Here is a 57459-nt window from a genome sequence, read left to right on the forward strand (position 1 = left end):
CGCCTCAAGGGTTCGCTGCGCGGACCTTACGCTCGCCCTTGACCCGCCAAACCACCCACTGAGAATTCAAAAGAGGCCGTAAGGTCTTGTGCGTTGGCCCAGTTATCGGTGTACACGCAGATGACGTGAATGTTGCCGTGGGCCATGCTGGGTAGGACGGTTGAAACCTTGGCGCACAGCAGCTGATTGCGCTCGAGAGCGTCTTTGATTTTGTCCCACGCTGCATCGATGTTGGCGCGGGGTACGAAGATGCACCATTTCCCCGTCGTGTCACCGGACACAAAGCTCTTGCAAAGCGGCGACATTTTGAAGTGCCAGTTGCGGCTGAAGTCTTCGGAAGGTTTCTCTGACTTCCGCAACAGGCGCTCTAGCATGGGCAACTGTTCGTTCACTTGAGCCCACTTTTCTGATAGGTTATTGGCGAAGCCATCCTGTAATCGTTTGACCATGAACGGCGGTCAGCTGGACAGGTCTTGCCGTTGAACTCTCGCGTCCATAGTTGACATGTGCTTCAGCGATTGTCGTAGGCGCGCAGGGGATCGCGGCACTTAGCCGAACGGGATGGCTTGGTTCTCCCGGAGTTTGGTCATGGTTAGTCTCCTGCTGTCGCGCGCGAAGCCTGCATTGCGAAACCGGTCGATCAGGTATGTCCTGTCGCAATGACCAATGCTAGCGCGAATCGACTCGCCTTGAGCGAGGAAAAATGGGCCTGTCGCGCAAGGAGATTTTCGTTTAGACAACTTATGCTTTAATTTGTACCGATAGGCCAATTTATGCTTTTCGGCAGGGTCTCAGGGAACCGCGCGCGGCCATTGAACGGACAGCTTATGCTTTAATCCGCGGACGCCTTTTTGCTAACGGCACAGCTTAGCGGTCTATTTGTCCCACCAGTTTGCCGTTGGGGACACTCCAGGGACAATTTCAGGGACGATGTGGGTCACGTGACCCACATGGGGCGGGGGATCGGCTGCATCCTCGAAGGGCTTGGTTAATCCGCTAGCGTTGGCGGGCGACCCTAGACAACCACAAGTGCGCTGAAGCGCGGTTCCGGCGTACGGAACGTTGGCCTCGTTTGCGGCCACTCGACAGCGAGGCAAATGCGGCTACAGGCCGAAACGATGCTTCACGGTGCGCTGTTCAGTGCGGCCCCGATATTAAGAACAGATGCGCCCTGTGCTGCTAGTCCTGCGCGTGATCCGGTCAACGCATTGCCCTTACGCTTCATGAGGTCGGCCAGGGCGTCCACGGACGGGTTCGTGCCAAACTTCTGCCGAAGCACAGCGGACGCTGCGGCCACCTGCGGTGACGCGAACGATGTCCCCCATACATAAAACGATCCCGCGCCGGCCCATGGCGCTAGTATCAGATCACCGCTCGGGCGGTCGGCGGTGCCGACAGGCGCGAAAAGGCCGACTTGCTGGGAGATGTTGGTGTAAGTCGTTGGCGTCGTGGGAGACACGACCCCGGTTGCGCCAACCGGAATAACGTTCTTCCCACAGTTCCATGTTCCGGTTCCGTTCACAGCATCGTCGCCCGCCGCCATCACAACAGCGATGCCTTTTGCCTTGAGACGGGCCGCGACCGTATCTATCCGGTCGCCATCCCCACCTGTAGCGCATGGAGAGGTTCCTGCTATCGAATTGCCATTCGCAGAAATATTGACGGCGACGATCTTTGGCCCGACATCCCCCCTCGGCAGCAGCCCGTTGTAGACGTAGTTAAGCGCGTCCACAACCGAATTGATTGGCCATCCCTTGGGACCATCAGTACCCGTGCCGCCGCCAGTCTTAATCGTGATGACCTGCGCGCCGGGCGCGACGCCCGCATAGGTCATTTTCGTATTGACGTCGTCCCACCGTACCGTAGGTTGGCCCACCATGATTCCCGCATTCGCCGTGCCATGGTAGTAGTGGCAAAATTGAGGTGTATCCGGATTTGCCGAGTCGCGGCATGGATTGTCGGGTACGTCGGAGGGCTGCGATGTTCCGCGAAGCGACGTAAAAAGTTAAGCCGCTGAAGGATAGCCGGGTAACGGACGGCTGACCAAAGTCGGCGTCTGGCAAAGACTAGGCCACGCCGAACCCGCCGTCTGCCCAAAGCATGCTTCGAGCGAAATCTTGCGTTTGCCGGTGGCATCCGAAAAGACCGCGATCTGTCCGAAACACGCCGTCGATACCACGACGATGTACCCGGTTCCGTCATACACCTTGCCGCTGCTGTCGGTGTAGGTGCCGTTCTGCGATCCCCCCAAGTTGTATGGAATGGTTGCAGTTGCAGGCCAATCCAGTTGGGTAGGCCAATACGCGGGTGTTTGTTATCGCGAGCGTAAATAGAAGGCATGCGGCTGTCGCGGCAGATGACGGTCTTTTGAATCGACTGGTGCTCAATGACATTCGGTATCCTAAGTTCAGGTATGCATATTGGATGGTTGTAGCGGCTCGATAACATCCGACGCAGGAACCGATTACATCGGGGTTTGCGGGACCACATTAGCTGAGACTATCGGCTCGCACGGGACCACATTACGTGAGAATGGGCCCACGTTGCGTGATAACAGCGCGATAACATCGGCCAGGAACCACATTAAGCGAGAATGCCCGAGCGACTCAGCCACGGTGGGTGCGGCGGGTGTCAGCGTCAGCTAACAACCCTGAGCAGTCTATGGGCCCAAACGTCGGAGCGTCCGTAGGTCGATCAGAAACGGCCAGCTGGACATACGCTCGGAAGGACGCTGCGGCACGCACTGTCTGCACATGCGTCGGCGTGCCACGACAGTCAAAGTATTAACCAACACCCGGTTTACGAATCACGCGAACTACTAAGCATCGAGTCCGTGGTAAATCAGCTTTTCGGGAAACGTTTTAATTATCAGGGAACGAAGCATCTCCCTTTCAACAGGGCCTGCGTCAAGGGCGAACAGTTCATTGGAAAAGGCGCGGTTCGCAGAGATTTCCCGCTTTGTCACGATACACAACGATGACCTGGCCGCTATCAACACGACATCGCGATCTTCCTGCCGATCCGCCGTGACGTTCGGAAGGTCCGGTACGACATCCGGGTCGAAGCCCCTCTCCGTTGCATGAAAGAAGCCCCACGTTCCGCTCTCGACAAGCAGAACGTAGAAATCGGGCAATTTCATCAGATCGCGGGGTTCCACCGCCGCTTCAAGCTGATCCTGAAACTCCTTCAGTGCGTCGATGGCGGCCACGCGCCGCTTCGCATTGGCGAGTGGCCCATCGAACGCATCCTCGTCCAATATTCCAGATTCGATTGCGGCCCGAGTGGCAACCGCCACTGCCAGTGCCTGAGGATGGCCGATATCGAATTCCATCTTAAAGTTACAGATTGCGCACACGATTGTCTTCCTCCGCGAGCCCCGCGTCGTTAGGGTGTGACGATGTTGAAGAAGAAGTCGAAATTGTCGAGCCAGGTAACGAACTCGCCGAGTTTCTGCGCATTGCCCGTGATCTTTGCTTTTCCGGACATCACCAGGTTGGGCATGGTGGCGGTTCCCAACATCACGTCGTTCAGATCCGCACGTGTCATGGCCAACGACGCGTCAGCTGAATTCAACGTTCGACCTTTCGAGTAGTGCAGTGCGCTATTTTCGACGCCAATCGCATAGCTCTCGTTTGTATCAGTCAAGTTCAGATTGAACTCGATGGTTTTTCCCGCTGCTCGCTGTCCGTTCAGGCGGACGCCTTGATAGTCGAGGAACATGTCTAGCGGCATCGCCCTGATGGTGTCCGGGTTTTGCGGGCTGCCGATGGGAACCTTATGGACGCCATTGCGAAGCTCCATCGCGCCGGTGAGATAGAAGTTGCGCCAACTCGCCGACTCCGACTGGTAGCCCAACTGCTCATATGCATCTGCGAGCATGTGCTTTGCCGCGATATTTTGCGGCTCGCTGAATACCACGTGGTTGACGACCTCGGCCACCCACCGATAACGCCCATGCACCCCATTGTTCTTCTCGCATTCGTGACGAATCAGGACAAAACAGGCACTGAAGACGCGTGGCGCCATTGTGCCCGAGTCGCTTTCTTTACATTGCTTGAACTCGGCGTCAAGGGCACTGGCCGTATAGTCCATATCCAGTCGATAGGCGACTATCGTTCCGTCGGCGATTGCGCGAACGGGACCAGTGCCTACCAAATGAACGCCGCCATGCCAGAATCGGTTGGTGCCAACAGGGAACACCCCGCCAGCGACTCCTTTTGCAAGATCGAAATACTTCTTCGCGAGAGCGGGCGTCGTCAGTGCTGCTGCGCTCGATTGGGCGTACGAAAGTGGCTGAGGCGAACTGTAGTAGGGATCGTCTTCAAACGGGAACGTGATGATCATCTGATAATTCTCTGTTGCAGATTGCTCGATCGGTTCTAAACACTCACCACTTAACCGGAAAATGAAAAAGTAGCGGGATCAAGCGGCTTTCCATCAGCAGGTTTCGATCGCAAATCGAGCGCATTCTTAACCCACCCCGAACTTGCCTGTACCGGGCCTTTAAGCGTGATCTTGGACGCCTCCAAGGTGATGCCATTCGCATCCAGCGTGATCGTTCCGGCCGGTCCACGGATCTCCAGTATTCCGCCCGCCTGCAAGGTCAACGCCTTTGTCTTGATGCCGGCAGCCTCGCCAGCTTGCATGTGAAACTGGCCCTCGATCCGGTGTTCGGCGTGGCCACCGATTTTCACGGTGTGGTTTGCAGTCACATGGTCCTCTCGGTGATTTCCGACGTGTTCGATTCGGTCCTTACCAATTTGGAGAATCTGGCTGCGATCGACGGAGAGAGAATCGTCGTGGCCAACGTGATGGCGTCGGTCGTGCCCAACATCGACTTGCTCGTTATTTCCCACCGTTTCCGTGCGGTCATGCCCGATGGTCGTCGTCTCGTCGTGATCGACCTTCTTCCTGCGGTCATCCATGTCGATCGGGCCGATCACGACGCGAAAGCGGTTCTGACAGTCGGGCACCTGCTCGCCGAGCATCGCGTTCACAGCAAGCCGGCCGGTCTTCCCCAATCGGCTAATGCGTGCTTCAGACAGCGCGATCCAATGAAACACGTACTCGTCGATATGCACCGGCACGCCGAAGTAATAGGCGAGCGTCGCGCCCAGGCCGCCGGGGTCGCGTGACTCGCACACCAGATGCGGCGACGCAGCCAGCCGCGCGTGCGACGGCAGCGGTCCTTGCTCGATTTCCTCGAGTTCATGGCCGACGGCGCTCGCCACGTAGAACGAGAACGTCTCGTAGCCAGAGCGGTCCAGTCCCGCCGTCGATTGCGCACTCGCCCAGGCGCGATAGAGCAGTGACAGCGAGCGATGCTGGAACACATCGAGGAAGTTGACGAGCGTCGAATCGCCGCGCTGCTCTTCGCGCTCGCGGGCGATCTCGGTGATGTGGATTGGCAGTGGACCGTTCGGCCCGAGCATGCCGAGTCCGAACAAGCGAATCCTGAGCTTGCCATCGACGAGCGCGGCGCTGGCGATCTCACGCGGCGCGAAAGTGAGGCTCGGCTGCTGGCCGATGCGAAATGGCTCCGCGTTCGGGCGCCTGGCCGTGCCGATCGGATCGACGCGCGTGTCCGCCCCGATGCGGCGCAGCAGCGGCAGAAAGCCGAAGCGCCACGGCTCGGCCTGCACGCGCTCGAGCAGCGCAGGCGACAGCGCGACGTTCTGCGCCCGCAGATGGGACGGGGAGCGCTCCATCAGGCCACCCCGCGCGTGCCCATGCGCACCGGCCACCGGGCGATGAGCCCGCGCTGCACCGATCGCATTTCGGTCTGCGTGAACGCGTGGCTCGGCACATGGCGCGCAAGATAGTGTTCGAGAATCAGTCCGAGCAGATACGGGCTCGTGCCCGCGAAGCCGCGCTCGTCGACCGTCAACACACATTCGATGCCGCGTCCAAAGACGATCGGCCCATCGCCGGGCAGCATGTCATTGATCGGCTGCGTCTTGACGCCGACGAGGGCATCGATCTGAGCGTGCTGCTCGACATCTTCGTTGGACACAAAGAGCTTCAGCAGATCACGCAGCCCCTGCGCCCCGTCGCGTTGATCCATCTCGCTAAACGGCAGATACGCTGGCGCCCACTTTTATTCACTCTACGCAAATCTTCTGCCCGCAAGACAGTTGAACAACAAGGTTCTGTTGCCACCTTTTTTAACCACCGGTGAGTCTGTACTATCAGTCAGCGCTCTGCGTGGAGACGAGGTCCAATTGATAGCCGTCAACGGCGACGGTCATCGAATGGCAAAGGTCCGTGTGACCGATGTCAACAACGGCAAAACGATCGAGGGATGGATCGAGCACATGTATCTCGATCAAGAACAGGATCAGGGTCCGCCTATACCGTTGGTGGTGGGTGCGAAGTGTCGGTTGCCTACGCCAATCAATCTGATGCTATCGCGGACGGTCGCCCCTTCCTGCGAGATGCATGGGTGACGTTAATTACCGATAGCGACTGGGTGACGCGTGGATGGCAGGTGTATGAGGACAAGGAGCTGAACGATGCTGATGACGCCTTCGTCGAGGATGACGACGGAATTATGCAAAGAATTATCAGTGGGGTGAATTCGTCCCGTTCTAATATTTGCTTGGCGGATCTATATCACCAAGGGGTGGATGCCATCTTGCGGACAGTCGCCGTCCGCTTCCACTCTGAGTGGGACAGCGACAGCGCCAGTAAACGCTATAAGAAGCTGACAACCGGCGAACATCCGCCGCTTCCGCAACTGACGGAAGCACAGTACAGCGCCTTCCTTCGAGACGCGGGTAGACAGCAGTTTTGGAAGGAAGCCCGAGTACAAGCAGATGGTGTAAGCGGTCCGACACTTACACCGCTCAGCGACGCGATGAACGCTAAGAACTGGCATTTTCATCCGATTGGGTTCCTGGCGCAGATGCGAGAATGCTTGACCACGGACGTGGCACTGTCTGAAGAAGCATTTGAGGTGGAGCTACGGACTAATTGGGTCATCGGTCTAAAGCTGATCGAGAAACGCTTGAAGCAGCTTGAGCCTTGGAGCGATCCACATAAGTCGCTCCCGGCAGCACCCAATCAATTGGTAGTGCCCGTGCGGGAGTACGCTACGCTGGGGACGATCTCGAACCGAAGGCATTCAACGTTGTGGGAAAACTTTATCTATTGGTTTGGTGTAGACCCAAACACAATCGCGACGCCTGTGGTTGCCACTACTTATACAACTCGTAGTGCTGCACCTGCCGGTCATCACATCTACCTCTATATGAAAGGGATGAGAGACGCGTTCAGGCACGTGTCAACGCAGCACATTGTTAAGGGATCTTTGGGGTTCGAGGCGGGCGCATGGGTGTGGCAGAACAGGTACCCGGAGAAGCCGCTCGTTCCAGCGGAAAACGGGTTCAAGATGGAGTGCATCAACATCGCCTGCCAGCATGGACTCTTCTTCAAGAGATTCCTGCGCACGGAACCCGTTGGGCAAAACAGAATGCAGCTTCAGTTACACGAGATATCGCATATGGTCGGCACCACGTGTTCGGATGACCAGACCATCTCCCTGCCTGACGGACAGCGTGACCCAAACCGATATAACCGTACGGTAGCATACGGCGCAGAAGGGGCGCGAGTTTTGGCGGAATTTCAGCCAGAACGTGCTCTCGCCAATGCAGAGAATGTTTCCTTGTTCATTCTGAGTGGCAAAGATGAGCCAAATTAAGCGCTGGAATTATCGGTGTGGCATCGTATTGACAGGCCTTATCACACTATCGGCCTGTTCCTTCCCGATGTCGAGCCACGCAAACACGCAGACCTTTGATGGAAATAACGCGATGATCAGCAGTCAACCGCCCGGCATGTCCGCCAATCAGACCGGTATTCCAGACGACCGAATTCGTTGGGTAAAGAATGCGTTGATAACGCGTATCGAATTCGTCGATGGCGTTGTCAGAGATGACAGTATAAAAATACGATACAACCTGTCGATGGAAAATCCGACAAACGCGGAAATTAAGTCTACGGGCAGACCCACCCCGGACGATGGTCGCATAAGGCTCTTCTTGAACGGCAGACAAATTGATCCTACGGAGCCTCCCACGCCTGGACAGCTTTCGGGGAGTCAAGCGCCACCTCGGGATGAGGAGATTCGACTTTATCGACAAACTAACAAGGCGCATAACACCTGGAAGGGCGACGTGCCGGCAGATTTCGTGATCGCAGATAGTCGGCTCATATCCGGCACGAACGTATACGAAATCGTCTATTGGCAAACCCAGCTCGACTGGATCGATGTTCGAGAAGTGCTGCAACGAACCGACGCTCAGGGCAAAGGCCGCATGCTTTATCCCTTGACTGACAACGCACCGTCGAACCGTCTGTACTTCAAGGTCTACAAGCCGACGGACGAAGAAGCTGCCAAGGGGCGAAAGATTGAGTTTCTCGGGGAAGTCGACGCCAAGACTCAGGGGCCAGCGTTCCCCTATGCACGGCCCGGCGACTTTGCACCCAAGACCGGATACTGGCAGGCGGTGGGCAAGCCCATCGAGGCGATCGGTGGCTATCACGAGGTTTTTAGGAAAGAAGGGATGTCGATGCCGAACTTGCCCGGAGATGTTGGAGTCGACCCATTCGGCTTCCAATGGAAATACGTCGGCGAGCAGTCTGGCGCTTTGCGAAAATAAACGCGGGAGGGACATTTCCATGCGTCCAGTCGTCTTGGTGGGTCACAAGCACGTGTGCCCTCTGCACGGAATGGGTACCGTTGTGACAGGCTCAACCGGTGTCCTAGTCAACGGTCGTGCTGTCGTTCGACGGGGTGATAAAACAAGTTGCGGCGCTGTCGTCGTTACGGGTTCTACGTCGGAGTTCGATGGTGCTGGCATCGCTCGTTTGGGAGACCTGACAAGTCATGGCGGCACGCTCGTCGAAGGCGATAGTAGTCGTTTTACCTGCCACGACCTTATCTCGACAAATGGCGAGCGCTTCCGTGCTCCGAACAGCGCTTTGCTACAACGTCGTTATACCGAACTTCGACCCGGCAGTCTCGGGATACGCCTATGCGATAACCGTCAAGCGGCACAACCGCATGGAACAAGTCTTGTGCGCTGGCCAGAAGAATGTCGCCGCTCTTGCTGGCGTACAGCCCGCGCCGAGCGGGCGCACTGATTACGATCTGTCGACATTGCAAGCAAAGGTCAGCGATGTGGCGACAGGAAAGACCCAGCCGCAAACGATCAGCGGCGAGGTTATGTTGCGAGGACCGGAAGAGGGTGGACATGACATTGTCGCCGCGACGCTGCACATCGTGTATTACCCTGACCGCATGGACGACAGCGCCTTTGCGGAGCTGACGATTCAGGAGAGCTTGTGATGTCAAGAAAGAGCCCATCTTTGAACCCACCCGCGCGTGGATGGCAACGCGACCTTCCGGGGCCGAACGCGAAGCCCGTCGAGTTGCCGCGATTTCCAATGGCGGCGCCAAATCACGTCGACGAGGTTTATTTGGAACTGCCTCGTTCCTATTTGGACATGCGCGGACTGATGTTGGTAATCGGGTGTGTCGCTGTGATTTTCGAACTAGCTCTGGTTCGTTCTTTCGCCGGATCACTGATTGATGATTTCGACATGTCGGCGTTGGCGATGTTATCGAGCGCCATGTTGCTCCTGCTAGGCGCAATACTCGCTATACGGCTTGATGTCGCGCCACCTTGTGATCTTCCACTTCGTTTCAATCGTGCACGGCGAAAAATCTACGCTTACGAGATTAAGGTGGTCTGGTGGAATCCATTCGCGCGCTGGCCGGTACGCGCAATCGAATACAACTGGGACGACGTTCGTGCCGAAGCATGGAGACAGCAAGGTCTCACCTCGAACGGTGGATATGTTGCCAAGTGGGGGGTCGTGCTTTCAGTGGTCAAACCCGGCACGAATCAAGTCATCGATCGAATCGAGTTGCGCGCGAAGGCCAACGGTGAGGGTGTCTGGGCGTACATCTGCACGTATATGCAGAAGGGACCTGCGGCGCTTCCTCCGTCCGAGTACGACCCAGTAGATTGGGACAACGATCCGACGCTGAATCCGGCTCGGCTGCTCGCGCCAAAGGTGAAGTGGCCAGAGGCGATGGACATTGAATCGCGCACGGCGCCGCTGGATAAAGATACCCGTTCCGTGACGTGTATGTGAAGTACTTTCCGGAACGCCTAGACGAGCAGGGTTTTGCAGAACTTACGGTCCAGGAGTCTTTCTGATGACAAGCCAACAGCCTCTGCTCAATCCTCCAGCGCGCGGCTGGCGACGTGCCTTGCCCGGCCCGGACGATGTACCTGAAGCAGCGCCGGGGTTGTTTCTGAAGGCACCGAATCACGTCGACGACGTCTATCTGGAGCTGCCCAGACACTATCTAGATATGCGCGGACTAGTATGCTGGCTGTCGTTGGGCAATATCTTCCTTACGTTGTGGCTGATGTCCTCCGCCTTTCCTATCGGTGACGATCTTTCTGGATCGTTGATGGCGATCGGTACCGCACTAATAAGTGTTTGGGGTGTCTCAATCGGTCTGAAGCTGGATGCATCCCCGCCGCGAGATCTCCCTCTTCGCTTCAACAGACTCCGCCGCAAAATCTATGCTTACGAGTTTGAGCCCATTTGGTGGAACCCGTTCACCAGGTGGTCAGTGAGGGCGGTCTCCTACGACTGGGACAACGTCCGTGCAGAAGCCTGGTCGCAAGGCGGGGCGACGGGCGGAGGAGTGTATTACTCGAAGTCCGGTGTTGTGCTGTCGGTGGTCAAGCCTGGGACCAATGAGGTCATCGACCGCTTCCAGTTGCGCGCGAAAGCGAACGACGAGGGTGCATGGGCATACATCTGTACCTACATGCAAAAAGGCCCTCAGGCGCTGCCGCCCTCCAAATGGAAACCTCGCGACTGGAACAATGAGCCTACGGTCAATCCAGCACTTATCTTTGCGCCAAAAGTGAAATGGCCTCAGGTGATGGACGTCGAATCGCGCACTGCACCCTCGGAGCAGCAAGCCCGTGTACTCGAATGAATGTGATTGCGCCATCGATGGCTTCGCTGAACTGACACCTCAGGAAGCACTGTGATGGCCGGTACACCACCATTGCTCAGTCCGCCGGCGCGTGGATGGACACGTGATTTGCCGGCACCCCAAGACAAGCCAACAGATACACCCAAGCTACGCAACTGCGCACCTAACCATATAGACGGTACGTATCTAGAAATACCTCGATTTCATTCAGGCATGCGGGGTCTGCTGATGTATCTGTCGCCCCTGACGTTTTTATCTTCGGGTGCCATTTTATGGATGTTGGTCAGTTGGTGGAACGTTTTAACATTTGGATTGCTCGCAATTGGATCGCTCACGGCGTTCATGACAGCTGCAGGAGGTCTAATGGGACTGAGAATCGATGTTTGCCCCCCTCGTGACCTTCCCCTACGCTTCAACCGGACCCGTCGCAGGATGTACGCTTACGATTTCAAAGCCATCTGGTGGAACCCCTTCGTACGTTGGCCGGTCCGCGCGGTCTCCTACGATTGGGACGACGTTCGCGCTGAAGCTTGGCACCAACACGGGATGCTCAACGGGGCCTATGTGCTGAAGTACGGCGTTGCGCTCTCGGTGGTCAAGCCGGGAACGAACGAGGTAATCGACCGCTTCCAGCTTGGCCCGGTGGGTGGCGAAGCGACATGGGCGTACATCTGCACGTACATGCAACAAGGCCCGCACGCGTTGCCGCCTTCTCAGTACGAGCCACGCGACTGGAACAACGAGCCCACATTCAACCTGGCACGCGCACTCGCGCCAAAGGTGAAGTGGCCAGAGGCGATGGACTTGAATCGCGCACGGCGCCGCTGGATCAAGATGCCCGTTCCGTGACTCAACTTATGTAAGTCGCGTCGCGATAACTGAGGCTTTGCCCGCGTCCATGTAGGACATTGCGCCGGAATCGCTTATGAAGGATAGGAGCTATTTAATGCCAAAGGTCGTTCTATTAGGTCATCGCCACCAATGTCCGGAACACGGAGAAGGCGTCGTGACGTCCGCTTCAACCGGCCTCGAAGTCAACGGTCGACCCGCCGCTGGAATTGGCGATTCGATCAGTTGCGGCGCAGTGATTGTGAGCGGCTCATCATCAGCCGAATTCGGAAATCGAAGGGTCGCTCGGGTGGGCGACACGACCAGCCACGGTGGCGTGTTGGTAGAGGGCGCCGACGGGTTCGAGTTGGAATAGTTGGATATCCCGCCGTCGCAGCTTTCGACTACGACGGAAGATCTCATCGCGTTGCCGAACGATCGCACCACTGCCCTTTGTGGTATCCGTTCCCACGCCGAATTCTTCCGCGTCGCGTTGAGCCGACGGTGGCACACTTTTGATAAGTCGAAATGCAAGAAAAGCAACGTCAGGAATGATGGCACGACTGGCAAGGGTGTAGCCGGTTTGCGCAGCACGCTGTGTCCTGAACGGCTGACCTGGGAAACGGTGACGACCAGATGTCAAGCGCACTGTTCCGATGTCCCGGACGATGGACGGCGTGATCATAGAAAGGTGTTGACGGATCCAGCCCGTGTGGCTCGGTTGCGAGATGCCACTCTTGCCGATTCGTAAAATGAGACGACCGTAATGAAGGGGATAACGACGCTGCCCGCGATCAAGTCAGAGCACGACTTCAAAGTGGCGTGCCGGACTAGCGAGCGGTTCTTCACAGTTGCCGACGCCTTGCGCTCGGCCCTGTTTGCCGCCACGGCTGCGATCAGCATTGAAAGTCTTCGCCGCTTGCCGGTTCCGGTTCGATTTCGCGTGTCCGGAAGCAGCCGGTACTGGTCGAAAATACAGCGCGAAATGAGGCATCACGAAGCGCCCTTCTTTGCGAAGATGGCCGATGCGCGCTGTTCTCCGTCTGCGGAACGCGAAGTGGGACAATTCATGATGGACGTTCTTGGCGCGGTCATGTCTTCGCGAGACCACCGGCGCGTACCAGTTTGGGCGCTGGAGGCGTCAATCATGCAGTCGTTCTGGCTCCGTCAAGGCGCGCTCTATGAGCCTACCGCGGCGCTGCATTATCTGATGTCAACCAGCGATGTATCCAGCGACGTTCCGCTCTCGATGCTGCGCCTGCCTTCGCCTGCGGTGTGCATCACGCCAGAACCGTCCATGCGCGACCGCACGGGTTTAGAGGCGGTGCTCGTGTTCGAGCATGGTAGGCCGGACCATGATGCCAGTGCCCGATTTCTGACTTTTTGCATCTGGACGCGCGACGCCAAATCTTTTGCTGCTGTCGACTTTCGGACGATGTGCTTCAAGATGGAAGAGGGTGCATATACGGTAGGGGCGATGCTGAACGGGATATTGGCCGCGAACGATGATGACCGGGAGACGGCCCTCGTTTGTCGAGTTGCAGTCGACTATGCGGTCAAGATGCTGCTGTACCTCTCTCTAGACAAAACGCCGGTAATCCACGAGCGGCCGTACAGTACGGCGCCGCGCGATTTCGCGGGACTAGGCAAGCGCAGGCGCGCGGAGAAGCTCGCAGCGATTGAGCAACTGTACGATCGATACGTGGTCGGTCCCGCAGTTCTTCCCGCGCACGCGTCGGTCCGGGAATCTGTCGACTCAAGTGGCGAAAGCGAGGTCCGTCCGCATTGGCGTCGCGGGTACTTTCGAATGCAGCCGTTCGGTCAGGCAGCGTCTCAGCGGAAGCTGATCTTCGTGATGCCGACGGTGGTTCGCGCGGATCGATTGAATGTCGAGTGATTCGGGAACGCGCCGTTGGTCCGGGCGGTCCCGCGGCGTTGAAGTCGAACCAGCGGTGCCGGCTGGAGCTGTTGCAGAGTTGCCGACTGCCGCACTGCAACAAGCGATGGAAAAAGCCCGAGAAGGCCGCGCTACCGAAGGACGTCACGATGCTGCAGGTCCGCGCCGACGTGGCCAAAGCGCGCGGCATGACGTTGTTGTCGACGCAATGGGCGGGCGATCGCGCGCTGTACCGTTTCGAGTGCGCGAAGGGCCATCTGCTGGAGCGCCGGGCGAATGTGATGAGACGCGGCACCGCGACCTGCCTGCAATGCGCCTAAGACGAGGCGGCGCAACGCTTCGTTGATTCGTTGCGCGAGCGGGGCCTTGTGTGTCTCGACGAACGTTACGCCGGCGTCAATGTGCACCATCGCTTCAGATGCACGGAAGGTCACGAGTGGAGGACCCGTCCTGACCCCTGCGCAGCGGCGCGAACCAGCGTCATCTATTGGCGGAAGTCGTCGATGTGGGACCAGTTAAACCGTCCTAGGTGTTTATCGGTCGCGGCAAGTGCCATTGCCGCACCTTGATCACGGGCGTCCAATGGCTGTGCGCTCAGAAGGCTACGATTGCTTTCATCCTGAACAGGACGAAAACAATGCGTCCGTCCTTACTACTCTGTCAATAGCGGGTTGAAAAGCTGCGGGTCAAAGCAATTGTTTGTCGCGTCGTTCAAGCTTACCAACGTCCGCGGCTTCGAGCCGTGTTTGTTCATATGTAGCTGTCGTTCTAGCAGGTGCAATGATCGGCATCACGCTCGTCGATCTGAACACACGCACGGTCACAGGTGGGAGGCATGTTCGAGCCATCGCGCGGTGTCGCGGATTTAAGGCACGCACAGGCAATGCGAGTGGGGTTGCAACGCACGGTCATTGTGACGTAAGTCAAACGTCCCTTGTTCACCGCTAAAACCGCTTGTACGTCACCAGCGCAATTCAGTCGCACGCAAGCGCCGCCAGATTAACGAGCCTCAGCTTTTGCGCCGCATCGACCGAGCGGGGCTGCTCGATACGAGCAATAATCGGCCGATGCGCTTCGCTCACACTCGTCGTGGTTTTTGGTGCCAAGCATTGGAAATCCTCTACGAATTCCGTGGTCTCGCCTCTGGCCTATTCCAGTCATCGCTTTGCACCAGCGTCTGAAAGCCAGCCGCGCACTCCATGACGATCGACCGCACGCCCGCAAGGCCCACGATCTACCCAAGCAACCCAAGCTGCCCCACATTCGTAACGGGTTTCAAAGGCACACGCCGCCGCGTCCCGACGCGCTTTTCCGAAACCATAGCCGCTTCCTGCACCACCAGACTAAACGACGGCCGCGCATCACACGCGATCCACTCAAGTTCCCCCGACGCGATCCGCCTGGCAATCAACGCATAAACATCCGCATCGAAAGGCCGCAGCTCGGGCGCATCCGCGAGCACCGCAGCAATCCCATCACGCGCGCCGCACGTACCCACGTAACACCATCGATCGATCACATGCCAGGCCTCGCCTCCCGTGCCCGCATCGTACTCAGCGATCGCAACCGGCCCCTCATGCGGCCACCGCACCACACGCGCGTGTTCCAGCGCAACCAGCGCCCGCGCCGCGTGATCCGCAAGCGATTCCGCGCCGGCACACGCGCCCAGACAACGCCTCACCTGATACCCGAAGCACCCGCGCAGTTTCCCTGGCGGCGCTTTCTCGATGCCGAGCGTCGCCGGACACAGCTTGTGTTCATCGGCGAGATGGCGCATGAACGCATGCGCCTTCGCACGCGACGAAAACACGCCAAACAAATGCGGCTCGCGCGACAAATCCCGCTTGCTGGCGCGCAACAGCGTCGGCGCGGGCGCACCCGGTAGCCATTGCCACGCGCACGTCGCCGCTGCGCGCTTCAGCAGCCGGTTGTGCACCGGCTGCAATTCCTTCACGAGCTTCGCTTCCAGCAACAGCGCGCCCAGTTCCCCGACGGTCTCGCGATAATCGATCCGCCGTATCGCCTGCGATATCGACAAATCCTTCGCCAGCCGATGATCGCCGGAAAAATGCGCCCCCACACGCTGCTTCAGGTTGATGCTCTTGCCGACGTAAAGCGGCACGTCGTCATCGCCATGAAAGAGATACACGCCGGGCGATGACGGCAGCGCATCCAGCGCGCCTTCAGGCAGCGCGGCAGGCAGACTCGCGCGCCTGACGAGCGCCTTCACGGCGGCATCGACCAGTTCCTGCGAATAAAGCTCGTGGATCTTCTGCCAGAACTGCCAGAGCAGATCGGCATCCGCCAGCGCGCGGTGGCGTCCTTGCGGCGCGAGATTCAGCCGCGCGATGAGCGCGTCCAGCCCATGCCGCTCGACAGAGGGAAACAGCGCGCGCGACAGCCGCACCGTGCAAAGCGTATCCGCGCGAAACGCGATGCCCGCGCGGCGAAACTCATTCTTCAGGAAGCCGTAATCGAAACGCGCGTTGTGCGCGACGAAGAGCTTGCCGTGCAGCCGCTCGGCGAGCGCGGGCGCGAGCGATTCGAAACTCGGCTGGCCGCGCAGCATCGCATCGTCGATGCCGGTCAGGCGCGCGACGAACGGCGGCACCGGCATGCCCGGATCGACGAGCACGCTCCAGCGCTCGATGCCTGCCGTGCTCGCCTCCACCACGCCGATCTCGGTGATGCGATCGGCGGTGGCGTCGCTGCCGGTCGTCTCCAGGTCGACGAAAACGATCGGGCGCGCGAGACCGGCGAGCAGGGCATCGACGAGGGAATCTTCTTGCATGAACGGCAACGGAGGCATAAAACGCGAATGAGCGTCGAGTCTAGCGCGAAATGCAAAAGCGCATGCGTCGCTCAAGCGCGGGCCCGTGCCTGCCGTTAATCCGATTTGAGCAAGCGCGCTGCGATGCGCCGGCGTGATCGCTACAATGGCGGCCTGGTTTCTGTTTTTTAGGTATATCGACATGACTTACTGCGTGGGCATGTGCGTGGACGAGGGCCTCGTGTTCCTGTCGGACACGCGCACCAACGCGGGCGTTGACCACGTCAGCGCCGCTCGCAAGATGGCCGTTTTCGAACAGCCCGGGGAACGCGTCATCGTGCTGCTCGCAGCGGGCAATCTCGCGCTGACACAGGCAGTCACGCAACTGCTCGCCGAACCCGCCGGCCCCGACGCGCCGACGCTCTACAACTGCGCGACGATGGCCGAGGCCGCGCGCATCGTCGGCGATGCGGTGCGCGAGGTGCATCGGCGCGACGCGATGTCGCTCGCGGAATTCAGCGTCGACTTCAATTGCAGCTTCATTCTGGGCGGGCAGATCGAAGGGCAGGGCCCGCGCATGTTCATGGTCTACGCGGCGGGCAATTTCATCGAATCGACGCGCGTCTCCCCGTATTTCCAGATCGGCGAATCGAAGTACGGCAAGCCGATCATCGATCGCGTCATCACGCCTGCCTCCCCGCTCGACGAAGCCGCCAAATGCGCGCTCATCTCAATGGACTCGACGCTGCGCTCGAATCTCTCCGTCGGTTTGCCGCTCGATCTGCTGGTGTACGAGAAAGACTCGCTGCGGGTCACGCGCTTCGCCACGCTCGACAACAACAGCGCCTACTACCAGATGATCAACCGTAGCTGGGGCGAGCGTCTGCGGCAGCTTTTCGGGGAGATTCCGAATCCGTCGTGGACCGATCTCGCCGACGTCCCGCTGCGTCCGCGCGAGACGCGCGCAACGGTGCCGCGGCTCGTCATCGGCGATGTGCCGCCCGGCGGGTCGGAAGCGCCCGCGCAGACCCTCGCGCAGGACGTCGAGGCAGCGGGCAACGCGCCGCAAGATTGAATCGGTCTAGTGCGCCTCGTCCGCGCACTGCAGCGGCTGGCCGATGCGCTCCCTGATCGCCTGCATCGTGCGCGGCGAATCCACCAGCACGGCGTCGATGCCGAGACACGCGGCGGCGCGATATCCCTCCGCATCGTCGATGCCGATTGCCATCACATGCGCATCGCCGCGCGCGCGGAAGCAGGTCATCGCTTGCGGCGTCCATAGTTTCGCGGTCACCGCTGAACGCGCTTCGCCCAGCGTGAACGTCTCGACCAGTTCCATCTTTCTCGACCACTCGAACGCTGCCCACCCACCGGGCGGCGGCGGGCTGCAATCATGCGCCAGCGCGACGTTCGCAAGCCGGCGACGAGTCGCATCGCGCGATTCGAACAGGCGCGCGCGCGGATAAGCCGCGAACGCGGTCTGATACGCGGCATCGGTCGAATAGAGCAGCGTGCGATTCCAGGCGTTCGCCTCGTCGAGTACGCGGGCCACGGCTGCCGCCTGACGGTCGGCGGGCAGCGCTTTCATGTCGAGCATCACGGGAATCGACGGCGGAATGGCGTTGAGCGCCTCCGCGAGCGTCGGAACTCGCAACGGATGCGCCCGATACGGATACACCGTCGCGCCGTTGGCGTCGGTGCTCGCAAAGTTGAAGCCGGCGTTCAGTTGGGCGAGTGCCGCGAACTCCATGTTCGCGACCGTGCCTCGGCCGTCCGTGTTCGCCGATAAATCCGCCGGGCGATACAGCACCGGCACGCCATCGCGCGTCAGTTGGACGGACAGCCAGATTGCGTCCGCGCGGTGTTCCAGCGCGCCGCTGATTGCGAGCAAGGTGTTTTCGGGGAAATCGGCCGTGCCGCCGCGATGCGCGACGATCATCGGCAAAGACCGTGCAGCGTCGACATGACGCGGGAGCGCCTGAGACGCGCAGCCGGACATGAATGCGGCAATGGCATAAAGCCAGAGCGAAGCAAGCGCACGTGAGGTCATCCAAAGCACTCCGCAGGACGGGTATCGAGCGAGCCATTGTGCATTCACTCGCGCGGCTGAACTCGCCTGATCGGTTGCAAGCGGCAATTCATCGCGGCTCGAACGGTAAGCGCAAAAAAAACAGCCATCGGAAACCGATGGCTGTTCGAGATGCTGCTGTCCGCCGACGCGGCACTCGCGTGCCACGTCTGCCGGTTGTCAGTTCTTATTAGAACTTGTGGCGCAGGCCGATCAGGACGAGTTCCTGGTGGCTGCGGCCGCTGTCGAAGCCGAAGTCGCTGATCGAAGCCGTCGCTCCGACCGTCGACGACGTGCCGTCGGCGTTCGTCACGCGCTGCGTGCCGCTTGCGTGCTGGTACGCGCCGACAGCGTAGACGTCGGTGCGCTTCGACAGGGCGTAGTCGGCGCCCAGGCTGACCTGGTGGTAGTTCGCCGACGTGTCGCCGCTTGCGTGCGTGTACGTGTAGCCGAGGCCCAGCAGGGTAGCCGGCGTCAGCTGGAAGTTCACGAACGCGTTGCCGACGTTGAACTTCTCTTGCTCCTGGAACAGCGAGTTGCCGTCGTTCTTGTACTGCGCGAAGCTGTACGACGCGCCAACCGTGAACGGACCGAAGGCGTACTGGCCGGCGCCGCGTGCGATGCCGATTGCATGAGCCGTCGAGTAGCCGCTGTTGATCACGCTGTTGAACAGCGAATCCGACGACGGGCTGTTCCAGCCGGTCGCGCGGTTTGCGCTCGGGTTGTTCACGTACAGGTAGCTGCCTGCCACGCCGAGCGGACCGTTGTTATACGTGACCGCGCCGCCCCAGGTCTGGCCCTGGCCGGTCGTGCCTGCCAGGTTGCTGAAACCGTAGATGCCTTCGAACTGGAAGCCCGAGAACACCGGCGAAACGTACTTGACGGCGTTGCTCACGCGCAGGCTGTTGTCGTAGTTGTCGACGTCGCCCGGGGTTGCAAACGCTGCGCCCCAGTAGTTGTCAGCCGTGAGGCCCTGAACCATGTCGACCGACGGGTCATATTGACGACCCAGCGTGACCGTACCCCACTGGTTGCCGCTCAAACCGACGAAAGCCTGACGGCCGAACTCGCGGCCACCCTGGTTCAGACGGCCCGTGCCCGGATCGAAGCCGCTTTCCAATTGGAACAGCGCCTTCAGACCGCCGCCCAGATCTTCCTGACCCTTCAAGCCCCAGCGCGGACCGGACAGCGTGCCGTTGACCATGCCGAACAGGTGGTCGCCAGCCGCATTGGCGTGGCTCACATAGGCCAGGCCGGTATCGATCACGCCATACAGCGTCACGCTCGTTTGTGCCTGTGCTGCGCCAGCTGCGCCGAGCAAGGCCAGCGAGAGGGACGTCAGTGCGAATCGTTTCATCGAATTCTCCACGCGAATGATTAATATCGTTGTTACCGGCGCAGAGAATAACGCAACGTTTCGTAACTTAAAAAACGAAAAAAATAGAGTGTCTCGAAAAACACACACAGTTGCCAAACGCCCGCCCACGCGCGTTCTGCGGCAATTCGGCAGTTGTTTTCGCGACGACAGTGGCGCTCATTGAAAGTTCCGCAGGGAGTTTCCCGAAAGTTCGGGCGGTATTTCTTCCCGACGGATTGGTTGCGATTTCGTTGATAAACGGCAAGCGCACGATTCGCCTTTGCCGGCTCGTCAATCCCTGCGAGACGTGTCGTGCTTCGAGAGCAACGCCACCGCCATGCCCGCGCTTGCCGCAACGAACACCGCGCGCCACGGATGCCGTTTCACGGCGGCGTTCGCGTGCGAAGCCTTGCGGCCCGCGCCGACCATCGCGACGGCGGTTGCACGCGTGGCCGTCGATTCCGCCCGCGCGATCGTGCGTGACAACGCGACCGCCCGTGCCACCGCCGATGCCTTATCAGGGCGGGGCCCCAGCGCGCCGGCATCCGTGGCCGCGGCAGGAAGCGCGAAGGATCGCGGGGCGGCATCGCCGGAAGTCGCTGAAGAAACCGGAGCCGCCGGCATGCCGATGCGCGTCGAGCCGGCGAGCATCGAGCCGATTTTCGCGCGGCTGCCGGGCGGAACGCGCCCGCCGCTCTGCACGCCGCCGGGGCCGCGCGGATCGTGCATCCGAGCCCGCGCCGCCGAGAACTCCGCGCCCAGCAGCAGCACGGCGGCCGAAAAGTAGAGCCACATGAGCAGCACCGCGAGCGATCCCGCCGCCCCGAACGCGCTGGCCGTGCCCGCGTGCGTCAGATAGAACGCGAACAACTTCTTTCCGGCAGAAAACAGCAGCGCCGCGACGAGCCCGCCGACGAGCGCATCGCGCCAATCGACCGGCGCGTCGGGCAGAAACTTCAGCAGCGCGCCAAACGCGGCCGTCAGAATCGCGAGCCCCACGACCAGTTGCACGATGTCGCCGATGATGACGAACGGCGAGTCGCCCCACAGCCACATGCCGACCGCCTGAATCGCCGTATCGAGCACTAGCGAGACGATCAGCAGAAACGCGACGCCCAGCACGAGCCCGAACGACACGAGCCGCACGCGCACCATCGCCATGACGCTCGAGCGTTGCTCGCCCGTCAGCGGCCAGACGATGTTGAGCGCCGTATTGAGCGATGAGAACGTCGCCGATGCGCCCACGGCCAGCAGCACGAACGAAATGATCGCGGCGATCCCCGTGCCGCCGCTGCGATGCGCGTTCTCGACGATGCTCTGCACGCCCGCCGCCGCCTGATCGCCGATCAGCCCGTTGACCTGATGGAACAACTGCCCGCGCGCCGCTTCAGGGCCGAAGACCCAGCCCGCGACGGCGATCACCATCACGAGCGTCGGCGCAAGCGAGAAGGCCGAATAGAACGCGATGCTCGCGGCCATCGCGGCGCAGCGGTTCTCGGAGAACTGCTTGAGCGCGTTCATCGCCCACGACGCGTCTTTCTTGACAGCTGCCTCTAATTTTTGCGTGGAAACGGAGCTCATCGTGGTCCTCTCGGTGGATCGGATCAATCTCGGCAAGGGTTGAGCCTCGCGCGGGCGTCCGCTTGCGGTAATTGCACCCGATTGAGCAGGTTTCATTCCAAATCGAGCCGACGCGGGCCTAAGCGTTTTCTTAAGTTCATTGTTATGATCCCGCCTTTGTCGCGCGACGCACGGCGATTGCTGTGTAGCGGCAAGAACGATCGGCTTTCTCGGTGCAATTCCTATGCAAGGTCAAGCATCGGGGCCGTATCGCGTACCTATAATTCAAACCACCCACTTATACGACGCGCCGAGGCAATCATGCCGCAAATGTCACGGCGACAGTTCCTCAAGGTTTCCGCGAGCACGCTCGCCGGATCGAGCCTGGCTGCACTGGGCTTCTCTCCGGCACCCGCGCTGGCCGAAGTCCGCCAATACAAACTGTCGCGCACCACTGAAACCCGCAACACCTGCCCGTATTGCTCGGTCGGATGCGGCATCCTGATGTACGGCCTCGGCGACAACGCCAAAAACGCAAAGGCCAGCATCATCCATATCGAAGGCGATCCCGACCATCCGGTCAATCGCGGCACGCTGTGCCCGAAGGGCGCATCGCTCATCGACTTCATTCACAGCCCGAGCCGGCTGCTGCATCCCGAATATCGCGCGCCGGGCTCGAACGAGTGGAAGCGCATGTCGTGGGACGAGGCGCTCGACCGCATCGCGAAGCTGATGAAAGCGGACCGCGACGCGAACTTCATCGAGAAGACGCCGGACGGCAAGACGGTCAACCGCTGGCTCAGCACGGGTTTTCTCGCGGCGTCGGCAGGCAGCAATGAAGTCGGTTATCTGACGCACAAGACTGTCCGCAGTCTTGGGATGCTCGCATTCGACAATCAGGCGCGTGTCTGACATGGCCCGACGGTGGCAGGTCTTGCCCCGACGTTTGGCCGTGGAGCGATGACGAACCATTGGGTCGACATCAAGAACGCGGACGTGATTCTGGTAATGGGCGGCAATGCAGCCGAGGCGCACCCGTGCGGTTTCAAGTGGGTGACCGAGGCGAAGGCGCATCGCAAGGCGCGGCTGATCGTCGTCGATCCGCGCTTCACGCGCACGGCATCGGTTGCGGATTTCTACGCGCCGATCCGTACCGGCACGGACATCACCTTCCTTGGCGGCGTCATCAACTATCTGCTGACGCACGACAAGATCCAGCATGAGTACGTGAAGAACTACACGGACATGTCGTTCATCGTGCGCGAGGACTTCTCGTTCAAGGACGGCGTGTTCTCCGGCTACGACGCCGAAAAGCGCAGGTACGACAAGACGAGCTGGGACTACGAGCGCGGCGACGACGGCTTCGTGAAGGTCGATCCGACCTTGCAGCATCCGCGCTGCGTCTACAACCTGATGAAGCAGCACTACGCCGCCTACACGCCCGAAATGGTGACGAAGGTGTGCGGCACGCCGACCGACAAGTTCTTGAAGGTCTGCGAGATGCTCGCGTCGACCGCCGCGACGAACCGCGCCGGCACGATCCTGTACGCGCTCGGCTGGACGCATCACTCGGTCGGCGCGCAGATGATCCGCACGGGCGCGATGGTGCAGCTTCTGCTCGGCAACATCGGCATTGCGGGCGGCGGCATGAACGCGCTGCGCGGGCATTCGAACATTCAGGGCTTGACCGATCTCGGCCTGATGTCGAACCTGCTGCCCGGCTACATGACGCTGCCGATGGAAGCGGAGCAGGACTACGAGGAGTACATCACCAAGCGCGCGACCCAGCCGCTGCGGCCTAACCAGCTCAGCTACTGGAAGAACTATCGCGCGTTCCACGTGAGCTTCATGAAGTCCTGGTGGGGCGACAACGCGACCGCCGAGAACAACTTCGGCTTCGATTTCCTGCCGAAGCTCGACAAGGCGTACGACCTGCTGCAAGCCTTCGAACTGATGGCCGCGGGCAAGATCAACGGCTACTTCTGTCAGGGCTTCAACCCGCTCGCCGCCGCGCCGAACAAGGCGAAGATCGGGCTAGGGCTGTCCAAGCTGAAGTATCTCGTCATCATGGACCCGCTCGCGACCGAGACGTCGGAGTTCTGGAAGAACCACGGCGAATTCAACGACGTCGATGCGTCGCAGATTCAGACCGAAGTGTTCCGCCTGCCGACGACGTGCTTCGCGGAAGAGCGCGGCTCGCTTGTCTCGTCGTCGCGTGTGCTCCAGTGGCACTGGCAGGGCGCGCAGCCGCCGGGCGAAGCGCGCAGCGACATCGAGATCATGTCGGCCCTCTGGCTGCGCTTGCGCCGTGCGTATCAGGAAAACGGCGGCGCGTATGCCGATCCGATCCTCAAGATGACGTGGCCGTATGCGGACCCGGAAAGCCCGACGCCGGAAGAACTCGCCATGGAGTTCAACGGCCGCGCGCTCGCCGACGTCACCGACGTTGCCGACAAGACCAAGGTGCTCGCGAAGAAGGGCGAGCAGCTTTCGAGCTTCGCGCAATTGCGTGACGACGGGTCGACCGCGAGCGGATGCTGGATCTATTGCGGCGCCTGGACTCAGGCGGGCAACCAGATGGGCCGCCGCGACAACTCGGACCCGACGGGCATCGGCCAGACGCTCAACTGGGCGTGGGCGTGGCCGGTGAACCGCCGCGTGCTGTACAACCGCGCATCGTGCGATGTGAACGGCAAGCCGTTCGATCCGTCGCGCAAGCTGATCGGCTGGAACGGCAAGACGTGGTCGGGCCCGGACATACCGGACTTCAAGGTCGACGAGCCGCCCGAGAACGGGATGAATCCGTTCATCATGAATCCGGAAGGCGTGGCGCGTTTCTTCGCCCGCGACGGCATGAACGAAGGACCATTCCCGGCGCACTACGAGCCGTTCGAGACGCCGCTCGGCTATAACCCGTTCTTCCCGGACAACAAGGCCGCCACGAGCAATCCGGCTGCCCGCGTGTTCCCGGACGATCGCGCGCAGCTGGGCACCGCGGACAAGTTCCCGCATACGGCCACGACGTATCGCCTGACCGAGCATTTCCACTACTGGACCAAGCACGTGAAGCTCAACGCGATCGTGCAGCCGGAGCAGTTCGTGGAAATCAGCGAGGACCTGGCGAAGGAAGTCGGCGTCGTCGCGGGCGACCGCGTGAAGGTATCGAGCAATCGCGGACATATCGTCGCGGTGGCGCTCGTCACGAAACGCATCAAACCACTGACCGTGGAGGGGAAGAAGGTGCAAACCGTCGGCCTGCCGCTGCACTGGGGCTTCAAGGGCCTGACGCAGCCGGGTTATCTCGTCAACACGCTGACGCCTTCCGTGGGCGACGGGAACTCGCAGACGCCGGAGTTCAAGTCGTTCCTGGTCAAGGTCGAGAAGGCATAAGGGGGAGACATGGCTCTGCAATCACTCGATGTGAAGCGCGTCTCCGCCACCACCACGCCGCCGCCGCAAATCCGGGAGCCGGCCACGGGCACCGTCGCGAAGCTGATCGACGTGTCGAAGTGCATCGGCTGCAAGGCTTGCCAGACGGCGTGCATGGAGTGGAACGACCTGCGCGATGACGTCGGCCATACGACCGGCGTCTACGACAACCCGCGGGATCTCACCGAGCATTCGTGGACGGTGATGCGTTTCACGGAGTACGAGAACCCGAAGGGCGACCTCGAATGGCTGATCCGCAAGGACGGCTGCATGCACTGCGAGGACCCGGGCTGTCTGAAGGCGTGCCCGTCGCCGGGCGCGATCGTTCAGTACACCAACGGCATCGTGGATTTTCACGAGGAAAACTGCATCGGCTGCGGCTATTGCGTGACCGGCTGCCCGTTCAACATTCCGCGCATCTCGAAGGAAGACAACCGCGCCTACAAGTGCACGTTGTGTTCGGATCGCGTGGCTGTCGGACAGGAGCCCGCGTGCGTCAAGACGTGCCCGACCGGCGCGATCATGTTCGGCACCAAGGCGGACATGATCGAGCAGGCGGCGGATCGCGTCGAAGACCTGAAGGAGCGCGGTTTCGAGAACGCGGGCCTGTACAACCCGGCCGGCGTCGGCGGCACGCACGTGATGTACGTGCTGCATCACGCCGATCAGCCGGGGCTGTATCACGGGCTCGCGCAGGATCCGAAGATCAGTCCGCTGGTGTCGGTCTGGAAGGGTGTGACGAAGCCGCTCGCGGTCGCCGGCATGGCGCTCGCGGCGCTCGCCGGATTCTTCCACTACACGCGGGTCGGTCCGAACGAGGTGACGGCGGAAGAGGAAGCAGAAGCGCAGCGCGAAGCCGACGATGCACGCACGGGAAGGGAGCGTTCGAATGAAACACGATAGCGATTTGCGCGACGTGCGGGGCAACCGCCTGATCGTGCGTTACACGCCGAACGAGCGCACGAACCACTGGATCACCGCGATCAGCTTCGTGCTGCTCGCGCTGTCCGGGCTCGCGATGTTTCATCCGTCGATGTCCTGGCTCTACGCCGTGCTCGGCGGCGGGCAGTGGACGCGCATCCTGCATCCGTTCATCGGCTGCGTGATGTTCCTGTCGTTCCTCGTGCTGGCGCTGCGCGTGTGGCATCACAACCGCATGGACAAGAGCGATGTCCAGTGGATGAAGCAGATCGACGACGTGCTCGCCAATCGCGAAGACCGCCTGCCCGAGATCGGCAAGTACAACGCCGGTCAGAAGCTCGTGTTCTACGTGATGGTCATCAGTCTGCTGCTGTTGCTGGCGTCCGGTGTCGTGATCTGGCGCGCGTATTTCGCGTTCTATTTCCCGATCACGGTCATCCGTCTGGCGGCGGTGGTGCACGCGGCGACGGCCTTCGTGCTGATCATGTCGATCATCATCCACATCTATGCGGGACTGTGGATCAAAGGCTCGATCAGCGCGATGGTGCGCGGCACGGTCACCTATGGATGGGCGCGCAAGCACCATCCGCGGTGGTTCAAGGAGATCATCGGGAAGTAGGCGTCTCGATCCGGCGCCGAGGAAGTCAACTGAACCGCTCGTGCTTCATCTCATGCGAGCGGTTCTTTTTTTAACGGATCAACCTTATCCGCGATCGGTTCAGCCGCATTTTCGTGGTCTGATCGCGTTCGATTTAGCTGATATGCTTGGCCGACGAGCGCGCGGCTGCTGCCCGTCGCGCCAGGCACCCTGAGGACACACCCAAGTGGTTCAACGCATACTCGAAGCCGGCACGATCGAATCGCTCGATCCGTCGGCCATTCCCCGGCTGCGCATGCCGGAACGCGCGACGGTGTTCAGTGCGCGCGCCGCGCGCCTGCGCCAGCTCGCCGATGCGAGCAACCCTATCGCGGGCTATCTGCGCCTGATGGCCGTGCTCGCCGATGCCCAACAGCGCGTGCTCGCCGATTTCACCGCGCCGACGCCGTCGCGTGAATCCATCGAGTTGAATCAGCGTCATTCGATGCCCATCGTTCCCGCGCTCACCGACGCCCGCGACCCCGCGTGGCGCGACGTGCTGTTCATGCTGCTTGACCGCATCGAGACGGCGGGCGCGCTGACGCCGGCGCTCGCGCAACTCGTCGCGCGTCTGCGCACGACCGAAGCCGCCGCGCTCGACGCCCAGGCCGACGCCATTCTCGCGCTGCGTTTCGCGGACATCGAGCCTGCCGGCGCGCCGTTCATCATGGCGGCGCTGCAAGTGCTGTGGACCGATGTCGCGAGCCGCATCGCGATGAGCGATGTGCCCTATGTCGACGCGCCCGGCGTCTGCCCCGTCTGCGGCACGATGCCGGTGGCCAGCGTGGTGCGTATCGGCGGCACGCACGACGGATATCGCTACGTGCAGTGCGGCCTGTGCTCGACCGAATGGCACATCGTCCGCGCGAAGTGCTCCAATTGCGATTCGACCAAGGGCATCGCCTATCACGCGATGGACGCAGCCGAGCATTCCGCCGAGGACGAACAGGCGAAAGCCGAACGTGCGCGAAACGCGCCGCTGAAAGCGGAGTCGTGCGATGAATGCGGCACGTATCGCAAGATCGGCTATCAGGACAAGGCCTACGATTTCGAGCCCTTCGCCGATGACCTCGCGAGCCTCACGCTCGATCTGCTGATGAGCGATGCCGGTTTCCTGCGCGCGTCGCCGCATCCGTGGCTGTGGCCCGAGCAATCGCGCGAGGCCGACGAACCGGATCAGGCGGACCAGCCACGATGAACGACGTCACCGGCGGCGACGGAAGCGAACTTCGCGCGCTGATGGCGCGGGTGCCATCGGTGGAGCGCGTGCTGGCGTCGGCGGTGTTCGAGCCGCTCATCGCCGATTACGGGCGCACGCAGACGCTCGCGATGCTGCGCGCGACGCTCGACGCATGGCGTGCCGGCGCGCAAGCGGGCCACGCATCGGTCGATGCGCTCACCGACACCATGCTCGGCCACGCGGTCAGTCTGCGGCTCGCGAAACACGTGCAAAGCCGCGTGAGAAGCGTATTCAACCTGACCGGCACCGTGCTGCACACGAATCTGGGCCGCGCACTTCTGCCCGATGAAGCGGTGCGCGCGGTGGCCGAGGCCCTCACGCGCCCGGCGAACCTCGAGTTCGATCTCGATACCGGCGCACGCGGCGACCGCGACGACCTCGTCAACGATCTGATCTGCGAGCTGACCGGCGCGGAGGCCGCGACCGTCGTCAACAACAACGCGGCTGCGGTGCTGCTGACGCTGTCGGCGCTCGCGCCGCGCAAGGAGGTCGTCGTGTCGCGCGGCGAACTGGTGGAGATCGGCGGCGCGTTCCGCATTCCCGACATCATGAACCGCGCCGGTGCGAAGCTGCGCGAAGTCGGCACGACGAATCGCACGCATCTGAAGGATTACGAAGAAGCGATCAACGCGAGAACCGCGCTGCTGATGAAGGTCCATTGCAGCAACTATGCAATGAGCGGCTTCACCAAGGAAGTCACGACCGCCGAACTCGCGCCGCTCGCGCGGGAGCGCGGCGTGGCCGTCGCGGTCGATCTCGGCAGCGGCACGCTCGTCGATCTCACGCAATGGGGCTTGCCGCGTGAGGCGACCGTGCGCGAAACCATCGAGGCGGGCGCGGATCTCGTCACCTTTAGCGGCGACAAGCTGCTCGGCGGTCCGCAGGCGGGTCTGATCGTCGGGCGCAAGGAGCTGATTGCAAAGATCAAGAAGCATCCGCTCAAGCGCGCGCTGCGCGTCGGCAAGCTGACGCTCGCGGCGCTCGAAGCGGTGCTGCGGCTGTACCGGTCGCCGGAAACGCTGCAAACGCGCCTCACGACCTTGCGCCTGCTCACGCGCCCCGCCGACTGCATGCGCCTCGCCGCCGAACGCATCCGGCCCGCGCTGCAACGCATGACGGGCGATGCCTTCATCGTCGCCACCGAGCCGATGTTCAGCCAGATCGGCAGCGGCGCGTTGCCTGTCGACGTGCTGCCGAGCTACGGCCTGACAGTCAGGCTCGCGAGCGGCAAGCGCGCGGGCGGGCAGTTGAACCGCATCGAGAAGAAGCTGCGCGGGCTGCCGCGGCCCGTGATCGGGCGCATCGCGGATGACGCGTTGTGGCTCGATCTGCGTTGCCTCGAAGAAGCCGACGAAGCCGCGTTCATCGCGCAGTTGCAAGGCGAGGACGCATGATCGTCGGGACCGCGGGACATATCGATCACGGCAAGACCACGCTCGTGCGCGCGCTGTCGGGCGTCGACACCGACCGGCTGAAGGAAGAGAAGGCGCGCGGCATTTCCATCGAACTTGGCTATGCGTATGTGCCGCTTGCGGGCGGCGGCATGCTCGGCTTCATCGACGTGCCCGGCCACGAAAAGCTCGTGCATACGATGGCGGCGGGCGCGTGCGGCATCGACTTCGCGCTGCTCGTGATCGCGGCCGACGACGGCGTGATGCCGCAGACGCGGGAACATCTCGCGATCCTGCAACTGCTCGGCGTGACGCGGGGCGCGGTCGCGGTGACGAAGACCGATCGCATCGACGAGGCCCGCGTGCGCGACGTGCACGCGCAAATCCGCGCGTTGCTCGCCGATACGCCGCTTCACGACGCACCGTTCTTCGATACCCGCGCGACCGGCGCGAACGATGCAGGCGTCGCTGCGCTCGATGCGCATTTGCGCGACGCCGCCGCTCACGGGGCGATGCGCCGCGACGACGGCTTTTTCCGGCTCGCGGTGGATCGGGTGTTCACGCTGTCGGGGCAGGGCACCATCGCAACGGGCACCGTATTCGCCGGCCGCGTGAACGTCGGCGACGTGCTCGCGCTCGCGCCGCGCGAGAACAGCAGCGAGCCTGTGCGCGTGCGCAGCATCCACGCGCAGAACCGCGCGGCGCAAGCGGGGCGGGCGGGCGAGCGCTGCGCGCTAAATCTCGCGAACATCGACAAGGACGCGCTCTCGCGCGGCGACTGGATCGTCGATGCGCGGATCGCGCGAGCGTCGGAGCGGCTCGATGTCGACCTGACGCTACTCACCGACGCCGGCATCACGCTGACGCATTGGGCGCCGATGCACGTGCATCTCGGCACGACGCACCGGGTCGCGCACGTCGCGCTGCTTGAAGGCGAATCGCTCGCGGCGGGCCGGACGGCGCGCGTGCAACTGGTGTTCGAGCAGGCGGTGTGCGCGCTGCCGGGCGATCGCTTCATCGTGCGCAACGCGCAGGCGACGCGGACCGTCGGCGGCGGGCGCGTGCTCGATCCGTTCGCGCCCGCGCGCAAGCGCCGCACGCCTCAGCGCCGCGCGTGGCTCGACGGGCTCGCCGCATGGCTCGACACCGCCCGCGCCGATGCGCTCTTTCACGAGTCGCCGTATGGCATTCCGCGCTCGCTCGTCGAGCATCTCTGCGGGATGCCGGCGGAAGCGATCGCGTTGCCTGATGGCTTGCGCCGCGTGCCCCTGCACGACGAGGCGATATTCATCTCCGCATCGCACTGGAACGCGCTCGCCGCGCGTCTCACCGATGCGCTCGCCGCGTTCCACGAACGCTTCCCCGACGAGCAGGGCCCCGACGCCGCGCGTCTTCGCCGCATGGCCGCGCCGCTCGCGCCCGACGCGCTGTGGCGCGCGGTCATCGACGATGCCGTGGCGAGCGGCGCGATCGCGCGCAGCGGGCCGTGGCTGCATGTGCCGTCGCATACGGTGGCGCTCGACGCTGCCGAGGAGGCGCTGGCGGGCGCGGTGCTGGCGTCGATCGAGCGCGGGCGTTTCGATCCGCCGTGGATGCGCGATCTGGCCCGCGAGCACGGCGCGGCCGAAGACGCGATGCGCCGCCTGTTGCGCAAGCTCGCGCGGCGCGGCGACCTGTTCCAGATCGTGCGCGATCTGTTTTATTCGCGCGCAGCCATCGCGGAACTCGCGGGCCTCGCGGCGCAGAACGCATGCTCGCGCGACGGCGTGGCGCACGCCATCGGCGCGGCCGAGTTTCGCGATGCGACCGGGCTTGGCCGCAAGCGCGCGATTCAGGTTTTGGAGTTCTTCGACAGGGTTGGTTACACTCGCTTTCACCGCGACCTTCACCTGTTGCGCGCCGATAGCCGCTGGCACGAGTCGGTCTGAATCGGCTGCACGGGTCCGTTCACTCGGGCGAGGCGAACGATGGAGCATGCTTACTACCAGTTGCTGCATCTGATGTCGGCGCATCCCGAGTGGTCGCTCGGCGTGGTCCTGCTCGCGTCGTTTCTCGAATCCCTTGCTTTCGTCGGCACCTTCGTCCCCGGCAGCACCGCCATGTTCGTCGCCGGTGCGCTGGTCGGCGCGGGCGCGCTCAATCTCGGCTGGGTAATGGTCTGCGCGATACTCGGCGCGATTGCCGGCGATGCCGTGAGTTTCTGGTTCGGCGCGCGCTACGCCGATACGCTCGCGCAGACGTGGCCGTTCCGCCGGCATCCGGGCGCGCTCGCCGCAGGCAAGCGGTATTTCGAAGCCCACGGCGCGAAGAGCGTCGTGCTCGCGCGCTTCGTCGGACCGATGCGCGCGGTCGTGCCGGTCGTCGCCGGCATATCCGGCATGCCGCCCGCGCGCTTCTTCGTGGTCAACGTCGTGAGCGCGTTGATCTGGGCGCCGCTGCATGTGCTGCCCGGCGTCGTGTTCGGCGCGTCGATCGAACTGGCGGGCGCGGTATCGGTGCGGCTCGTCGTCATTCTGGTGATCGTGACGGCTGCCGCGTGGCTCGTGTTCAATCTCACTCGCGTCGTCGTCTCTCATGCGAGAGGATGGACGGTCGCTTCGCGCGAACGCCTGCTGACGTGGTCGCAGCGAAAGCGCGGGTTGGCGGCGCGGCTCGTCTCACGCGCGCTCGATCCGGGCAATCCGGCGAGCGGGCTGATTGCCGTCATCTCCGTATTGCTGCTCGCGTCGGCGGTGCTGTTCTTCTACGTGCTGACGAACGTGACGCGCGGATCGTCGCTCGTGCAGATCGATGCGTCGATTTACCGGCTGCTGCAATCGTTCCGGTCGACATGGGCCGATACCATCCTCGATGCCGCGGCCGCCCTCGGCAGCATGCCGACGCTGCTCGCGCTCGCGGCGATGGTCATCGTGTGGATGGTTCTCGAGCGGCGCTGGCGCACCGTGGCCTACTGGCTCGTGGCGGTGGTGTTTTCGCAGGCGCTCGTGGCCGTGATCCGCTTCACGACGCATCAGCCGTTGCCGATGTCCTTCGCGCCTGCGGGCCGCACGTTCCCGAGCAGTCATCTTGCCGCGACGGTCGTCATCTATGGCTTTCTCGCGTTCCTGCTGCTGCGGCGCGTCGGCATGCTGACGGGCGTGTTCGTCGCGACGGCGACATCGGGAATCGTCACCGCCGTGGCGCTCGCGGGGCTGTACTTCGGCCGCTTCACCATCTCGGATGCGCTCGGCAGCACCGCGCTCGCCGCGATCTGGGTGTTTCTGATCGCGCTGACCGCCGTCTGGCGCAATCCGGGCAAGCCGAAGCCGCGTCCGCTGATGCCGCTTGCGGTGCTCACGGTGGTGTGTGCGAGCGTGGCCCTGCAGATGAGCGACGAGACGGAAGCGCATAGCGTGCCGCCCGCGACGGTCGTCATTACGCCGATCGAATGGACGGATACGGTCTGGCGCAGGTTTTCCTGTTACCGGTCGAGTCTGGACGGCGACCGGCGCGAACCGATCACCGTGCAGTGGGCCGCCACGCCCGCGCAGATTCGCGCGCAGCTTGCGAGCCGCGGCTGGCGGGAAGTCACGGGCGTGACGATGCAAAGCGTGATGTCGGTGGTATCGCCGAATGCGCCGGCGACCGCGCTGCCCGCGCTGCCGCGCCTGAACAACGGCGAGCCGTCGAAGCTGGTTTTCACGCGCTCGCCGCGCGGACCCGATCAACGCGACGTGCTGCGCTTCTGGCCGACGACGTATGCGGTGCGCGAGCATCCGGGCGCCGCGCCGACGCCGATCTGGCTCGGCTCCGTCGTGCACGAACGGCTGCGGCGGCCGTCGTGGCCGTTCAACGTGCTGCGCCCGGACCGGCGCATTGATCCGATGGCCTTCGATCATGGCGAGGGGTCGCCGTGGCGCGGCATCGAAATTGCATCGAGTGCGGGGTGCGGCAGCGTGCCGGTGATGCTGGTCGAGTCGGGGCCGAAATGAAGGCAAGCATGGAAGGCGGAGGCGCCGTTTGATCCAGATTCCGCCATCGGCGATTACACAGTGGGGCGCGGCTGCGGTGTTCGGCAACGTGCTGCTGACGCGGCTTGGCGTGCCGTTGCCGTCCGCGCCGCTGCTCGTGCTGGCGGGATCGGCGATCGCGAGCGGGCGGCTGTCGTTCTGGCATGTGCTGCTGGCGGCGGCGAGCGGCGCTTTGTCCGGCGATGCCGTGTGGTTCTCGGCAGGGCGTCTCTATGGACGGCGGCTGATTGCGGCGTTGTCGCGCCGGTCCTATGCGTTCGACACGGGCATGCGCTCGGCGAGCGATCTCTTCGAGCGGTATGGCGCGCCGATCGTCGCGGTATCGAAGTTCGTGCCGGGGCTCGGGCTCGTCACGCCGCCGCTGATGGGCACGACGCCCATCGCCGCGTCCGTGTTCTTTATGTGGGATGCGGCGGGCATCGTCGTGTGGGCGGGGTTCTGGCTGCTGGGCGGTGCGCTGTTTCAGCGGGAATTGCATATCGCGCTGGTGGAACTGCAGATGCATGGCGCGACGATGATCGACCTGCTGGTCGTGCTGGCGTTGCTGTTCTTCGCGTACCGGCTGCTTCGCCGCCGGCAGCCGCGAGACGACCGCACAGGCGAAGATGCCAGTTGACGCCGGTGCGTGCGATAGGCGTTACGCCGTTATAATCGGGCGCTCGCGCTGTTCATCTCAATTTGCGATCGAGGAAGGCATTCGTATCCGGTGGTGCGGCTGGGCTTCAAACCCAGTTGGGGGTGTCAGACACTCCCAGGTAGGTTCGACTCCTGCTGCCTTCCGCCAGGCATCTCTTAGGTGCTCTCGGTCACGCTCAAGAGGCGCGATATCCCACAGTTGCGCCGAAGGCGACTACGCGTGTGATCCAATGCGGCGCGTGTCAGGCGTTTGCATCTCGTGTATCCCACACGCCTTGAAGTCCTCGTTCAATCCCGTTCGCCGCGCCGTAAAAATTCGCGCATCTTCGCGATGTCGTGCGACGGCGAATCGCCCGTTCGCATCGAGCTTCCCGTCAACGCGAAAGCGATGCCCGCGCATCACGCAATGTGACGAAGCGCAATCCCGACGACCGAACGATATCGATCAGCCGCGGCAATACCGCCAGCACGACCGGATCGCCCGTCGGTGTCAACGCCGCGCCCGCGTCGTGGACAAGAAGAATATCGCGCGCGGCGAGTCCGTCCGTAAGCCGCTCGAGAACCCGATCCGCGTCACCCTCGCGCGTGTCGAAACCTCGCCGCGTCCACGCCGCGAGCCGAAGGTCCAGCCGGTGCAAAACCGGTTCCAAGAAGAGATTGCGTAATCCGGCGGGCGCACGAAAAAACATGGGCCGTTCGCCTGTCAGCGTTTCGAGTGCGTGTTGAGCGGAGTCGATTTCCTTCGCGAGCCGGAGCGGCAACGTCACCGAGAACGTGTGCACGTGACGATGCGTGTGATTCTCGACGGCGTGACCTCGCGCGACGATCTCGCGAACCAGCGCCGGATGCTCGGCAGCGCGGGTTCCGATGCAAAAGAACGTCGCGCGCACGCGATGCCGATCCAGAATGTCCAGGACTTTCGGCGTGACGATGGGATCGGGGCCGTCGTCGATCGTGAGCGCGACGGCATCGGCGTTGGACGGCGTGTCGGGCAGGCGGGTCCAGTTCGGCCCCAGAAGCTTCGAGCGCGGCCACAGCCCGATCGTTACCACGACGATGTGACTGACCATGACGCTCGCCAGCCACGCTATCCACGCTGAAGGTTGCAGCAGCCATCCGGATAGAGCGACGCCGTGCCAGGCGAAGGTCGCGATGACCATCGGCGGCCAGCCTGTGCGCGGCCAGCGTCTCGGTGCTTCGGCGCGCAGCCGAGAAATGATTTGCCTCATCTTGCGTGCAGTCTGCGCCACTTCGGTCAAGGCCCGAATGGCAGACGTTTCAATCTTAGTCAAGCGGCGAACGATATCACGCGCGCCGGACGTTGATGACCCGGCCCACGTGGGAATGTTGCACAAACCGCTGGATGCGCGTCGGTCTGGCCTCTCGAAAGACATACCTCGCGCACGCGCTGCAAGTCCTACTGCGTGTGCGTCGCGTCGATGAGACGGAGCCGCAAAAAGTACTCAACTTTTACTACTGCAATCGGCCGGAACGTCGGTATCATTCGCACCCCGTTCTAACTGAATCGTGCGCATCTCCGTCGAATTTTTACGTCAACAGGCTAAATAGTCGCTGCGCCGTGCCGTTAATTCGACGGGTTAATTACCTGTTAAGGAGCTAATGGGGTGGGCCACCGCCGAACCAGGCAACGCGCTGTCGCCGGTCGTTCTTCCCAGATGCTGATCGTTTTCCGAGCGCGAACACCGATATGCCCGATCTGCACTGGACCATTCCGGTTGCGCGCTGGTCTTCCTGGCCTGCCGCCGCATCCGTAGCCCCTGACGTGAGCTTCGTCGAGCCGATGGCGCGGCGCCGGCTCAGCGCACTATCGCGGGCCGCGCTCAAGGTCGCGTACGACTGCGCGGCGACGCTGCCCGCCGTGCGTGTCGTGTTCGCGTCGCGTCATGGCGAACTGCGGCGCACCACCGGCATCCTGTGCGATATCAGCGCAGGCGAACCCGTCTCGCCGACGTCCTTCAGCCTGTCCGTGCTCAACGCGATGACCGGTGTTTTCGGCATCGCGCGAGGCGACCGTGCGCCGGCGAGCGCCGTCTCGGCGGGAGCGCAGACGCTCGGCTTTGCGCTGCTAGAAGCGCACGCGCAGTATGCGACGGATGCCTCGTCGCCCGTTCTGCTCGTGTACGCCGACGAACCCGCCGATCCCGCATTTGGAACGATAGAAGACGAAGTGGAGGGCGGCGCGCTTGCCATCCTGCTCGACGCATCCGCGCAAGCGGGACGCCTCGAATGCGCGCGCACGGCGTTCAGCGACGACGCAGCCGGCGCCCCGTTCGACGCCGGCGACGCCACGCGCGCCCGGTTCGCCACACAGAGCGAAGCAGTCCGCCGATGCCTCGACGCAAAAGCGCCGGTTCAATGGCGCGGCCCCAACTCGACATGGCAATGGAAGTGGCATGAGGGCGCTTGACCATTGTTGGCGCCTCGTCGCGACGGCCCTTGCGTTCTCCGCCTTCGGCGTCTGCGGACTCGGCTTTTCGCTGATCGTGTTTCCGCTTGCCTGTGTGTGGCCGCATCGCGCGTCGAAGCAGCGCATCATCGCCGCGATCATTCACGCATTCTTTCGCGCGCTCGTCGCCGTGCTGATCGGCGTGCGCGTGATGAAGCTCGACGTGCGCGGAGCGGATGCGCTCAATCGCAAGGCGCAGCGCGCCGCCATCGTGGTCGCCAATCACCCGACCTGGCTCGACGTCATGGTGCTGCTGTCGCTCACGCCGCGCGCATGCTGCGTCGTGAAAAGCGCGCACTGGAGCAATCCGTTCTTCTGGGGTGTCATGCGGGCGGCGAATTACGTGAGCAACGCCGATCCCGTCGAACTCGTGGAAGCGGGCGCGCGGCAACTCGCTCGCGGCTACACGATGATCATTTTTCCCGAAGGCACGCGCAGTCCGGCGCGCAATCGCCTGCATGCGTTTTCGCGTGGTTTCGCGCATATGGCGCTGCAGTCCGGCGCGCCGATTCTGCCCGTCCTGATGGACTGCGACCCGCCCGCCTTCACGAAAAACATGCGCTGGCACGACGTGCCCGAGCGCCCTTTCCATATGCGCGTGAACGTGCTCGACGCGGTCGGAGCCGACGCGCTCGCCAATCGCGACGAACCGCCCGCGCTCGCCGCGCGCACCGTGACCAACGCGCTGCAAGCCCATATCACCGAGCACCTGATCGACCATGGATTCTTTAAAGCTTGAAATCAAACAGCTTCTGATCGAAGCACTCGATCTCGAAGACCTGACGCCCGCCGACATCGACGACGATGCGCCGCTCTTTTCCACCGATGGCGTCGGGCTCGACTCCATCGACGCGCTCGAAATCGGCATCGTGCTGCGCAAACACTATCAACTGACGATCGCCGCCAACGACGAGCGCACGCGCGAGCACTTCCGCTCGATCAACACGCTCGCCGAACTGGTCGCGGCCCAGCGCGAGGGCGCGCGGGCATCGGGCGACACTGCAACGAAGGGGGAATGACCGTGACCGACATCGAAATCCTTGAGCGCATCCGCGCGATTTTCAAAGAGAACTTCGGCATCGCGCCCGAGCGCGTGACGCCGCAAGCGCATCTGTTCGAAGAGCTCGATCTGGACAGCATCGATGCCGTCGATCTCGCGATCAAGCTGCAGGAAATGACGGGCCGCCGTATCAAGCCCGAGGAATTCAAATCGGTGCGCACGGTCGGCGACGTGATCGCCGCTGTCGAGTCGCTGCTGGCAGCACAGGACTGATGCAGCCGCGGACCGCCCAAGCCCGCGACGGCGCGCATCGAAGCTGGATCGGCTTCGCGCTGAACGTCGCGTTCAAGCTCGCGTATCCGGCCGTCATTCTGTGCGGCTGGTTCTGGAACGCGCCGCGCTATATCGGCTGCCTGCTGTTCGCGCTGATCTGGCTGCAGCGCTGCGCGGGCACGGGCGTCGTCGGTGCGTCGCTGCGCACGCTCACGGTCGTCGACTGGGCGGTTGGGCTCATGTTGAGCGCGGCATCGGCTGCGATCGTGTGGACCGACAGCGAGCGCCTGCTCCATCTCTATCCGTCTCTCGTAAATCTCGGCTTGCTGATTGCATTTGGGTCGACGTTGGTAAGCGGTCCGTCCATGATCGAAAAATTCGCGCGCATCCGAACGCCCGATCTGAGCGAGCCGGCCGTGCGCCACACGCGCCGCGTCACGGAGATCTGGTGCGCGTTCTTCGCCGCGAACGGTCTGTTCTCGCTCTATACCGCGCTGTACTGGTCGCGCGAGGCGTGGTCGCTCTATAACGGCGCGATCGCGTATGGTCTGATCGGGCTGCTGCTCGCGGGTGAGATCGCGTGGCGCTATCTCGTGATTCTGCCGCGCGCACGACGGCTGGGGGCGTCATGATTGCGCTGCACGAACTGCTTTCCGCGCGGCGCGATCCGCACACGCCCGTCTGCCGCGATGGAGCGGGGGACGGCGCGGACACGATCCTCACGCATGCCGCGTTTCGCGCACGCGTGGTGTCGCTCGCGTTGCAGTTGCACGAAGGCACGGCGCGCCGCTATGCGCTGTGCATCGACGATTCCTTCGATTTCGCCTGCGCGCTTTTCGCGCTCTTTGCGTGCGGCAAGACGCCGGTGATTCCCGCGAGTTCCGCGCCCGGCTATCTGGCCGACCTCGCCGACGCCTACGATGCCGTCCTCACCGATGCCGAAGTCGCCGCGGCAGCCGGCGCCCACGCGCCCGGCGCGCTTTCCCTGAACATCGACCCGCACGCGCCGCTCACGCTCTACACATCGGGCAGCAGCGGCGTGCCGAAGCCGATTCACAAGACGCTCGCCCAGTTCGACGCCGAAGTGCGCACGCTCGAACGCGACTGGGGGGCGCTGATCGGCGACGCGACCATACTCGCGAGCGTGCCGCATCGCCATATCTACGGCCTGCTGTTTCGCGTGCTGTGGCCGCTCGCGGCGGAACGCGCATTCGACCGCGCCGTCTGCGTCGAACCGCAGCAGGTACAGGCGCGCATCGCACGTTGCGGCGCGACCGCGATGGTGTCGTCGCCCGCGCAACTGATGCGCTGGACCGCGCTTGCGGGTTTTGCGTCGCTCACGCCCGCGCCGCGTGCGTTCTTTTCGTCGGGCGGACCACTTGCGGAGGACACGGCGCGCGACTACGCGGCGGTCTTCGGCGACGCACCCGTCGAGATCTTCGGCAGCACCGAGACGGGCGGCATCGCGTGGCGCAGGCAGAACGAAACGGCCGCGTGGCGTCCGGTCAGCGGCGTGGACGTGCGGCGTGCCGGCGACGGCGCGCTCGAAGTGCGCTCGCCGCATCTGGACCACGACGGCTGGCATCGCACGGACGATGCGATCGTCTTCGACGACGACGGCCGCTTCCGGCTGCAAGGCCGCCTCGACCGCGTCGTCAAACTCGACGGCAAGCGCGTGTCGCTGCCGGAACTCGAAGCGCGTCTCGCGCTGCATCCGTACGTGGCGCAAGCGAGCGTCGTGCCGCTCGCGGGCGCGACGCGCGAACGTGTCGGCGCGGTCGTCGTGCTGTCCGACGAAGGCCGCGCCGCACTCGATGACATCGGCCGCGTGGCGCTCGCAAAGAACTTGCGCCGTCATCTCGCCGCCTATTTCGACGTCGTGCTGTTGCCGCGTCACTGGCGCTTTCGCATCGCGCTGCCGTTCGATGCGCGCGGCAAGCTGCCGGTTGCGGCCGTCGCGGCGGCGTTCGGTCCGCGAGCCGAAGGCTTCGAATTGCTGTCGGAATCGCGGGACGGCGAGAACCTGCGCTATGAGTTGCGCGTGCCGCCCGCGCTCGATCATTTCGCCGGCCACTTTCCGGGCTTGCCCATCCTGCCCGGCGTCGTGCAGGTCGACTGGGCGATCCGGCTCGCGTCGGAACACGTCGCGGCGGCGCGCGCAATCGAAAGCGTCGATCGACTCAAGTTCATGGCGCCCGTGCCGCCCGGCGCGGTGCTCGAACTGCGGCTCGCGCACGATGCCGCGCGCCGCCGCGTGCAATTTGCTTATCGGATGAACGGACGCGACTGCGCGTCGGGCGCGATCGTTTATCGGGAGCGCGCATGAGCGGTGCGGACATCGCGGCGTGCATCGTCATTCCGATCTACAACCACAAGGACGCGATCGGTGGCACCGTGGCGCGCCTGAGCGTTCATCAGCTGCCGATCTTCGTCGTCGACGATGGCAGCGACACCGCGACGCAAGCCGTCCTCGCCGAACTCGCCCGCCGCTATTACGGGCAGATGACGCTCTTGCGTCTGCCGGTGAACGGCGGCAAGGGCGCCGCGGTGATGGCGGGCCTGCGCGCGGCACGACGTGCGGGCTTCACGCACGCGTTGCAGATCGACGCCGACGGACAGCACGACGCCAACGACGTGCCGCTCTTTCTCGACGCGGCGCGCGCCGAGCCGGGCGCGGTCATCCTCGGCCGCCCGGTCTACGACGAAAGCGTGCCGAAGTCGCGTCTCTATGGCCGCTATTTGACGCACGTGTGGGTGTGGATCGAAACGCTGTCGTTGACGATCCGCGATTCGATGTGCGGCTTTCGCCTCTATCCGCTCGATGCCGCCTGCGCGCTGATCGACAGCGTGCAACTCGGCACGCGCATGGACTTCGACATCGAGATCCTCGTGCGGCTGCACTGGCGGCGTCTTGCGTTCCGCTCGATCCCGACGCGCGTCGTCTACGCGACGGACGGCGTGTCGCACTTCGACGTGCTATGGGACAACGTTCGCATCAGCGCGAGCCATACGCGGCTCGTGTGCGGCATGGTGCTGCGCTCGCCGATGCTCATCGCGCACAAGCTGATGCCGCGCAGAACGGCGGCCTCCGAAGACGCCACGCATGGCGGGGCCGGCTGGTGGCGCGTCGCGGAGCGTGGCAGCCGCCTCGGCATGGGCCTGCTCGCGCTCAGTTGCCGCCTGTTCGGCATGCGTTTCACGGGGCTGTGGCTGCATCCCGTCGTCGGCTATTTCCTGCTGACGGGGCGCGCGGCGCGTGCGGCTTCGCACCGGTATTTCGCGCAACTCGCGCACGCCGCGCCCGGCGAGCGCACGCCGCAGCCCGGCTGGCGTTCGGCGTATCGCCAGATGCTCGCTTTCGCGCAGTCCGGGCTCGATAAGCTCGCGGCGTGGTCGGGGCGGATCGGCGATCACGAAGCCGTATTCGACGACCCCGCGCCGTTCGAAGCGCTCGTCGCGAGCGGCCGTGGCGCGCTCGTGATCGGCGCGCATCTCGGCAACCTGGAAATGACGCGGGCGCTCGCGGCGCGCAACGGCCGCGCGAAGGTCACGGCGATCGTCTACACCGAGCACGCGAAGCGCTTCAACAGCGTGCTGTCGTCCGCGAATGGCGACTTCGCGAAGCATCTGATCCACGTGAGCGACTTCGGCCCGGACACGTCGATGATGATGCAGGCGCGCATCGACGCGGGCGAGCTGCTCGTGATCGTCGGCGACCGCGTGCCGGCGCACGAATCCGGACGCACGACGGATGCGCGCTTTCTCGGCGCGACCGCCCCGTTCGCGCAAGGCCCGTATGTGCTTGCCCACGCGCTTGGCTGCCCGGTGTATCTGTTCTTCTGCCTCAGGGAGCGCGGCGGTTCATATCGGTTGTACTTCGAACAATTCGCCGAACGCATTGCGCTGCCGCGCCGGGAACGCGCGCAACACATCGCGGCGTGGGCGCAGCGCTATGCGTCGCGTCTCGAACACTACTGCCGCAAGGCGCCGTATCAATGGTTCAACTTCTTCGATTTCTGGGCGCGTGCGGGCAGCGCCGCGCCGATGTCCGTATCCGATCTCACTGAAAGCTCGCGTCATGGCTGAACTGAAGCACAACAAGACGCTGACGGCGAGCGCGATCGTCGAAGTGCCGTTTCACGACGTCGATGCGATGAACGTGTGCTGGCATGGCAACTACCTGAAATATTTCGAGGCGGGGCGCGCGGCGCTGCTGCGCGCATTCGATTACGACTACGGCGAGATGCGCGCGTCGGGTTATGTGTGGCCGATCGTCGAGGCGCATCTGAAATATGTGCGTCCCGCGCGGTACGGGCAACGTATCGACGTCCGCGCGGAACTGCTCGAATACGAAAACCGCCTGAAGATCGGCTATCAACTCGTCGATTGCGTAAGCGGGGATCGTCTGACCAAGGGCTATACGGTCCAGGTTGCCGTCGACGCAGCCACCGAGGAACTGCAATTCGTGTCGCCGCCCGTCGTGTTCGAGAAACTGGAGCGCGTATGGGCGCAACAATGAAACTTCGCTGCGTGAGCACGGCGCTCGTCGCCCTGCTGCTGACGGCGAACGCCGGCTGGCTTCATGCGGCCACGCCCGCGCAGAACCCTGGCGGCGACGCGGCGCTCGTCTCGCAAGTGACGTCGCGGCTCGGGCAGGTCAAGGGCGTGCGCGCGCAGTTCACGCAGACGCAGACGCTTGCGGCCATGAAGCAACCGCTGGTCAGCACGGGCGCTTTCGTGTTCTATCGCGAGCGCGGCGTAATCTGGCGCGTGCTGACGCCGTACAAGGCGACATTCGTCATCACCGACGCAGGCGTCGCGGAAGTCGATGCCAACGGCAAGCGCATCGGCACGAAAAGCGCGCAAGGCGTGCGCGGCGTCGCGCAGGTGTCGAAGATGATGCGCGCGATGCTCGGCGGCGACCTGTCGGCGCTTTACTCGCAATTCGATGTCGACGCGCAAGGCTCGCCATCGCAATGGACGCTTGGCCTGAAACCCAATCAGCCGCAACTCGCGCAGTCCATCAAGGGGCTGCGGATGAAAGGCGGCGCGTTCTTGCAGAGCTTGCGCATCGAGCTTGCGAACGGCGATGTCACGCAGATCGACTTCACGCAGAGCGAAGCGCTCGACGACGTGCCGGCCGCCGAGCGCGGCTTGCTGGGAGCGCCGTAATGCTGAAGGAACGGCAGCGCAGCCGCGCGACGCTTCTTGCCATACGCGCCGCGTGGCTCGTGCTCGCGCTCGTCGCCGCGCTGTATTGCGTCTATCGCTTCAAAGGGCCGTCGCCGCTCGAGACGAATCTGCTCGCGCTGCTTCCCGCGACGGAAGCCGATCCGGTCGCCGAAAAAGCCGTCGATCGGCTGGCGAACGCGCTCGGCGACCGCACCGTGTTTCTCGTGTCGAGCCGCGACGCCAGCCATGCGAAGGCGGCCGCGAAACGCTTCGGCGCGGCGCTGCGAACCAGCGGCGCGTTCGCATCGGTGACGGCGGAACTGCCGCCATTCGACCTCGCGCAGATCGGCGCGCTGTATTCGCCTTATCGCTTCGAACTGCTGACCCGCGATGACCGCGACGCGCTCGCCCACGCGGCGAACGGTGCGCCGGCGCTCGGTGATGCGCTGATGCAGCGCATCTATAACCCGGTGCGCGGGCCGCTCGCGACGCAACTCGCCGACGACCCCTTCGGCTGGCTCGAACACTGGTTGTCGGACTTGCCGCTCGGCACGTCGGGACTCGATCTCGAAGACAACTTGCTCGTCGCGCATCGGGGCGACACGACCAGCGTGCTCGTCGTCACCACGTTGAATGGCTCCGCGTATGAGTCGCGGACGCAGCGGGCGGTGCTGTCGGCGGCGGCGCAGGCAGAAGCGTCGGTGAAAGCGGCATGGCCCGACGCCACGGTCGCACGCGCCGGCGCGGTGTTCTATGCGCAGGCGGCGCGCAGCGCATCGGAGCGCGAGGTGCATCTGATCGGCGTCGTGTCGGCGTGCGGCATCGCGCTGCTGATGCTCTGGGTGTTCCGTTCGCCGCGGCTTCTGCTGCTCGGCTTCCTATCGACGACGCTCGGCATCGTGTGCGCGCTGGCCTTCACGATGCTCGTCTTCGGCAAGCTGCATCTGCTGACGCTCGTGTTCGGCGCGAGTCTGATCGGCGAGGCGGTCGATTATTCGATCCAATACTTCGTCGTCTATCTCGGCGCACAGCGCGGCTGGAATGCGCAGAGCGGCGCGCGGTCGGTGCGGCCCGCGTTGAGCGTGGCCCTTGCCACGAGCCTGCTCGGATACGCCATTCTCGCGTGGGTGCCGTTTCCCGCGCTCAAGCAGATTGCGTGCTTCGCGATGGCGGGCATCGGCGTCGCGTTCGCGTCCGTGATGTCGCTGCTGCCCGCGCTGCTCGTGAAGCCGCCGAAAGCCAAGCGCCGGCGTCTTTTCGCATCCGCCGCGACGCTGCTCGCACGCTGGCGCGGCGTGATCGGCGGAAAGCGCGCGTGGTTCGTCGCGGCGGCGCTCGTCGTGATCGCGTTGCCGGGCTGGCTGCGTCTCACGAGCGACGACGACATCCATCTGCTGATCCAGCGCGATCCCGTGCTCGTCGCGCAGGAAAGCGAGGTTCGCGCGGCCGTCGGCGTCGACGACACCGCGCAGTTCTTCGTGGTCCGGGGTGCGTCCGAAGAAGCCGTGCTCCAGCGCGCTGAAGCGCTCGGCGCAAGGCTCGATGCATTGACGGGCGATCGGTCGGTCGATGGCTGGCGCTCGGTCGATGGCTGGCGCTCGGTCGTGCAATTCGTGCCCTCGGCGCAGCGTCAGGCGCAAGCTCGCGCATTGCTCGCGCAACACGTGTTCGCCGACCCGGCCGCCTTGCGTGCAACGCTCTCGCGTGCGGGCTTCCGCGACGACATCGCCGATGCCTGGATCGCCTCGTTCGGCAAGGACAGTGCGCAACCGCTGACGGTCGAGCGCTGGCTCGCCGCGCCGTGGTCGCAGCCGTACCGGCATCTGTGGCTCGGCGCGTTCGATGCGGCCGGCCAACGCGGTTACGCGACCATCGTCATGCCGCGCCGCGTGACGCCGCAGAACGAATCCGCGCTGGTCGAAACGGCGCGTTCGATCGACGGCGTCGTTTTCGTCGACAAGGCCGCGAGCGTGTCGAAGCTCTTTGGCGCGTATCGCGTCGATAGTGGGCTCTGGCTCGGCGTCGCGCTGCTGCTCGTGCTCGTCTTGCTGATGGCGCGCTACCGGCTGCGCGGCGGCATAGCGACGACGCTGCCCGTGCTGCTCGCCGTCGGCGTGACGATCGCCGCATTCGGCTATGCACGCGTGCCGTTCAATCTGTTCAACTGCCTTGCCCTGATGCTCGTGCTGGGCGTGGGCGCGAACTACGCGGTGTTCCTGCGCGAAGGATGCCTGCGCAGCGACGCCGATCTCGGCGCGGTGTGGGCGGGCGTGCTGTTGTCCGCGGCGACGACGCTGCTGTCCTTCGGCTTGCTCGGCATGAGCGCGATGCCCGCCTTGAAGAGCTTCGGCGCGACGCTCGCGCTCGGCATCCTGGTCGCGGTGCTGCTCGCGCCGATGAGCATGCCGCCCGATAGGAGAAATGAAGCGTGACGCTGCCATCCGTTTATCTGCATGCGCTCGGCATGGTCAATGCACTGGGCGGCGACGTCGATTCGATTGCATCCGCGCTCGCTGCGGGGCAATCGCCGGGCATGGGACCGATGCGCACGCGCCGTGGCGATGCGTTCGTCGGCCGCGTGCTCGCGCCGCTCGACATCGCGCCGTCCCCATCCGTTGCCCGCTTCGATTGCCGCAACAACCGGCTGCTGCTCGCCGCGCTCGAACAGATTCGCCCCGGCATCGAAGCGGCGCGCGAGCGTTTCGGCTCGGCGCGCATCGGCGTGGTGCTGGGCACGAGCACGTCGGGCATCGGCGCAGCGGAAGAGGCGTTCCTGCACCGCGCGGAGGCGGGCTGCCTGCCGGAGCGTTTCGACTATCGCCAGATGGAAATCGGCACGGCCGCGCCGTTCGCAGCCGCCGCGCTGAACCTGCAAGGTCCGGCGTTCACTATCTCGACGGCGTGCACGTCGAGCGCGAAGGCGTTCGTCGCGGCCCGACGGCTGCTGCAACTCGGGCTGTGCGATGCGATCGTCGTCGGCGGCGTCGATACGTTGTGCGAACTCACATTGCAGGGCTTCGCGTCGCTCGAATCGACGAGTCCGTCGCGCACCAATCCGATGAGCCGCAATCGCAACGGCATCAACATCGGCGAAGGCGCGGCAGTGTTCCTGATGACACGCGACGAAGGCGCGGTGCGTCTCGCGGGCGCGGGTGAATCGAGCGACGCGCATCACGTGTCCGCGCCGGACCCGCAAGGCATCGGCGGCGAACTGGCGCTGCGCGCCGCGCTCGCGGATGCAGGCGTCGCGCCCGCCGGCATCGGCTACGTGAACCTGCACGCGACGGCCACGCGCAAGAACGACGAGATGGAATCGCATCTGATGGCGCGGGTCTTTCCACAAGGCGTGCCGGCGAGCGGCACGAAACCGTTGACGGGGCATCTGCTAGGCGCGGCCGGTGCGACGGAAGTCGGCTTCGCATGGCTGACGCTCACGCGATCGCGCTTTCCTTTGCCGCTGCATCGATGGGATGGCGCAGCCGACGCCGGCCTGCCCGCGCTCGATCTCGTTCAGGAAGAACGTCATCTCTCGCAGGAAGCGTCAACGCGCTACGTCATGAGCAATTCTTTCGCGTTTGGCGGCAGCAATGTCAGCCTCATCCTGGCGGGTTGACGCACGATGACCGGACACACTTACATCGACGAACACGGCGGCGCGTTTGCGCCGATCGAAACGATCATTCCTCATCGCGGCACGATGCTGCTCGTGGACGAAGTGGCCGCGTGCAGCGACGTTGCGCTCACCGCGCTTGCAACCGTGCGCGCCGACGCGTGGTATGCCGACGAACACGGCGCGATGCCCGCGTGGATCGGCATCGAACTGATGGCGCAGGCCGTGGCCGCGCACGTCGCGCTGATCGCGATGCGTGCCGGCGGCCGTGCGCGTCCCGGCGTGCTGCTCGGCACGCGCAGCTATACGGCCGATGTCAGCACGTTTGCACGCGATGCGCGGCTCACCATCCGCGTGGAAGAAGTGCTGCGCAGCGAAGAGGGGCACGGCGCGTACGAATGCGCGATCGAGCACGACGGCGAGCCTTACGCGCAGGCCGTCATCAAGGTCTTCCAGCCACGCGATTTTCAGACATTCATCGAAGGGAGCATCAGTTCATGAGCCGCCGAGTCCTCGTAACCGGCGCAAGCCGCGGCATTGGCCGGGCGATTGCGTATCAACTGGCCGCCGACGGCTTCGCGGTCACCGTGCATTGCCGCACCGGGCGCGCTGAAGCCGAAGCGGTGACGGCGGGCATCGCCGCGCAGGGCGGCTCGGCGCGCGTCGTGCAATTCGACGTGCGCGACCGCGCGGCGTGCCGTGAGGCGCTCGAAGCCGATGTCGCCGCGCACGGCGCTTATTACGGCATCGTGTGCAGCGCGGGCGTGACGCGCGATGCCGCGTTTCCCGCATTGACCGACGACGACTGGGACGTCGTGATCGAAACGGGTCTCGACGCGTTCTACAACGTGATTCATCCGCTGACCATGCCGATGGTGCGCGCGAAGCAGGGCGGCCGCATCGTGACGATCGCGTCGGTGTCGGGCGTGATCGGCAATCGCGGGCAGGTGAACTACAGCGCGGCGAAAGCCGGCTTGATCGGTGCGACCAAGGCGCTCGCCGTCGAACTCGCATCGCGCAACATCACGGCGAACTGCGTGGCGCCGGGACTGATCGAAACGGGCATGCTCGACGACGTTTCCGTCGATCATGCGCTGAAGACGGTGCCGATGAATCGCGTCGGCCAGCCGGGCGAAGTGGCCGCCGTCGTCAGCTTCCTGATGTCGGATGCGGCTTCCTATGTGACGCGCCAGGTGATCGGCGTGAACGGCGGGATGATCTGATGAAGCGCGTCGTCGTTACGGGCATGGGCGGCGTCACGGCGCTCGGCAATTGCTGGCATGAAATCGAAGCCGCGCTCCGGAGCGGCCGCAACGCGGTGCGCCGCATGCCGGAATGGGACTTCTTCGCAGGGCTTCATACGCGCCTCGCGTGTCCGCTGCCCGCCTTCGAGCAGCCCTCCGAGTGGCCGCGCAAGAAGACGCGGTCGATGGGCATCGTGTCGATGTACGCGGTGCGCGCGAGTGAACTGGCGCTGGCGGACGCGGGCTTGACGGGCGACACGTCGATCAGCGACGGACGCATGGGCGTCGCGTATGGATCGTCGTCCGGCTCGGTCGAGCCGATCCGCGCGTTCGGCACGATGCTCCGGACCGGTTCGATGACCGATGTCACATCCAACAGCTATGTGCAGATGATGCCGCACACGACTGCCGTGAACGTCGGCCTCTTCTGGGACCTGAAGGGACGCATTCTGCCGACGTCGTCCGCGTGCGCGTCGGGCAGTCAGGCGATTGGCTTCGCGTATGAAGCCATCGCCTCGGGCAAGCAGACGATGATGCTCGCGGGCGGCGCCGAGGAGTTGTCGGGCCCGGCCGTCGCCGTGTTCGACACGCTCTATGCGACGAGCACGCGCAACGACGAGCCGGGTCTCACGCCGCGTCCGTTCGATGCCCGGCGCGACGGTCTCGTCGTCGGCGAAGGCGCGGCGACGCTGGTCCTCGAAGAGTACGAGCACGCCGTGGCGCGCGGCGCGACGATCCACGCGGAGATCGCCGGATTCGGCTGCAACTCGGACGGCGCGCACATGACGCAGCCGACCGCGAGCACGATGGCGCGCGCCATGCAGCTCGCGTTGCACGACGCGCGGCTCGATCCGCAAGCCATTGCCTATGTGAACGCGCACGGCACGTCGACGGATCGCGGCGACGTCGCGGAGAGTCACGCAACCGCGCAGACGTTCGGCGAGCGCGTGCCGATCAGCTCGCTCAAGAGCTACGTCGGACACACGCTCGGCGCATGCGGCGCGCTCGAAGCGTGGTGGACCATCGAGATGATGAAGCGCAACTGGTACGCGCCGACACTCAATCTCACCGAAGTCGACGCCGCGTGTGCGCCGCTCGATTACATCACGGGCGAGGCACGCGCGATCGACGCCGAATACGTGATGAGCAACAACTTCGCGTTCGGCGGCATCAATACGTCGCTCATCTTCCGGCGCGTCCGATGAACAAGGCGCAAGGCATGCAGCGCGTCGTCGTTACGGGCATGGGCATCGTTTCGTGTCTCGGCAATACGCTCGATACAGTGAGCGCCGCGTTGAAGGCGGGGCGCTCGGGCGTGACGCGCATCGACGCGTGGCGCGAGCGAGGATTCGGTTCGCAGGTGGCGGCGGTGGCGTCGGTGGCGCATGAGCCGCCCTTCGATCGCAAGCTGGAACGCTTCATGGGCGAGACCGCGCGCTTCGCGTGTCACGCTGCACGCAAGGCCATCGACGATGCGCGCCTGGGCGACGACATGCTGCGCTCGCCGAAAGCGGGCGCGGTGATCGGCTCGGGCGTCGGCGCGATGGCCGAATACGACGCGGCGATGGGCGTCGCAGTGACGCGCGGCATCGAGAGAACGCCGCCGTACACGGTTCCCAAGGCGATGAGCAGCACGGCGTCTGCGAATGTCGCGCAGGCGTTCGGCATCGAGGGCGTCGCGTATTCGCCTTCGTCGGCATGCACGACATCCGCGCTCGCCATCGGGCAGGCGATGCAACTGATTCAGACCGGACGCCAGCAGATCGTGCTCGCGGGCGGCAGCGAAGCGCTGCATGACAACATGACGCTGATGTTCGACGCGATGCACGCGTTGTCGCGCGGCTTCAACGATACGCCGTGGCAAGCCTCGCGTCCTTATGACATCGCCCGCGACGGCTTCGTGATCGGCTCGGGTGCGGGCGTGCTGGTGCTCGAAGCGCTCGACCATGCGCTCGCACGCGGCGCGCGCATCTACGCGGAACTCACGGGTTTCGGGCAAAGCACGGATGGCGCCGGCATGGTGTCGCCGCATGCGGACGGCATCGCGCGTGCAATGCGCATGGCGCTCGACGAAGCGGGCGCGTTGCCCGGCTACATCAACACGCACGCCCCTTCGACGCCGCTCGGCGACGCAGAAGAACTGCGCGCGTTGCAGTCGGTGTTCGGCGCGGACGTGCCGCCGTTTTCGTCGACGAAAGGACTGACGGGGCATCCGCTCGGCGCGAGCGGCGTGCATGAGGCGATCTACACGTTGCTGATGATGCGCGACGGGTTCATCGCGGGAACGGGAGAGCGTAGCGCGTTCGAACCGCTTGCCGAGCGCATGCCGCTCGTGCGCGAGACACGCGAGGCGCAAATCGGGCGCGCGATGTCGGTGTCGTTCGGCTTCGGCGGCAGTTCCGCGAGCCTCGTGTTCGAAAAGTTTCAGCCGTTGCCCGTCGGAGAATGACGGGCGCATCCCTAGCAACAACCACAAGCGAAACCGCACTATGAAAACAAAAATCGTCCTCGCGATGATGGCCGGCGTGCTGATCACGCAAGCCGGCTGCACAACGAAAATCCGCGCGCTGCCGATGCCCGCCGCGCTGCAGACGCAAAAGCCGAACGACGTCGCGGTGTATTTCGGCGATCAGAAGCACGCGAACGTCAAGACGATGTTCGGCAGCAAGGAAGCAGCGGTGCGTGTGGCCCGCACGATGGACGGTCAGGAAGCGACCTGCAATATCGCGCTCGGCAAGGCGCTCGACCAGTTGCGCGACTATGCACGCGAGCAGCATGCCGATGCGGTCATCAACGTCACGACGCGCTTTCAGCACACGCAGACCACGTCAGCGAACGAGTTCGTCTGTGGCGCGAGCAACAACGGATCGACGCTTGCCGTGCGCGGTGATGTCGTAAAGCTGGACGTCGAATAAGCCAACCAACACGGACATGACCACCATGAAGCGTTTTTTTATTTGTGCGGCAGCCGTTGCAGCGCTCTTCTCGTCGCAATCGTTCGCGCGCAATACGATCAGGATCTATCCTGTCGCGCCCGCTCTGGTTAGCGAGCCCGACAAGGTCGACAAGAACATTCCGCTGTATTTCGCGGGGCAAGCGCATCCGCGTGTCGTGAAATCGCTCGGCGAATTCGCGACCAACAAGAAGACCAACGCGTTCGGCAAGAGCGACGAGGACGCGTGCAAGCACGTGTTTCTCTCGGCTGTGAGGGAGTTGCAGGAGCGCGCACGCAAGGAAGGCGGCAACGCGGTGATCAATATCAAGAGCAACTACCAGAACGTGGAGCGCGAGAGCGCGACCGAGTTCACGTGCGGCGCGGGCGCCGTGGTTGCAGGCGTCGCGTTGAAGGGTGAAGTGGTCAAGCTGAAAGACTGAGGTCGAAGCGCGAAGCGGCGCGTGCCTCGATGCACGCGCCGCATGAACGCCGTGCGCTGCTCAGGCGGTTTTTCTCGCGACGACGTTGACGAGCGTTTCACGCCGCTTGCCGGGCTTCGGCACGTAGAGGCCGATGCGCTCGAGCAGCCCGAAGTCTTTCGCGCGGCTCCACCAGAGATACGGCAGCGAGACGTTGTGCGGCCCGAAGTCGAAGCCGCCCTTGCGGATCATGTCGAGATAGCCGTCGGCGCTCTTTTGCACTTGCATCGGATGACGAAACAGCAGCCGGATGACCCACGACTTGATGTACGCATCCGTCGATTCCGCGAACATCAGCACGCCGCCCGGCTTGAGCACTCGGCGGAACTCGGCGAGCGCGCGTTCCTGTTCGACGAGGTGATGAAACGTCTGGTGACAGAAGACGACGTCGGCGCTTGCGTCCGGCAGCGGCAGGTTCGCGCAGTCGCCGTGAAGCAGTTCGATCGTCGTCGCTGCGGTTTCCGGACGATGCGCGCAGGCCCGCGCGGATTGCGCCGCAAGCGCGAGCGATGGCTCGTGGAAGTCGATGCCCACGATGCGCTGCGGCTTGAACGCTTGCGCAAGGAGACGGAACGAAATGCCCTGACCGCAGCCGACATCGACGATCACGGGCGCGGCGGGCAACGGAGCGTCGATGAGGCGTTTGAGGTCGTCGATCGCGACACGCAGAACATGATGTTCCCACGTGTGCGTGCGTAAAAACCAGACGCCGAAAGAAGTCTCGGGCACGAACGGCACATTGGATGATTCGGTGAACTGCACGATTGGATTCGGTAAAGAGGTGTCTTGAGGTTTTGATGCATGGTCCGCGTGTGATTGTAATCGCTGGTGCGTGAATCATGTGTCTTGTTCGCAATACGTTGCCGTGTGCAGCGAGGAAATTTGAAATGAGTCAAGAAAGTTCGGTGAAGACAAACGTCGATGTAGCCATCATCGGCGCGGGGCCATCGGGCGCGGTGGCTGCCGCGCTGTTGCGAAAAGCGGGACGCTCGGTGCTCGTGCTCGAACGCCAGCATTTCCCGCGTTTTTCGATCGGCGAAAGTCTGTTGCCGCAAAGCATGGCGTATCTGGAAGAAGCGGGGATGCTGCGCGCGGTCGTGGAAGCGGGCTTCCAGTACAAGAATGGCGCGCAATTCGTGTATCGGGATAAAGCGTCGGCCTACGACTTCCGCGACAAGCACTCGGAAGGATGGGGCACGACGTATCAGGTCGAGCGCGCGGTGTTCGACGATCTGCTGATTCGCTGCGCGGCCGAACAGGGCGCGGACGTCCGCTTCGGGCATACCGTGCTCGCCATGGAAACGGGCGATGCACCCGTGCTCGATGTCGTCGACGAGGCCGGCGCGCGGTATCAGGTTCACGCGCGCTTCGTGCTCGACGCGAGCGGTTTCGGCCGCGTGCTGCCGCGCCTCCTGAACCTCGAAGCGCCGACGCGCATGCCGACGCGCGCCGCCATCTTCACGCATGTGCGCGACGGCATTCCGGTCGAAGCTCACGATCGCAGCAAGATCACGGTGGCGGTGCATCCCGAGCATCGCGACGTATGGTACTGGATGATTCCGCTGGCGAACGGGCGGTCGTCCGTCGGATGCGTCGCGGAAGCGGCGTTTCTGGATGTGGACGAGGCCGAGCGCGAGCAGAAGCTCCGTTTGCTGATCCAGAGCGAGCCGAACCTGAACCGGTTGATCGGCAATGCGCCTTTCCTGATGCCGGTGCGGCATATCGGCGGTTATTCGGCGAACGTCGAGAAACTGCATGGCGCGGGCTATGCGCTGCTCGGCAATGCGGGCGAGTTTCTCGATCCGGTGTTCTCGTCGGGCGTGACGATCGCCTTGCGGTCCGCGCATCTCGCGGTTCAGGCGCTGGAGCGTCAACTGAATGGCGATGTCATCGACTGGCACACGGAATACGACGCGCCCTTGCGCAAAGGCATCGATACCTTCCGTGCGTTCGTCGAGCGCTGGTATTCGGGCAAGCTGCCGGACATCATCTTTGCGCCGGATCAGACGCCGGTCATCCGACGAATGGTCAGCTCCGTGCTGGCCGGTTATGCGTGGGACGAAACGAATCCCTACGTCGCCGATGCCGCGCGTCGGCTCGATACCCTGCATGAAGCGTGCATGCAGCGAGGCTGACCACGCTCGTCCGCCGCTCGCATCATTCGATGCGGCGCGGACGATTGCCGCTGCATGAGTCCGCTGCTTTCACGGACTTCATGTTCAAGGCTGCGCGTGCCGCGCCGCGTCCTCGATGACTGCTGCCACCTGCCGCGGACGCGACTCATACACGGAATGACTCGCGCCCGGTATCACGGTCGTGTGGCTATGCGCCCGCTCGTAATACCAGCGTTCGAGATCGGGATTGATGATCTTGTCGCCACCCGCGACGATGCCCCAGCTCGGCTTCGACGTCCACGCCGCAGCGGTCAACGGTGTCGAGAAGACATCCGCCGCCGTTGGCATCTGCGCATGTGCTTCGAACCTGGCTTTGGCAGGTGCAAGATCGGCCGCGAAGTCTTTCGGGAACACAGCCGGATTGAGGTACGTGTAGCCATCGGCGGTTTTCTCGACGGCGCCGGATTGCATCGACGTATCACTCGGCATGCGTTTGCCGAGCGCGCTTTCATCCTCCCCGACGGCGGGCGCATGCGCCGCGACATAAACCAGCCCGACGACGTTCGGATGCACGCCGGCTTCCGTAATCACCGAGCCGCCATAACTATGACCGACGAGTATCGTCGGGCCGTCCTGCACGTCGAGCACGCGGCGGGCGGCCGCCACATCGCCGGCAAGGGACGTCAACGGTTCCTGCACCACGCTGACGTGATACCCGTCCTTCACGAGGATGTCGTAGACCGGCTGCCAGCCGGAGCCATCGACCCACGCGCCGTGGACGAGAACGATATTCCTGACCGGCGCGGACGAAGGCGCGGAAACCGGCGCGGCGGCGAGCGCGGATGAAGCAAGACCAGCGGCAACCGCGAGCGCGATAGCGGCATGCGAGAGAAATTTCACGAGACACTCCGTCAACGGATACAAGCGCTTGGAAAAGCGGCGGGCGGGCCAGGCCGCCCGGCCGCGACTATCAACTGCCGAAGTAAGGCGTGCAGAAGTCAGCCGGTCCGACGCAGGTCGATTGCATCGACGTGCGCGCCGGCGCGCCCGACGACGTGCGCTGCTGCACGCCGCCGAAACCGCCGCTCGTCTCTTCGGCGGCGATTTTCGCTTCTGCGGCCTGGATGTCGTCGGGATAGTGCGGATCGCTCGCAACCGCCGGGTTGTAACCCGCTTGCTCGACGCGCACCAGATCCGCGCGGACCTCGGCGCGGGTGAGGGGACCATTCGACTGTGCGAAGCTCAAAGCGGGCGCGGCGAGGGCGCTGACGGCAACGGCGACGGAAACGAGGATCTTCTTCATGATTGACACTCCTTGGATGGATTGAATGACTGGGATGCGGCCCTGAAGCGCCTGTATGCAGTGCATCGGGCGCTGCTTCGTGCGGCTGACCGTGTCATCGATGCAGCCGTGAGTGAAATGTAGTCGGGCGTGGCTTGCCGGCCCATCGTACGAAGGCGCGCGAGCAGGCACGCTGGCGTTGGTTTCGCGTGTACGTTCGGATGACCGTGGATGCCTTCGAGAGGCGCGCGGATGACGCTCATCGAACGCAAGGCCAGCCGCCATAGGCAGGCCGCATGACGCCGTCATACCAAGGTATGACGGCGCCCCCGGGCGGCGCATGACCTATACGCACATATGATTTTCGGCGCTCCCCACCCTCGCTAAGATGGCATCACACGAGCGGACCCGCATGACCGGGCCGCGCCGACAGCCTATGATCGAGGACACGCGCTTGACCTTCCCTTTCCTGGTCTCAGTCATCGACGACGACGAATCCGTTCGCGCCGCCACGTCGAGCCTGCTGCGCTCGCTCGGCTGGGAAGTGCATCTGTACCCGTCTGCGGAATCGTTTCTGGAGTCCGGGCATTTCGACGAAGTTGCGTGCATCATCAGCGACGTGCAGATGCCCGGCATGACCGGCTTGCAGTTGCAGCAGCGGCTGCGCGAGCTGGGTCTCGCGTTGCCGATCATCTTCATCACCGCGTTCGCATCGGATGCGGTGCGCAGGCAGGCGCTCGACGGCGGCGCGTTATGCTTTCTCGGCAAGCCGGTGGACGGCGCCGTCGTATCCGAATGCCTGAGTACGTTGCAGCGAACGTTCGATCCCGGCGCCCAGTGAGCGCACGCATCCGTCAAGCCAACGCCATTTCGACTGCCCATGCATAAACCGCTTAGTCGGGCCGATTCGCGCGGCCAACCAAACGAGTCTGTCAGTCCTTTGCGCCCCGAGGTGCGAATTGCATGGGCGCTCGCCGGCGCCCTTGCTCTCACGGTTTTCCTGATCGACGCGCTCACGCCGCTCGACATCGCGATCGCCGTGTTTTACGTGGTCGTCGTGCTGCTCGTCGCGTCGTCGGGCGGGCGCACGGCAACGGTCCGCGCGGCATGGGGTTGCGTGCTCCTGACGCTCGCGGGCTTCGCCCTCTCTCACGACGACTCGGTGTCGACCGGCGCGATCGCCCGTTGCGCGGTGAGCCTGCTCGCGATCGCGACGACTTCCTATCTCGCGTTGAGGAACCAGACCGCGACGTCCGACCTGCGCGAGCAAGTCGAGGAGCGCAAGCAGGCCGAACGGGCGCTCGAACGCACCGAAGCGTTCCTGCTGGATGCGCAGCGCCTGAGCCGCACCGCGAGCATCGCGACGCGTTTGCCCGAAGGCACGATGTGGTGGTCCGACGAGGCCTATCGCATCTTCGATTACACGCGCGACGTGACGCCATCCATCGACGCAATTCTCGCGCGCACGCATCCCGACGATCTCGCGCTCGTGCGCAACGCATACGAAAACGAGAAGGGCGGTGCACCGGTGATCGACGTCGAACATCGGCTGCGGATGCCCGACGGCGCCGTCAAGCACGTGCACTACGTCGCGCATGTGGTGCAGCGAAGCGGCGAGCTGGAGTATGTCGGCGCCCTGATGGATATCACCGAGACGACGCTCGCGCAGGAAGCGCTCGCGCGCTCGACGGCGGAACTCGCGCACGTGACGCGCATTTCGATGCTCGGCGAACTCGCGGCGTCGATCGCGCACGAAACGACGCAGCCGATCGCGGCCATCGTCACGTGCGGCGATGCGGCGTTGCGCTGGCTGAACCGGCCGCAGCCGGATCTCGCGGAAGCGAAGCAGTCGATCACGCAGATGATCCGCGATGCGAAACGCGCGAGCGACGTGATCCAGCGCATCCGCGCGATGGCGAAGAAACACGAAGGGCCCGCCGCGAGGTTCGCGCTGAATGGAACCGTCGAAGAGGCGCTCGAACTGGTGCGCGGCGAACTCGACCGTCACAGCGTGGCCGTGCGTGTGCAACTCGCGGAGCCGTCGCCTGTGGTATGCGGCGACCGGGTCCAGTTGCAGCAGGTGCTCATCAACGTCATCATGAACGGCACACAGGCGATGGCTGGCCAAAACGCCTCGCGGCGCCTGCACGTTGCCACGCGCATGTTCGACGATAATCATGGGCATGTGATCGTCGAGGATTCGGGTCCGGGCATCGGCGAGGAGAGCGCGGGGCGCATCTTCAACGCCTTCTTCACGACCAAGGCGGATGGCATGGGCATGGGGCTTTCGATCTGCCGGTCGATCGTCGAGGCGCATGGCGGCCGCATCTGGGCGGAAGGCGCCGCGCAAGGCGGTGCGTCGTTGCAGTTCATTCTGCCCGTCGATAGGGAGACATGTGATGAGCAGCCGGCTGGATAACGCCGCGAGCAATGCGATGGTCTACGTCGTCGACGATGACGACTCCATGCGCGATGCCGTCGGCATGTTATTGCGTTCCGTGGGACTCGACGTGCGGACCTTCGCATCGGCGCAAGAGTTTCTCGCGTGCGAGATGCCGGACGTGCCGAGCTGTCTGATTCTGGACGTGCGCCTGAGAGGGCAAAGCGGACTCGCGGTGCAGGAGCAGATCGCGGCGAGCGAACTCGGCGTGCCGATTGTTTTCATGACCGCGCACGGCGATATCGCGATGACGGTCAAGGCGATGAAGGCCGGCGCGCAGGACTTCCTCGCGAAGCCGTTTCGCGATCAAGACATGCTCGATGCCGTCGCCAACGCGCTCGCCCGCGACGAAGAACGGCGCAAGTCGCGGCGCTCCGTCGCCGATCTGCGGGTGTGTTACGGATCGCTGACGCCGCGCGAACGCGAAGTAATGGCGTTCGTCGTGGCGGGACTCATGAACAAGCAGATCGCGTCCGAGATGAACCTCAGCGAGATCACGGTCAAGATTCATCGCGGACAGGCGATGAAGAAAATGCAGGCCCGGTCGCTGGCGGATCTGGTTCGCAAGGCGGAGGCGTTGGGCGTCGGGCCGAATCAGGGTTGACCGGATGCGGGCGTCATTGCGGGACGCAGCGCGCTGCCGTCGTCGCTCAATCGCCTGATACGCCGCGCG

Annotated in this window: 52 protein-coding genes, 1 tRNA gene and 4 pseudogenes; 41 read left to right on the forward strand and 16 right to left on the reverse strand. The window is 63.6% G+C overall.

Annotated features, from left to right (window positions below; genetic code table 11):
• Positions 1–26 precede the first annotated feature (26 nt).
• The 7 genes and pseudogenes from AB6804_RS09765 to AB6804_RS09795 form a co-directional block, all read right to left on the reverse strand.
• Entirely contained in the window at positions 27–449 is a 423-nt protein-coding gene (locus AB6804_RS09765) for a putative phosphothreonine lyase domain-containg protein (RefSeq protein ID WP_370886285.1), read from the reverse strand.
• Between the two features lie 674 nt (positions 450–1123).
• Positions 1124–1903: pseudogene (locus AB6804_RS09770) on the reverse strand (S8 family serine peptidase); the annotation flags it as partial.
• Positions 1904–2818: 915 nt separating this feature from the next.
• Positions 2819–3331 (reverse strand): hypothetical protein, encoded by a 513-nt coding sequence (locus AB6804_RS09775; RefSeq protein WP_370886286.1) that lies wholly within the window; start codon positions 3329–3331, stop codon positions 2819–2821.
• Positions 3332–3384: 53 nt separating this feature from the next.
• Positions 3385–4344 (reverse strand): alkyl sulfatase C-terminal domain-containing protein, encoded by a 960-nt coding sequence (locus tag AB6804_RS09780; RefSeq protein WP_370886287.1) that lies wholly within the window; start codon positions 4342–4344, stop codon positions 3385–3387.
• 50 nt (positions 4345–4394) lie between these two features.
• Positions 4395–4925, reverse strand: a complete 531-nt coding sequence (locus AB6804_RS09785) for a hypothetical protein (protein WP_370886568.1) — start codon at positions 4923–4925, stop codon at positions 4395–4397.
• A pseudogene (gene tssG / locus AB6804_RS09790) lies at positions 4920–5708 on the reverse strand (type VI secretion system baseplate subunit TssG); the annotation flags it as partial. The gene AB6804_RS09785 and the pseudogene tssG, both read right to left, overlap by 6 nt.
• A pseudogene (locus tag AB6804_RS09795) lies at positions 5708–6082 on the reverse strand (type VI secretion system baseplate subunit TssF); the annotation flags it as partial. The pseudogenes AB6804_RS09795 and tssG, both read right to left, overlap by 1 nt.
• Positions 6083–6301: 219 nt before the next feature.
• On the opposite strand from AB6804_RS09795, the gene AB6804_RS09800 reads away from it, so the two are divergent.
• The 8 genes and pseudogenes from AB6804_RS09800 (at position 6302) to AB6804_RS09835 (ending at position 12230) form a co-directional block, all read left to right on the forward strand.
• On the forward strand, positions 6302–7699 hold the full coding sequence (locus AB6804_RS09800; RefSeq protein WP_370886288.1) for a hypothetical protein: 1398 nt from the start codon (positions 6302–6304) through the stop codon (positions 7697–7699).
• The gene (locus AB6804_RS09805) at positions 7686–8660 is read left to right on the forward strand and encodes a hypothetical protein (RefSeq protein WP_370886289.1); all 975 of its coding nucleotides are present in this window, start codon (positions 7686–7688) and stop codon (positions 8658–8660) included. The genes AB6804_RS09800 and AB6804_RS09805 overlap by 14 nt, the downstream gene beginning before the upstream one ends.
• Before the next feature lie 19 nt (positions 8661–8679).
• Positions 8680–8814: pseudogene (locus AB6804_RS09810) on the forward strand (PAAR domain-containing protein); the annotation flags it as partial.
• A 73-nt stretch (positions 8815–8887) separates the two neighbouring features.
• Positions 8888–9349, forward strand: coding sequence for a hypothetical protein (locus AB6804_RS09815; RefSeq protein WP_370886585.1), 462 nt, complete (start codon positions 8888–8890; stop codon positions 9347–9349).
• A complete protein-coding gene (locus AB6804_RS09820; RefSeq protein ID WP_370886290.1) occupies positions 9349–10161 on the forward strand; it encodes a DUF6708 domain-containing protein in 813 nt (270 codons plus the stop codon). The genes AB6804_RS09815 and AB6804_RS09820 overlap by 1 nt, the downstream gene beginning before the upstream one ends.
• A gap of 64 nt (positions 10162–10225) precedes the next feature.
• A complete protein-coding gene (locus AB6804_RS09825) occupies positions 10226–11026 on the forward strand; it encodes a DUF6708 domain-containing protein (protein WP_370886291.1) in 801 nt (266 codons plus the stop codon).
• A 363-nt stretch (positions 11027–11389) separates the two neighbouring features.
• A complete protein-coding gene (locus tag AB6804_RS09830) occupies positions 11390–11875 on the forward strand; it encodes a DUF6708 domain-containing protein (protein ID WP_370886569.1) in 486 nt (161 codons plus the stop codon).
• A 97-nt stretch (positions 11876–11972) separates the two neighbouring features.
• A complete protein-coding gene (locus AB6804_RS09835) occupies positions 11973–12230 on the forward strand; it encodes a PAAR domain-containing protein (protein WP_370886292.1) in 258 nt (85 codons plus the stop codon).
• Here the strand turns inward: AB6804_RS09835 and AB6804_RS09840 are convergent.
• Complete coding sequence (locus AB6804_RS09840) at positions 12132–12539, reverse strand: hypothetical protein (RefSeq protein ID WP_370886586.1); 408 nt, start codon at positions 12537–12539, stop codon at positions 12132–12134. The genes AB6804_RS09835 and AB6804_RS09840 overlap by 99 nt on opposite strands.
• Before the next feature lie 81 nt (positions 12540–12620).
• Here AB6804_RS09840 and AB6804_RS09845 point away from each other — a divergent pair, with 81 nt between their 5' ends.
• Positions 12621–13751 (forward strand): hypothetical protein, encoded by a 1131-nt coding sequence (locus AB6804_RS09845; RefSeq protein ID WP_370886293.1) that lies wholly within the window; start codon positions 12621–12623, stop codon positions 13749–13751.
• Positions 13748–14071 carry a hypothetical protein gene (locus AB6804_RS09850; protein WP_370886294.1) on the forward strand — a complete coding sequence of 108 codons (324 nt, stop codon included), beginning with the start codon at positions 13748–13750 and terminating at the stop codon, positions 14069–14071. Before AB6804_RS09845 ends, AB6804_RS09850 begins: the two co-directional genes overlap by 4 nt.
• 914 nt (positions 14072–14985) lie before the next feature.
• Here AB6804_RS09850 and AB6804_RS09855 read toward each other — a convergent pair.
• Entirely contained in the window at positions 14986–16542 is a 1557-nt protein-coding gene (locus tag AB6804_RS09855) for an exonuclease domain-containing protein (RefSeq protein ID WP_370886295.1), read from the reverse strand.
• 181 nt (positions 16543–16723) lie between these two features.
• On the opposite strand from AB6804_RS09855, the gene AB6804_RS09860 reads away from it, so the two are divergent.
• Entirely contained in the window at positions 16724–17596 is an 873-nt protein-coding gene (locus tag AB6804_RS09860; protein WP_370886296.1) for a peptidase, read from the forward strand.
• Between the two features lie 6 nt (positions 17597–17602).
• Here AB6804_RS09860 and AB6804_RS09865 read toward each other — a convergent pair whose 3' ends face one another.
• The 3 genes from AB6804_RS09865 to AB6804_RS09875 all read right to left on the reverse strand — a co-directional run bounded on the left by AB6804_RS09865 (position 17603) and on the right by AB6804_RS09875 (position 21527).
• Positions 17603–18571 (reverse strand): glycerophosphodiester phosphodiesterase family protein, encoded by a 969-nt coding sequence (locus AB6804_RS09865; protein WP_370886297.1) that lies wholly within the window; start codon positions 18569–18571, stop codon positions 17603–17605.
• Between the two features lie 208 nt (positions 18572–18779).
• A complete protein-coding gene (locus tag AB6804_RS09870) occupies positions 18780–19946 on the reverse strand; it encodes a porin (protein ID WP_035966011.1) in 1167 nt (388 codons plus the stop codon).
• 291 nt (positions 19947–20237) lie between these two features.
• Positions 20238–21527, reverse strand: a complete 1290-nt coding sequence (locus AB6804_RS09875) for a YhjD/YihY/BrkB family envelope integrity protein (protein ID WP_370886298.1) — start codon at positions 21525–21527, stop codon at positions 20238–20240.
• Positions 21528–21827: 300 nt separating this feature from the next.
• Between AB6804_RS09875 and fdnG the strand changes: the two genes are divergently transcribed.
• The 9 genes from fdnG (at position 21828) to AB6804_RS09920 (ending at position 33918) form a co-directional block, all read left to right on the forward strand.
• Entirely contained in the window at positions 21828–24896 is a 3069-nt protein-coding gene (fdnG, locus tag AB6804_RS09880; RefSeq protein ID WP_370886299.1) for a formate dehydrogenase-N subunit alpha, read from the forward strand.
• A gap of 9 nt (positions 24897–24905) precedes the next feature.
• Positions 24906–25838 carry a formate dehydrogenase subunit beta gene (fdxH, locus tag AB6804_RS09885; protein WP_035966005.1) on the forward strand — a complete coding sequence of 311 codons (933 nt, stop codon included), beginning with the start codon at positions 24906–24908 and terminating at the stop codon, positions 25836–25838.
• The gene (locus AB6804_RS09890; protein WP_035966003.1) at positions 25825–26475 is read left to right on the forward strand and encodes a formate dehydrogenase subunit gamma; all 651 of its coding nucleotides are present in this window, start codon (positions 25825–25827) and stop codon (positions 26473–26475) included. Before fdxH ends, AB6804_RS09890 begins: the two co-directional genes overlap by 14 nt.
• Before the next feature lie 205 nt (positions 26476–26680).
• The gene (fdhE, locus tag AB6804_RS09895) at positions 26681–27691 is read left to right on the forward strand and encodes a formate dehydrogenase accessory protein FdhE (RefSeq protein ID WP_370886300.1); all 1011 of its coding nucleotides are present in this window, start codon (positions 26681–26683) and stop codon (positions 27689–27691) included.
• Entirely contained in the window at positions 27688–29127 is a 1440-nt protein-coding gene (selA, locus tag AB6804_RS09900) for an L-seryl-tRNA(Sec) selenium transferase (protein WP_370886301.1), read from the forward strand. Before fdhE ends, selA begins: the two co-directional genes overlap by 4 nt.
• On the forward strand, positions 29124–31052 hold the full coding sequence (selB, locus tag AB6804_RS09905) for a selenocysteine-specific translation elongation factor (RefSeq protein WP_370886302.1): 1929 nt from the start codon (positions 29124–29126) through the stop codon (positions 31050–31052). Before selA ends, selB begins: the two co-directional genes overlap by 4 nt.
• A gap of 39 nt (positions 31053–31091) precedes the next feature.
• Entirely contained in the window at positions 31092–33095 is a 2004-nt protein-coding gene (locus AB6804_RS09910; RefSeq protein WP_370886303.1) for a VTT domain-containing protein, read from the forward strand.
• Between the two features lie 28 nt (positions 33096–33123).
• Positions 33124–33750: a DedA family protein gene (locus AB6804_RS09915; RefSeq protein WP_370886304.1), complete on the forward strand. Its 627-nt coding sequence runs from the start codon at positions 33124–33126 to the stop codon at positions 33748–33750.
• A 72-nt stretch (positions 33751–33822) separates the two neighbouring features.
• Positions 33823–33918, forward strand: a tRNA-Sec gene (locus AB6804_RS09920).
• 226 nt (positions 33919–34144) lie between these two features.
• Here AB6804_RS09920 and AB6804_RS09925 read toward each other — a convergent pair.
• Positions 34145–34999, reverse strand: a complete 855-nt coding sequence (locus AB6804_RS09925; RefSeq protein WP_370886305.1) for a polysaccharide deacetylase family protein — start codon at positions 34997–34999, stop codon at positions 34145–34147.
• A 479-nt stretch (positions 35000–35478) separates the two neighbouring features.
• On the opposite strand from AB6804_RS09925, the gene AB6804_RS09930 reads away from it, so the two are divergent.
• The 17 genes from AB6804_RS09930 to AB6804_RS10010 are packed head-to-tail and all read left to right on the forward strand — an operon-like array spanning position 35479 to position 50911.
• Complete coding sequence (locus AB6804_RS09930; RefSeq protein WP_370886306.1) at positions 35479–36198, forward strand: beta-ketoacyl synthase chain length factor; 720 nt, start codon at positions 35479–35481, stop codon at positions 36196–36198.
• Positions 36185–36976, forward strand: a complete 792-nt coding sequence (locus AB6804_RS09935) for a lysophospholipid acyltransferase family protein (protein ID WP_370886307.1) — start codon at positions 36185–36187, stop codon at positions 36974–36976. The genes AB6804_RS09930 and AB6804_RS09935 overlap by 14 nt, the downstream gene beginning before the upstream one ends.
• The gene (locus AB6804_RS09940) at positions 36957–37256 is read left to right on the forward strand and encodes a phosphopantetheine-binding protein (RefSeq protein ID WP_244795617.1); all 300 of its coding nucleotides are present in this window, start codon (positions 36957–36959) and stop codon (positions 37254–37256) included. The genes AB6804_RS09935 and AB6804_RS09940 overlap by 20 nt, the downstream gene beginning before the upstream one ends.
• A 2-nt stretch (positions 37257–37258) precedes the next feature.
• Positions 37259–37510: an acyl carrier protein gene (locus AB6804_RS09945; protein ID WP_244795860.1), complete on the forward strand. Its 252-nt coding sequence runs from the start codon at positions 37259–37261 to the stop codon at positions 37508–37510.
• Positions 37510–38142 carry a hypothetical protein gene (locus AB6804_RS09950; RefSeq protein WP_370886308.1) on the forward strand — a complete coding sequence of 211 codons (633 nt, stop codon included), beginning with the start codon at positions 37510–37512 and terminating at the stop codon, positions 38140–38142. The genes AB6804_RS09945 and AB6804_RS09950 overlap by 1 nt, the downstream gene beginning before the upstream one ends.
• Positions 38139–39836, forward strand: coding sequence for an AMP-binding protein (locus AB6804_RS09955; RefSeq protein WP_370886309.1), 1698 nt, complete (start codon positions 38139–38141; stop codon positions 39834–39836). Before AB6804_RS09950 ends, AB6804_RS09955 begins: the two co-directional genes overlap by 4 nt.
• Positions 39833–41596 carry a glycosyltransferase gene (locus AB6804_RS09960; RefSeq protein ID WP_370886310.1) on the forward strand — a complete coding sequence of 588 codons (1764 nt, stop codon included), beginning with the start codon at positions 39833–39835 and terminating at the stop codon, positions 41594–41596. The genes AB6804_RS09955 and AB6804_RS09960 overlap by 4 nt, the downstream gene beginning before the upstream one ends.
• Positions 41589–42029, forward strand: coding sequence for an acyl-CoA thioesterase (locus AB6804_RS09965; protein WP_370886311.1), 441 nt, complete (start codon positions 41589–41591; stop codon positions 42027–42029). The genes AB6804_RS09960 and AB6804_RS09965 overlap by 8 nt, the downstream gene beginning before the upstream one ends.
• The gene (locus AB6804_RS09970; protein ID WP_370886312.1) at positions 42014–42682 is read left to right on the forward strand and encodes an outer membrane lipoprotein carrier protein LolA; all 669 of its coding nucleotides are present in this window, start codon (positions 42014–42016) and stop codon (positions 42680–42682) included. Before AB6804_RS09965 ends, AB6804_RS09970 begins: the two co-directional genes overlap by 16 nt.
• Positions 42682–45114 carry an MMPL family transporter gene (locus AB6804_RS09975; RefSeq protein WP_370886313.1) on the forward strand — a complete coding sequence of 811 codons (2433 nt, stop codon included), beginning with the start codon at positions 42682–42684 and terminating at the stop codon, positions 45112–45114. Before AB6804_RS09970 ends, AB6804_RS09975 begins: the two co-directional genes overlap by 1 nt.
• Complete coding sequence (locus AB6804_RS09980) at positions 45111–46295, forward strand: beta-ketoacyl-[acyl-carrier-protein] synthase family protein (RefSeq protein ID WP_370886314.1); 1185 nt, start codon at positions 45111–45113, stop codon at positions 46293–46295. Before AB6804_RS09975 ends, AB6804_RS09980 begins: the two co-directional genes overlap by 4 nt.
• A gap of 6 nt (positions 46296–46301) precedes the next feature.
• The gene (locus AB6804_RS09985) at positions 46302–46793 is read left to right on the forward strand and encodes a hotdog family protein (protein WP_370886315.1); all 492 of its coding nucleotides are present in this window, start codon (positions 46302–46304) and stop codon (positions 46791–46793) included.
• The gene (locus AB6804_RS09990; protein WP_035965974.1) at positions 46790–47515 is read left to right on the forward strand and encodes a 3-ketoacyl-ACP reductase FabG2; all 726 of its coding nucleotides are present in this window, start codon (positions 46790–46792) and stop codon (positions 47513–47515) included. Before AB6804_RS09985 ends, AB6804_RS09990 begins: the two co-directional genes overlap by 4 nt.
• A complete protein-coding gene (locus tag AB6804_RS09995) occupies positions 47515–48741 on the forward strand; it encodes a beta-ketoacyl-ACP synthase (RefSeq protein WP_370886316.1) in 1227 nt (408 codons plus the stop codon). Before AB6804_RS09990 ends, AB6804_RS09995 begins: the two co-directional genes overlap by 1 nt.
• The gene (locus AB6804_RS10000) at positions 48738–49985 is read left to right on the forward strand and encodes a beta-ketoacyl synthase (RefSeq protein WP_370886317.1); all 1248 of its coding nucleotides are present in this window, start codon (positions 48738–48740) and stop codon (positions 49983–49985) included. The genes AB6804_RS09995 and AB6804_RS10000 overlap by 4 nt, the downstream gene beginning before the upstream one ends.
• Positions 49986–50025: 40 nt before the next feature.
• Positions 50026–50451 carry a hypothetical protein gene (locus tag AB6804_RS10005; protein WP_370886318.1) on the forward strand — a complete coding sequence of 142 codons (426 nt, stop codon included), beginning with the start codon at positions 50026–50028 and terminating at the stop codon, positions 50449–50451.
• A 25-nt stretch (positions 50452–50476) separates the two neighbouring features.
• The gene (locus tag AB6804_RS10010; protein WP_370886570.1) at positions 50477–50911 is read left to right on the forward strand and encodes an excinuclease ABC subunit A; all 435 of its coding nucleotides are present in this window, start codon (positions 50477–50479) and stop codon (positions 50909–50911) included.
• Between the two features lie 60 nt (positions 50912–50971).
• Here the strand turns inward: AB6804_RS10010 and AB6804_RS10015 are convergent, their stop codons facing one another.
• The gene (locus AB6804_RS10015; protein WP_370886319.1) at positions 50972–51712 is read right to left on the reverse strand and encodes a class I SAM-dependent methyltransferase; all 741 of its coding nucleotides are present in this window, start codon (positions 51710–51712) and stop codon (positions 50972–50974) included.
• A gap of 125 nt (positions 51713–51837) precedes the next feature.
• Here AB6804_RS10015 and AB6804_RS10020 point away from each other — a divergent pair, with 125 nt between their 5' ends.
• Positions 51838–53085 carry an NAD(P)/FAD-dependent oxidoreductase gene (locus tag AB6804_RS10020; RefSeq protein WP_370886320.1) on the forward strand — a complete coding sequence of 416 codons (1248 nt, stop codon included), beginning with the start codon at positions 51838–51840 and terminating at the stop codon, positions 53083–53085.
• Positions 53086–53169: 84 nt separating this feature from the next.
• On the opposite strand, the gene AB6804_RS10025 is transcribed toward AB6804_RS10020, so the two are convergent.
• Positions 53170–53964, reverse strand: coding sequence for an alpha/beta hydrolase (locus AB6804_RS10025; RefSeq protein ID WP_370886321.1), 795 nt, complete (start codon positions 53962–53964; stop codon positions 53170–53172).
• 70 nt (positions 53965–54034) lie between these two features.
• Positions 54035–54367: a DUF4148 domain-containing protein gene (locus AB6804_RS10030; protein WP_370886322.1), complete on the reverse strand. Its 333-nt coding sequence runs from the start codon at positions 54365–54367 to the stop codon at positions 54035–54037.
• Between the two features lie 433 nt (positions 54368–54800).
• Between AB6804_RS10030 and AB6804_RS10035 the strand changes: the two genes are divergently transcribed.
• From AB6804_RS10035 to AB6804_RS10045, 3 genes are read left to right on the forward strand one after another with little or no spacing between them, the layout of a single operon-like run.
• Positions 54801–55187, forward strand: a complete 387-nt coding sequence (locus AB6804_RS10035) for a response regulator transcription factor (protein WP_244795633.1) — start codon at positions 54801–54803, stop codon at positions 55185–55187.
• A 39-nt stretch (positions 55188–55226) separates the two neighbouring features.
• A complete protein-coding gene (locus AB6804_RS10040) occupies positions 55227–56765 on the forward strand; it encodes a sensor histidine kinase (protein WP_370886323.1) in 1539 nt (512 codons plus the stop codon).
• Entirely contained in the window at positions 56746–57390 is a 645-nt protein-coding gene (locus tag AB6804_RS10045) for a response regulator transcription factor (protein ID WP_244795635.1), read from the forward strand. The genes AB6804_RS10040 and AB6804_RS10045 overlap by 20 nt, the downstream gene beginning before the upstream one ends.
• Positions 57391–57459 lie beyond the last annotated feature (69 nt).

Source organism: Caballeronia sp. RCC_10, assembly GCF_041360715.1.
Classification (GTDB): domain Bacteria; phylum Pseudomonadota; class Gammaproteobacteria; order Burkholderiales; family Burkholderiaceae; genus Caballeronia; species Caballeronia grimmiae.

Bases quoted from the DNA above. Each gene is read 5' to 3' on its own strand.
- AB6804_RS09765 (WP_370886285.1), bottom strand. From the start codon at position 449: ATGGTCAAACGATTACAGGATGGCTTCGCCAATAACCTATCAGAAAAG.
- AB6804_RS09775 (WP_370886286.1), bottom strand. From the start codon at position 3,331: ATGGAATTCGATATCGGCCATCCTCAGGCACTGGCAGTGGCGGTTGCC.
- AB6804_RS09780 (WP_370886287.1), bottom strand. From the start codon at position 4,344: ATGATCATCACGTTCCCGTTTGAAGACGATCCCTACTACAGTTCGCCT.
- AB6804_RS09785 (WP_370886568.1), bottom strand. From the start codon at position 4,925: ATGGATGACCGCAGGAAGAAGGTCGATCACGACGAGACGACGACCATC.
- AB6804_RS09800 (WP_370886288.1), top strand. From the start codon at position 6,302: ATGGATCGAGCACATGTATCTCGATCAAGAACAGGATCAGGGTCCGCC.
- AB6804_RS09805 (WP_370886289.1), top strand. From the start codon at position 7,686: ATGAGCCAAATTAAGCGCTGGAATTATCGGTGTGGCATCGTATTGACA.
- AB6804_RS09815 (WP_370886585.1), top strand. From the start codon at position 8,888: ATGGCGGCACGCTCGTCGAAGGCGATAGTAGTCGTTTTACCTGCCACG.
- AB6804_RS09820 (WP_370886290.1), top strand. From the start codon at position 9,349: ATGTCAAGAAAGAGCCCATCTTTGAACCCACCCGCGCGTGGATGGCAA.
- AB6804_RS09825 (WP_370886291.1), top strand. From the start codon at position 10,226: ATGACAAGCCAACAGCCTCTGCTCAATCCTCCAGCGCGCGGCTGGCGA.
- AB6804_RS09830 (WP_370886569.1), top strand. From the start codon at position 11,390: ATGGGACTGAGAATCGATGTTTGCCCCCCTCGTGACCTTCCCCTACGC.
- AB6804_RS09835 (WP_370886292.1), top strand. From the start codon at position 11,973: ATGCCAAAGGTCGTTCTATTAGGTCATCGCCACCAATGTCCGGAACAC.
- AB6804_RS09840 (WP_370886586.1), bottom strand. From the start codon at position 12,539: ATGATCACGCCGTCCATCGTCCGGGACATCGGAACAGTGCGCTTGACA.
- AB6804_RS09845 (WP_370886293.1), top strand. From the start codon at position 12,621: ATGAAGGGGATAACGACGCTGCCCGCGATCAAGTCAGAGCACGACTTC.
- AB6804_RS09855 (WP_370886295.1), bottom strand. From the start codon at position 16,542: ATGCAAGAAGATTCCCTCGTCGATGCCCTGCTCGCCGGTCTCGCGCGC.
- AB6804_RS09860 (WP_370886296.1), top strand. From the start codon at position 16,724: ATGACTTACTGCGTGGGCATGTGCGTGGACGAGGGCCTCGTGTTCCTG.
- AB6804_RS09865 (WP_370886297.1), bottom strand. From the start codon at position 18,571: ATGACCTCACGTGCGCTTGCTTCGCTCTGGCTTTATGCCATTGCCGCA.
- AB6804_RS09870 (WP_035966011.1), bottom strand. From the start codon at position 19,946: ATGAAACGATTCGCACTGACGTCCCTCTCGCTGGCCTTGCTCGGCGCA.
- AB6804_RS09875 (WP_370886298.1), bottom strand. From the start codon at position 21,527: ATGAGCTCCGTTTCCACGCAAAAATTAGAGGCAGCTGTCAAGAAAGAC.
- fdxH (WP_035966005.1), top strand. From the start codon at position 24,906: ATGGCTCTGCAATCACTCGATGTGAAGCGCGTCTCCGCCACCACCACG.
- AB6804_RS09890 (WP_035966003.1), top strand. From the start codon at position 25,825: ATGAAACACGATAGCGATTTGCGCGACGTGCGGGGCAACCGCCTGATC.
- selA (WP_370886301.1), top strand. From the start codon at position 27,688: ATGAACGACGTCACCGGCGGCGACGGAAGCGAACTTCGCGCGCTGATG.
- selB (WP_370886302.1), top strand. From the start codon at position 29,124: ATGATCGTCGGGACCGCGGGACATATCGATCACGGCAAGACCACGCTC.
- AB6804_RS09910 (WP_370886303.1), top strand. From the start codon at position 31,092: ATGGAGCATGCTTACTACCAGTTGCTGCATCTGATGTCGGCGCATCCC.
- AB6804_RS09925 (WP_370886305.1), bottom strand. From the start codon at position 34,999: ATGAGGCAAATCATTTCTCGGCTGCGCGCCGAAGCACCGAGACGCTGG.
- AB6804_RS09930 (WP_370886306.1), top strand. From the start codon at position 35,479: ATGCCCGATCTGCACTGGACCATTCCGGTTGCGCGCTGGTCTTCCTGG.
- AB6804_RS09935 (WP_370886307.1), top strand. From the start codon at position 36,185: ATGAGGGCGCTTGACCATTGTTGGCGCCTCGTCGCGACGGCCCTTGCG.
- AB6804_RS09940 (WP_244795617.1), top strand. From the start codon at position 36,957: ATGGATTCTTTAAAGCTTGAAATCAAACAGCTTCTGATCGAAGCACTC.
- AB6804_RS09950 (WP_370886308.1), top strand. From the start codon at position 37,510: ATGCAGCCGCGGACCGCCCAAGCCCGCGACGGCGCGCATCGAAGCTGG.
- AB6804_RS09955 (WP_370886309.1), top strand. From the start codon at position 38,139: ATGATTGCGCTGCACGAACTGCTTTCCGCGCGGCGCGATCCGCACACG.
- AB6804_RS09960 (WP_370886310.1), top strand. From the start codon at position 39,833: ATGAGCGGTGCGGACATCGCGGCGTGCATCGTCATTCCGATCTACAAC.
- AB6804_RS09965 (WP_370886311.1), top strand. From the start codon at position 41,589: ATGGCTGAACTGAAGCACAACAAGACGCTGACGGCGAGCGCGATCGTC.
- AB6804_RS09970 (WP_370886312.1), top strand. From the start codon at position 42,014: ATGGGCGCAACAATGAAACTTCGCTGCGTGAGCACGGCGCTCGTCGCC.
- AB6804_RS09975 (WP_370886313.1), top strand. From the start codon at position 42,682: ATGCTGAAGGAACGGCAGCGCAGCCGCGCGACGCTTCTTGCCATACGC.
- AB6804_RS09985 (WP_370886315.1), top strand. From the start codon at position 46,302: ATGACCGGACACACTTACATCGACGAACACGGCGGCGCGTTTGCGCCG.
- AB6804_RS09990 (WP_035965974.1), top strand. From the start codon at position 46,790: ATGAGCCGCCGAGTCCTCGTAACCGGCGCAAGCCGCGGCATTGGCCGG.
- AB6804_RS09995 (WP_370886316.1), top strand. From the start codon at position 47,515: ATGAAGCGCGTCGTCGTTACGGGCATGGGCGGCGTCACGGCGCTCGGC.
- AB6804_RS10000 (WP_370886317.1), top strand. From the start codon at position 48,738: ATGAACAAGGCGCAAGGCATGCAGCGCGTCGTCGTTACGGGCATGGGC.
- AB6804_RS10005 (WP_370886318.1), top strand. From the start codon at position 50,026: ATGAAAACAAAAATCGTCCTCGCGATGATGGCCGGCGTGCTGATCACG.
- AB6804_RS10010 (WP_370886570.1), top strand. From the start codon at position 50,477: ATGAAGCGTTTTTTTATTTGTGCGGCAGCCGTTGCAGCGCTCTTCTCG.
- AB6804_RS10020 (WP_370886320.1), top strand. From the start codon at position 51,838: ATGAGTCAAGAAAGTTCGGTGAAGACAAACGTCGATGTAGCCATCATC.
- AB6804_RS10030 (WP_370886322.1), bottom strand. From the start codon at position 54,367: ATGAAGAAGATCCTCGTTTCCGTCGCCGTTGCCGTCAGCGCCCTCGCC.
- AB6804_RS10040 (WP_370886323.1), top strand. From the start codon at position 55,227: ATGCATAAACCGCTTAGTCGGGCCGATTCGCGCGGCCAACCAAACGAG.
- AB6804_RS10045 (WP_244795635.1), top strand. From the start codon at position 56,746: ATGAGCAGCCGGCTGGATAACGCCGCGAGCAATGCGATGGTCTACGTC.